Source organism: Corynebacterium sp. NML98-0116, from assembly GCF_001767255.1.
In the GTDB taxonomy this organism is placed as follows: Bacteria; Actinomycetota; Actinomycetes; order Mycobacteriales; family Mycobacteriaceae; genus Corynebacterium; species Corynebacterium pseudogenitalium.
In genome coordinates, this window is the sequence record NZ_CP017639.1 from 691,343 (window position 1) to 748,439 (window position 57,097).

Consider the following 57,097-nt stretch of genomic DNA (forward strand, 5'->3'; position numbering starts at 1 on the left):
GAGCGACCAAGTTTGAGGCGCTTCCAACTTTGTCACTTTGGAAGGGTCGATGCCCAGGTCGAGGCATAGTTTGTTTAGCTGCGCCTGCTTCAGTTCATAGCCATGTGTTATGAGGATGAGTTCTCGCTCTTCTATTGACTGCCTTGCAAACTGGCCCAATAAATGTGGCATATTGTCTGGCCGGTTGGATGAACAAATGACTGATACGAGGCCGGACGAGCGAGAAGGGGTTTGAAGCCCAATAGCAGTGAAAAGCTGCTTTGTTCGGTGACTGTAGCAGTGTTCGTTCCAAATGGTTCGTTGGGCACGGTGTACCATTTTTTCGCGGTACTCGGGAGAATTAATCAGTGTAGTGATTGTTGCAGTAGCTTCTTCCACAGACTGCACCTCTGCCAAAGCATCGGGAGAGAAAAAATTCGTTGTTGCTGGGCTCGGGGTAGTGACGACTGCGGCACCACTAGCTGGAAGCTCAAACAACCGCCGGGCACACATCGAAGGGCTAGTGACCACTGAGTTCACGTTCAAGAACACTTTGTGTTCCTTGTTCGCGGAGAGCATTCGCTCCGGTGGCAAGCTCCCTACGATGTATCGGCGCATCTGCTTCGGGAAACGGTATCGTTTGTCCACGTTTCCAAGCCGAGAGAAGATGCAGAAGTTGAACCCGTTCTTTGACGCCGCGGTGGCAGCTGCCTCAAGGAGGAGATCGAGCTGTTGGCGGCGCTCCGGATATTTGTGATTGAAGTAAGTGCCCGCAAAAGCAATATCACCACGTTGCCAACGCTTATCCCGGATACCTGGCATATTTGGCTGGTTACGAGCAGGGTTATGAATTGCAGGTTGAGCCGCAAACGGCATGACTCCTACGACAGCATCCGGCGCGATCTCACGGTACCGTTCAACCATGTCCGAATCGGTGGTGAAGATGTAATCGAACAGCGACGCGGTGGTAATGAAGTCATCAAAATGTGCAGGGTCTTCTTTGTTCCAGAAGACGGTGGGAATCTTTCTAGCATTGCACCAATGAACCAATCTTGCGATTGCGTGATCAGCTTCAGATGCCGTATTCAAACGACTTCGCCAGCTGCCGTGATTTCCCGAATGTGCTGATTCTACAAGCAGAAAGTCCACGTTCTGATTTTCTAGCTCGATCTCCCAATTATCGGGAGTAGGTACTATCACTTTAAATTCTTCAGACCAGCAGGCTAGTGAAAAATCATCAAGTATCACGGCGCCGGTATATTTCGAAGAATGCTGTTTAAAGGACCTTGAGATGAACTTTGGGCTGGATTCAGGAGAAAAGGCCGCTGACCCTAATTGGGATTGACCAAGGAAAAAGCTTCGTCGGAGGCGGTAAGGAAAGTTGAGCTTCGAAGCACTTTTCTCCAGTTCACTCGATGCTCTATTTGCCAGATACTCAAAATCACCATGCAGGGCTAGTTTAAAAACAGTCCGGACTTTTTTACGGTAGGGTTCAAATTCATCTCGTGTTTTGCCACTGAAGCGTATCCTTAACAAAATTTGACGGTGTTGATCGTACTCGTAGACGTGGGCAACAATAACGGGTTTTATCCTAATTCGCATCGGTAGCTTGCAGATTTAGTGGACCTTTGCCAAGTTAAGCAAGTTTGAATCTTGAGGGTCATTTAGACAATTTTCTAGGGAGATCGGCTGGTCGGAAAAGGCGTTTACGCGCAAATCGAGCTAGAGCAAGATTTTTAGTAAAGTAATCTGCATGCGCAGAGTAATAACTTATGGGACTTTTGATTTGCTCCACTATGGACATATTCGACTTCTAAAAAGAGCTAAGGAGTTAGGCGATTACCTAATCGTTGCTATTTCGACAGACGAGTTTAATGAAGGTAAAGGTAAGTCGGCGTACTTCTCCTTCGAAGAGAGAAAAGGCATGCTCGAAGCTCTCCGATTCGTTGATCTTGTTATACCTGAGAATGATTGGCGACAAAAACCGGACGATATCAAAAATTACCACGTAGACGTTTTTACGATGGGAGACGATTGGGCTGGAAAATTTGACGAGCAACTCGAAGGTCTTTGTGAAATAGTCTACTTACCGCGAACACCTAGCATTTCTACCACGCAAATTAAAAATGAACTTTCTAAAAAGTAGCCACGGTCCGGCAGATCGGCGGCATTTCATCTCATGAACACCGCTTTTGTAATCAGAGTACCTGGCGAGTTTTGGAAGCAAAACTGCATTACTCAATAGATTCTAGGCAGCAGCGAGCGCATGAAACTAGGGTAGAAACTTAAATGGTAAAAATGAAGAACATCATCTCAGAAATGAAGAACATCCGTCTCAAATCTAAAAGTATTGAAGATAAAGCCAAGGATGCCCTGTCTAGTGACACTGCAGTGAATGCTGCCAAGTATTTGACACCATTTGCACCATCAGCAGCACGCGAAGTTACTGTCAAGTACTTCGATAAAGTTCATGAAGAAGAAATAGCCATCGCCGAGGCAGCTAGGTGGACAAGGGAGCAAAAGACGAATCCTGAAGCGTGGAGACGCTTTGGCTTCCTACTCCAAAAAGCAAAACGATTCGAAGAGGCCATTGAAGCTTACGAAAAAGTTTTGTTGTATTCTCCAAAGTCTGACCTGACTTCTCGAGACTTTGCTTTCTATAATCAAGGGCTTTCGGACGAAGCGCTGGGACGTTACACGTCAGCAATCTCGAAATTTTGGGAGATAAGTGAAGACTCGCCGTTAAGAAACAAAGCGCTATTGAGAATTACTGCGTGTCTAGATAATAGTGGCGCATCACTGGCAGATAAGCGAGTGGCTCTTACTCAAATAGCTTCTGAAATACAGGTTTTAAAGATACATGAAGATCTCGCCAAAATTGAAAATCTACTAGGTAATGATGATAGAGCGTTACGAGTTCTTGAAGAGGCTGATAGTTTCCAGCCACTAACCTCTGGCGCGCTCTACCTGAAAGCTCAACTTTTAGAAGCGGCTGGAGAGATTAGCAAAGCTAAACGCGAATATGATCGCGCACTTGCACGCCTGCCCAAGAACAAGAAAAATTATGGATTGGGTGCCCTGCACTCTCACCATAGGAACTGGGGCGCTGCACTTGATGCGTTTGATAGCGAAGCAGCAATACGAGATATCAGTCCAGATGACTTTCTATATGAGAAGGGAGTTGCTGCAGAAAGTGCGGATCAGTGGGAAGCCGCGGTCGGAAGCTATAGCGCAGCACTAGTTTTTAACAGTAATAGACGATATACCGCATTCAGACTCGCGGTTTCCCTTGAACGATCTGGCGAAATCAATCAAGCAGTTGAGGCGTACCAGTATTCGGCGAGCATCAATGGACAGGATAAGTATGGGGCGTTTTATCATGCAGGTAGACTGTTGAATTCGCTGAAGGAGCATCAACAAGCCTGTTTGTGTTTCTTCAATGATCCGCTAGGCGATGATTGGCGTATTTTCTTCCAGGATCACGAGATAGTCCGCGCTAGGAACTTTCCTGGGATTTCTGGAATCATTCGTGACCAATCGAAACTCAATCTTTTTGAGTTGGAAGCCAAATTGCGGTATTTGCTCCAGCTTGGAGAGTACGAGCCTGCACTGAAACTCGCAAAAGAATTGGTGTTCAGAAACGCTAATCATTCCCCTTCAGGCTGCTGGCTGGTTGGCTCACTACTCTATCGCTTGGGAAAGTACGAAGACGCATGTCGCTACTATCTGCGTATGCGCGTTCCGCGCTGCCCGTATATTGAGCGCACCCCTAAGCCAAAGAATGGCTTGCCTAGTAGGCTTGATGATTACATCGCCTACCGAGAAGGACTACCGATTCAGCCTCATACAGTTCTTTACGAAGTTGGCCATGGATCGAGTATTTCGTGTAATCCCCTGGCAATTTACCGGCGTATGCAGGAAAGGTTTCCCGAGGGTGATTGGCGCCACGTTTGGGTCGTTGATGGCGAGATCTCTGCCCCCAGCGATGTCGCAAATGCAAGGAATGTAGTATTTGTTCAACGGGAAACAGATCGGTATTTTAGGGAACTCGCAACCGCCAAGTACTTAATCAACAACACCTCTTTTGGAAGCTATTTTGTGAGGAGGTCCGGTCAGCGATATGTGAATACGTGGCATGGAACGCCTATTAAAACGCTTGGTGACCAGGTGAAGGGTGAGTTCCTCACATACGGCAACATTTCAAGAAATCTTTTGCAATGTACTGACCTAGCAGTGGGAAATAAGTGGACTGCTGAGGTCATGCTCAAAGATTTTGGGGTCAAGAATCTATTTTCTGGCCAATTGCTAACCGAGGGCGTTGCACGAATTGATGAGCTCGTTACATTGTCAGAGGTTGACAAGGAGCAGCTCCGAATTCGACTGGTTGGGGAGGCGGAAGTACGTCCAATTTTGTTGTACGCGCCCACATGGAGAGGGGAAGTCAACACAGACATAGCTGACTCATTCAATCTTGAAGCAGAGCTCCAGGTTATAAAGCTAATGGAAGCTTCAGGCTATCGAGTCTTCTACTCTGCTCATCGCTTCGTTAAGGAACTCGCAGTTGATTCGGAACTTAGTGGATACTTGTTGCCACCAGGTATGAATTCGTATGACGTTATGCCTCTTATCGATGTACTCGTCACTGACTATTCGTCAATCTTTTTTGATTACCTGGCTCTCCGCAAACCTGTAGTCTTCTACACGTATGATCTAGACGAATATTCAAGCACACGTGGACTATACGACATTAGTTTTCCTGGACCTGTGTGCAGAGATTTGTCTGAGTTTCAGGTAGCGCTTGAGACACTGCGAGAAGGTGTAGATGAGTTTCAGGCTGAAAGAGAAAAGTTCATAGAAACATATTTGCCGGATGAGGACGGCGGAGCGTGTGACCGAATCATTGATAAAATGATAGCTCCACTGCCGAGACCGAATGCTAATGAGCCTGCGTTCGTCTTTCGTCTTTCTTTTCTTCCGAATGGAATCGCTTCATCATTCAGAGCACTAGCCAAGGAGTTGGCTGAGGAGCACGGGAATGGAGCCGTAATAGCGTTTACTGATCGATCTGCCTTGCTTCGCGACGAAACGCGGTTGGAGCAGTTTTCCCTTTTAGACGAGAATATCAAGGTTCTTCCTCGCGCTGGCGGGATTCTTTTGAACGCAGAGGAGAAGTATCTCGATGGTATGCGAAATTCTGGAGATTGGGCCCTGACCACTCGGCAACTTGAGGTGCTTGACGCTGGGTATAGGCGTGAATGGCAACGTAGTTTTGGTGAGTCACGCCCAGAAGCTTCAGTCGAGTTCGATGGGTACACAGGTTTTTGGGCACATATTATGGGTTCAGCACCCGAAAGCACGTCGAAAATCATCTATTTGCATAATGAAATGGAAGCCGAAAGAAAAACTAAGCACCCGCAGCTGGATGTTGTTTTTGAAGACTACCGTCTTTTCGACCGAGCGATTTCTGTCTCAGAGTCGGTGGCATCTGCAAATGAAGAGTATTTGGCTGGTAAAAAACAGCCATCTGAACATCAACCTCGATTTACGTGGGCAAACAACCTGCTAGATTCAGCTAAAATTGACGCAGCGCTAGGAGCTCCTCTGCCCCGAAAAGTACAGGAGCTAGTCGAAGAGGGTGAGGAATTCATTGTCATCGTCACCCGACTCTCAATTGAGAAGGCTCATTTGAGGACTCTTGAAGCGTATTCCGAAATACCTAGGGAGAAACGTAAGAAATTAGTTCTCGTTGGAGAAGGGCCGCAGCGACCAGTTCTTGAACAACGGATTAGGGATTTAGGGCTCGAAGATGATGTGTTTTTGGTGGGTTTCTTAAAGAATCCATTGGGGGTAGTGCTTCATGCGCGGGCGTTAGGTTTATTGTCGAAATGGGAGGGACAAGGGCTGACGCTACTTGAAGCGATGGCCATTGGCGTACCAGTTGTCGCTACTGATATTCCAGGGCCGAGGAGCATTATTTCAGAGTTTGGTGGTTTGATCGTCGAAAATAGTCTGGAAGGCGTAAAGAAAGGTCTACAGTTGATGAGTTCGAGCAACATTACTGCCGTAGACTTTGACTGGAAAGAATATAATCGACAGGCCCTTGCTAAATTCGAGAGTATTTGCGAGTAAACGGTCTTTTTCAAAATGAAGGTGAGCTTTCTGACGTGAGAGTAACTCTTGGTATAACGACTTATGAGGCAAGTGACTATGTCGAACGGTGCATCAAAAGCATTGCTGATCAGCAAAATTTTCCACTAGAAGAGATGGAAGTGCTTATTGTAGATGATGGTAGTTCTGATGACACTGTAGAGAAAGCGAGAAAGGCCATCCAAGAACTTGGCCTTAACGGCAGAGTCCTAGAGCAACAAAATACCGGTAGCCCGAGCACGGGACGCAATCGCATTTTAGACAGTGCAAACGGTGAGTTTCTTTTCTACATCGATGTCGACGACTATTTGGGTGAACATGCTATAAGCTCAATGGTTGAGTTGGCTGACGTTGATAAAGCGGATGTGGTTCTTGGTAAGTTCAAAGGAATCAATCGTGGTGTTCCAAGAGTTCTGTTTAGGAAAACCTTGTCACGGACTGATATTGAATCTTCGCCTCTTGTTGATTCATTGAACGTACTCAAAATGTTCCGGACTGAGTATGCAAGAGGACTTGGATACCGATTTAACCCAACAATCAGCATGGCCGAAGATCATCCGTTCGCACTATCTGCGTATACGCAAACTGACCGTGTTGCCATCCAATCAGACGTAGACTGCTATTATTGCGTCCGACATTTAAGCGAGAAGAGCAAGGCACAACATCTCACTGGACATATTTTACCGGTTGACAAATTTTACAGGTATTTTGATGAAACTTTTGAAATGCTAAACCGGCTTGACCCTGCTTCAACTCCTTTGTTGGAGACCGCAAGGGGTAAATACTGGCACAGGCTACTCTATCTTGACATTCCGAATGAGTTTCGCCGTGCACGCACCCCCGACGACTTTCACTATTCATTGTTAGTTGCAAGTAAGAAGGCGGAAAAATACAGCGCTGCAAAGTACACGGAGTATTACAGCCATGGGACAAGAGCAATGCTTCGAGCGCTAGAGCTAAAAGACGACGTTATGGCTAAAAACCTTGCTAAAATCCTTTAGCAGAAATCGCTGCTGGATGAGTGAATCTTCCAGATACCTGGTGAGGCCATCGCCAGGTGACATGACGCGAGAGTTGTTGGAATTTGCAAGCGATGGGTTTAATTCTGCTCAACGCTCAGATGTATCGCACTAGCTTCTTGTTAGACCCCGGGTATCGATAACGTGAGGGTGTTGAGAGATTTCTTTTGCACTTAGGCGGAATTGATAGTGGTCAACCAAGACCACAAGAACGTCTGCCTGTTCTACGGTTTTTGCAAGGCCCGTGTGACGAATGTTCGCTAAACTCCTTAATTGCTGTGGCAATTGACCCAAGTTTGGTTCAACAACATCCACGTGTGTTTCTGGATGCTTCGATGCAATCTGCTGAGCAATCTGTAGAGCGGGGGATTCCCGGACGTCATCGATATCGGGTTTGAATGTAATTCCGAGTATGCCGATACGCGGATACTCAGATTTAGGTTCGATTTCTGCTAACGCAGTGTCAATCTTGGAAAGTACATAATCAGGTTTGGAATCGTTGACTAGCCTGCTTGTTTTGATCAGCTTGGCTTGATCTGGTGCGGAATGGACGATAAACCATGGGTCAACTGCGATGCAGTGGCCTCCGACGCCTGGACCCGGTTGGAGTACATTTACACGCGGGTGCCGATTTGCGAGGGAGATCAGCTCCCAAACATCGATATCCAGTTCATCGCAGATCAATGAAAGCTCATTTGCGAAAGCAATGTTGACATCGCGGAAAGCATTCTCGGTAAGTTTCGCCATTTCTGCGGTTCGTGCATCCGTAGTAAGAACGTCATTTTGGCAGAATCGCTCGTAAAGCTTCTTCGCTCGCTCTGAAGACGTCGGGTTGATACCGCCTACGATTCGCGCGTTAGTTGTCATTTCTTCCATAATCTTGCCCGGGAGCACGCGCTCGGGGGCATGTGCAGCATAAATGCTGTTTCCGTGATCAGGGGACAAAGTCATATCTGCGCGCTCAGAAACTAGAAGGTCTGCCACTTTTTCGGTCAACCCGGGAGGGCTTGTCGATTCAAGAATGACAAGTTCATCACCCTGGAGTAGCGGAGCAATTGATTTTGCTGCATCGAAAACGTAGGAGGGATCAACCGATTTGTCTGACGAGAGAGGAGTCGGGACAGAAATGATGTAGACATCTGCAGGCTTGAGCACTGTCCCCACGGACAAAGATTGAGACTCGACTACATTCTTGAGCAATTCGTCGAAACCGGGCTCAACAAAAGGGACCTCGCCTTTCGCGATTGTCGCTACTCGATCCGCGTTGATGTCGTACCCGAAGACCTGCAGGCCTGTGGATGCGAAAAACGCGGCAGTCGGGAGCCCGATATATCCGAGACCGATTACGGCAATGTCGAAGTGGTCGCGTCGATCAACGGTCATGGTGCTCCTCAGCTGGATTGTGGGGTGATGCCGTTGATAGTTTAGCGTGTTTGCCTGCCGAACCTACAAGAGGCTAGAACGATGAGTGAAGCTCTGGTGCCTGAGAATCGATTGTGAGGCTGAATAGGTCACCGAGAGCCTTCACGGTGCGCTCAGCTGCGTGGCCGTCACCGTAAGGATTCACTGCGTTTCTCATAGCGGCATGGGCATCCGGGTTGTCGAGGAGTTCCGTGGCTTCCGAAATGATGGTGTCAGGGTCAGGGCCAATCATCTTCACAACGCCGGCTTCAATGGCCTCTGGGCGCTCCGTTGTGTCTCGGATTAGTAGTGCTGGTAGTCCGAGCGCTGGTGCCTCTTCCTGCACTCCGCCAGAATCGGTGATAATGAGGTCAGACTGCTTCATCAGGTGAATGAATTCGTCGTAGGGGAGTGGGCCGGTGGCTACTACGTTTGGGAGATGTTCAACGCCAGGGAGGAGACGCTCCCGAATCCGAGGATTCAAATGCATGGGTACGAAGAAAGCTGTGTCGCTGTAGCGCTCTGCCAGGGTGCCGAGGGCAACTCCAATTTTTGCGAGGGAATCAAGATTCTCGCGCCTGTGAGAAGTGAAGATGACTCGTCGATCGAAGCTCCGAAGTGCATTTTCAACAGAAGTGTTAGAAAAGTGGCTTTCTTTCGCTGCAGTCTCAAGTAAAGCGTCAATTACGGTGTTCCCGGTGACAACAATCGAGTCTTCCGAAATGCCCTCGGCGATGAGGTTGTTTTTCGCACGGTTCGTCGGAGTGAGGTGCAGCGATGCGATCGCGGAAATGATCTTGCGATTCGCCTCCTCCGGGAATGGAGAGTTCAAGTCGAACGAGCGGAGTCCTGCCTCAACGTGAACGATCTTGGCTTCGCGGTTAAATCCTGCGATAGCAGCGGATGCCGCGGTTGAGGTATCTCCCTGGACGATGAGTGCATCAGGTTTGAACTCTTTCAAAACCTTATCGAGGCGCTTGAGTGCTCGCGACATAATCCGGTTCAGCGGTTGCTTTCTGTGCATCAGGCCGAGATCTATATCCGGCTGAAAACCGAAAAGCTCTGTCACTTGAGCGAGCATTTCACGATGCTGCCCAGTGGAGACGACCAGCGTTTCAAACTCATCACGGGCGCGCAATTCCTTAATGACCGGTGCAAGCTTGATGGCCTCCGGGCGTGTACCGTAGACAACCATGATCTTGGCAGGGGTCATCTGGATTCCTTATCTGGCTCTAGAAACTGCTGAATTTGCTGATACCTTAACTGTTTGATGGTAGCAACTGTAGAGGCCGTTTCAAATTGCTTTGGGCATGTTGTAATGTGTTTTCGGAACTGGTGCAATTCAGCCCTGTTCAACGAAGGGGCTATAGCTCAGTCGGTTAGAGCCGCGGACTCATAATCCGCTGGTCGCGGGTTCGAGCCCCGCTGGCCCCACAAGAATTTAGAAAAGGGAACGCGCCGAGAAGTGGGCGCACCCGATTACACAAATCCTTGCTTGCGAATGACCGAGCTGCGTTTGCGGAACGCAGCGGTGAGCGCAGGGACATGATGATCGTGAAAGTCGAAGACTGTCGCGGCGCTTTTCGAGTCGCGGGTAACGCGGCCGATCTGCTGGATGACGTTGCCTTTGAACGCGACTGGGGCTGCGAGGACGAGGGCGTCGAGAGCTGGGAGGTCCACCCCTTCGCCTGCGATCTGAGACATGGCGATAAGGATGAACTGGGGCGTGCTGTCGAGGGCCTTTCGGGTGGCTTTGCGGTCCTTGGAAGACTGTGCACCGTGGAGCGTAAACACCGGCACGGGGAGGTCGGGGTGATCGCGCGTAAGCAGGATTTCGAGGGCGCTGATGTGCTCGCGGCGCTTGACCAACACAAGGACGTTGCTTCCATCGGCGGTGGCGCGGGCGATGGTCTCGGCGATGAGCGCGTTGCGGGCGCTATCGGCGGCGAGGGCATTGTCGAGGTCGGGCCAGTAGAGGTGGGGTTCGTCGTAGGTGAACTCCGTGGTCTGTACAACGTAATGCTTGGGGCCGGCATGCTCGAGTTCCATCGTGTGGCGGATGGGGCCGCAGATCAGGGGTAAGAGGGCGTCGAGTCCGTCGGAGCGGTACGGGGTCGCTGTAAGGCCGTTGATGAAGCGGACGTTGAGGTCTGCGAGGACGCGGGTGAGGCCGGCGGCGCCGACGCGGTGGCATTCGTCGATAATGACGTAGCCGTAGTCGGCGAGGAAGTCGGTGCGTGAGTCGGCTCGGCTGATGGACTGGGCGGTTACAATGTCGATGTCTCCGCTGAGTTTCTTGGAGTTGCCGCCGTATTGGCCGATGGTGGGGCCGTCGAGAAACTTGGTGAGAGCTTCGCGCCACTGCGTGGCGAGCTCTACGTTGGGAACGATGATTGCGGTTGGTACTTGGCGGTGTGCGATCAGCGCGCAGGCCATCACAGTTTTGCCAGCACCCGGTGGTGCGACGAGTATACCCGTGGGGTGTTTTCGCATGGCCGCGACGGCTTTGCGCTGCCTGGGGTGCAGCTCGCCGGTGAATTCTGCCTGCATAGTGCGTGGCTTGGGCGTTTTGCCGCGGCGACTCACGGTGTAACCGGCGGTTTTGAGGATAGCGATGGCCTGATCAAGCGTACCGCGATCCAGAGTGAGGGTGTTGTCGTGCTCGTCGAAACGGATGATGAGGCGGGGCGTTTGGAAAGTGGAGAGGCGTTGGGCCTGGCGGATGTAGAACTGCGGGTTGGGGATCGCTCCGAGGTGGCGAAGCGCGGTGGCCGTGGTGCCGTCGACGCTTTCGAGTGAGATGTGCACTCGGGAATCGTGTGTGACGAGTACCTTGCCGGTTCGTTTGAGCGCTTTGAGCTCGGCCTTGGTCGGCGGCAGGGGAAGCTGGGTCTCCGGATCTGGCTGCAGGCGAGCAGCAATCTTTTTGAGCTGGGACTTGGATGCTTTGGCAGTGGATGCGAGCGTGGCGAATTGGTCGTCGGTGGGTTCGAAGGAGGCGTCGACAAAAATGGTGCGGTGCTCGGCGCGATGTTGACCCGCGAGCGGGAGCGCGATGAGATTGCCGAAGCCGCGGCGTTTGCCGGGTAGCGTGTCTTGGGAAGGGAAGAAGCGATCGAAGCTGGTGAAGAACTGTTTCGGACTGGCCTTGGCGAGCAGACCCGTTCCTACGGTACGCGCGAGGGCAGCCGGGACAGGCTCGCTGAAGAAGATCCACACGTGAGCGCCAGTGCCGGAACGGGAGACTTCGATGAGGGGGTCGAGGCCGTACTCGCGGCAGGCATCGGCGTACAGGCGGGCGGCGGTGCGGAAGTCGGCGTCGTCGAAATCGCAGGCGAGGAGGAAGCAGGTGTCGCCCTTGCATAGCGGGTAGAGCCCAACGTGGAGGTTGTTGTCGCGGCGGAGGTGCTGCACGAGAACCTGCGGAGTGAGTGGCTTCAGGTTTGGATTGTTGCGGTCGTAGCGGCCGTAAGATGCTGGCGACCAGCCCTTCTTCTCACCGTTGTGCCATGCGATGGCGTACACGTCCTCGCGGCCGCGGAAGTAGTTGGCGAACAGGCGCAGCTTTGCGTCGGGGGAGGAGTCGTTGGTGACTGCGGTGAGGTCTTCGGGTGCTGTTACTTGTGATACTTGCGGTGGTTGCGGTGGCGTTGTGGGTTTGGGTGGAGACTGCTCAGCTCCGGTTTCGGTGAGGAATGCCTCGAAATCATCGGTGCCAAGGAGCTTCGCGAGCGCGCGCTCCAGGAGCTGCACGCGGGCCTCGAGGTCGTCTGCGTTTGGCATGGGCGGACTCCGGTTTTCGGGGTATCGATGGGGTCAGTGTATCTGGGGTGGGGCGAGTTGGGCGCCATTGACCATGAGCGAGTCGGCCCGAGTACCCGCATCTTGCGGTTGATGTCGGTGATAGCTCGCTTAAACTCCCGCTCACCCTCCAAACCAACCCTCAAACCGAAAGAGGAGTCAGCCATGAGAGGGGTTTTCTCCCCTTGACCGTTGTAGCTTGTAGGCTACACTTGGGTGTGTGCAGATTATTTCCAGTTGAGCTGAAAGACAAACATGCTCAGCGGCGCATTTTGTATGCAATAGCCCGATGCGAAGCACACGGAACAATGATTGGAGACATCAAACCCGTTGGCGAGAAAGTGAACGAGATGAGATTTCATTTCGGGCCAGGCTACCGGGTGTACTACACCCAACTAGGCGCAGTAACGGTTTTCCTACTGGCCGGAGGAGATAAATCCAGCCAGGCTAAAGATATTCGAACCGCTCAACAGCTCGCACAACAGGTAAGGGAGGAACAGTCGTGAAGGAAGTAACATTTTCAGCGTTCGATGCAAGCAAATATCTCGATAGCCAAGAAGCAGTGAACGATTACCTGGCTATCGCCCTCGAAGACGGTGATACGAAAACCGTACAGGTGGTGTTGCGTGACATTGCCAGGGCACACGGCATGAGCCAGCTCGCTAAAGAAACTCAACTCAACCGTGAATCCCTTTACAAGTCACTGTCAAAAGACGGTAACCCGTCCTTTGCGGCTATCACGAAAATCATGAAAGCCCTAGGGCTCAAAATAACTCTCGCTACACAAAATGCCTAGAAACCTGCTGGAAGCACATCACCATGGATTGGTGGTTATACATGCACACGCAGGACACTTCAAATCGACATTCGGTGGGGAATGCTTCGAAATCATCGGTGCTAGGGGGCTTCGCGAGCGCACGCTCCAGGAGCTGTACGCGGGCCTTGAGGTTATTTGCGTTTGAAATGGTCGGCTCCGGTTGTTCAGGTGGATCGATGAGGTCAGCGTAACTGGGGCGGGCGAGTAGGGCGACGGTATGCTGATTTGCGGCGCGGAGGGAGGCGTTCAAGATGCAACTGGAGCTACGTCGCACGAATGATGCTGAGCTTCTGGAGCGGAAGCACACCCTGATGACTCGGCTCGGGGAGGAGTTGGGAGAGCACCGGCTCACTCCGGGGTGGCTACGATTTCTTGCAGACTCGGGTTCCTTCACGTTACAGGAGCGCGCTATTTACGATGAGTTTTGCCGCGTGAACGCGCTGTTGCAGGAGGGGTAAGGAGGAGCAACAGTAGTCGCTGCCATACGCCGTCGGCCGCAATGGTTTTCGGTCACGAACTGAGTTGGCGATTGAGACTCTCGGCATGCTCTCCCACTCGGCTGCTACTAATGAGCATTACGTTGAGATCGTGGCAAAAGTCCCTGAACAGTGCGTAATTCTTTCGCTGGGCAGTTGTAACCGGGTCCAGGGCGACCGCAGTGACCGAAAGGTGGTCCTTGCCAATCTCAAGTGAGGAGTCGTTGTACTTAAGCTTGCCTCCTTCCTGGCGCAGCTTATCGATCTTCAGCGTCCACGCATCGATGTGGGACCGTGTTTTAGCAGGGTTATCTACTTGGAAATTAAATGCCTGATTCAGTTCCAAGACAGTGTCGTCTCGCACGACGGCGAGGTTGAGGTCGAGCTCGCGCCTGGCAACGGAGACATCGGCATCCGGTACTGTGGCTTTCCCGAGTTCCGGGAATGAGCGGTACACAGTGCGGATTTCCCTCTTCAACTGGCGTACTCCCGGCTTGACATCGCTTTGCGCTTGGCCGCCAATCAAAGTGTCAAAAAGCAATTGGGTTGCCTCGGAAATGTTTGCTGCATCCATGCTTTTGACCTGGTCAACCCGGATTATGTTCATCCAATGGCTACTGACAAAAGTTAAGTAGCCACGAAGTGAATAGCGATCCCCAAGATAAAGAGGTTCTGTTGGAGCGGAAAGCTGCTCTAGTTCGTTCTTAAAATTTTGCAGCGCATGTTTGATCGCGTCTCGATTATCAGAATCAGTGAGCGTTCGGTGGGCATCCTTGAACTTGAATTGCGATTCTCCCGTGCGAGGGTCAAGCACGACTACGCCCACACCGATGGTGGTGATTCCCATCGGCTGGGGGACTGCTCGAACCGTCCAGTAGTCGAATTGCATGTCAAATTCCTTCGTGAGCAGCTGCGGATGATTGTCGGAAGCGGCTGCTGGTCAGCGGGCTTTGCCCACTATTCGCAAGCGATTCCGTCGCCGTCGCGATCGAGCTTCCTGCTGTAGCCGGGTTGTCCCTCGTAAATAGGTGCTGCTCCGGCTGCTCGTGCTTCGGAGCAGTTGGCGTAGTAAACACGGGCTGGCGCTGGGGCAGGCGCAGCTGGCACTGGTTGTTCAATTACGGGCTCGGGTGCAGGAGCCTGTGCAGGTTCTTCGGCTGGGATGTCGGCGAATTTGGCGATGCTTGCCGTGGTCTCCTCGGTTGTAACACTGCTCGGGGAAGAGCCGTTGTGAGTAGAGCTGGTCGTCGACGTGTGTGTTGTAGTGGTTGCTGCTGAGGTGGGTTCACTCGTGGCAGACGTGGTTGTCGTCGGGTCCATGCTGGCCCGAGTGGGCTCCGTGTTTGTGGTGGATCCAGATTCGGGAATGAGGCTACCACCGGCAATAAACAGCACCAGTGCTGTCAGCCAAACAATAGGCCACCTGCGGTTTACTGGGGTGAACTGCGGCGCAGCGCCCATGCTGTTGAGGACCAACGAATCGCGCTGGGGATCGAGTAGCTTGCGCAACTGCTCGTGATTCGCGGCGGCTTCTTGAGTCTCGTTGTAGTGCTTTTTATCTTGGGCCTCGCACCACATCCACCAGGCACCCGGCACAATGAATGCTGCCGCGAGCAGGATGCCACCAATTTCGCCTGAAAACAACAGGATGATGCCGACCGCTATCGCGATCCAAGCGAACACTGTTTTGGTTTTCGAAGAAGACCGTTGCGATTGCGGCTGGGTGGTGTAACTCATGGTTGACCTCTCGATTTCACGACATGGGGATGCGTAGGTATTTCAGGGGGTGGGCAGAGGCTAGGCCAGGTGATCTATCAGCCAATCTGCAATGGCTTCTGTTCCTAGGGTGTTTTCTGCCACTTCGATCATAAACTCCACGATTTCTTCATCCGCCACGTCTTCCAGGACGAATCCACACTGCTCGAGGTATACGGCTCCGCAAATCCAGGCAGTGCGTTTGTTGCCGTCTAAGAAGGCATGCGCGTTTGTCAACTGCTCTAGGAGAATCGCAGCTCGTTCAACCGGCGATTGGTACAAATACTGACCAGCCCAAGTTCGAAGCGGTGCGGCAAGGGCACCTTCCAACTTGGACTGGTCAATGACATTGAAGTGCTGGCGAATTAGCGATCGATTCAAATCGATTACTGCTGCTACATCCAAACAGTACTGGTTCATCGAGTAGCCAGAATCGTAAGTGCAGTTTCCCATCGTTCTACTGCTCCGCGGAACTGTGCACGAGTTTGGTCATGATTACCGTGAACCAGCATTCTGGGGCGGCAAGGACCATCGACCTTCTTGAGCTCCTGATCGGCATAGAACCTACGCATAGAGGACTGAGATACAGGATTGCGGCTCCGCTCACCAGCCGCAAGACCGGCCCGGGCCTTAAGCCATGGCATTTCTGAATGCGTGCGATTAATAAGCTCTTCTTTTGTGAAGCCACCGTAAAAATCCAGCACTGCATCGATGGTTTCGATGTCTTGTGCAGTGAGCCTTGACACGTCCGCCGACGGAAGTTGCGTGTCTGTAATCCCACGTCGGCAATACCGGTTCTCGGCATGAAGCTTTGGCTCAACTGGACCGTCTGCCCAGGCCTGAAATTCTTCCGCGAACAGCGGTTTTCCAAACCAGCCTAGACTCCATGCCTGCACGTAGTAAGTGAGCTTGGCTAGCTTCCATGCGTCCATCCAGCCCATTTTGTTGTAGATATACTGGGCGACATCGATCGAAGTTGCCATGAGCCCTCCTCAAGTATGCCGTGAACTATATAGGTGAATACTACCAGGGCAAGCGAAAGGCCCGAGGATGCGGAAACCTCGGGCCTTTCGCTTTGCTCCTCCAACTGGGCTCGAACCAGTGACCCTTCGATTAACAGTCGAATGCTCTGCCAACTGAGCTATGGAGGAATACGCACTAGGTGCGAAAGACACTCTAGCGCATGTTACAAGGCAAGGGAAATCCGCAGCTTGCGTATCTGGGAACTAGCGTAAAGGTGGGTGAATGGGCGTCGAAAAGGGGGAAGAGGCTGTAGCGTGGGGCCATGGCTACGACATATCGAGTACAAAATCCGGCGACGAATGAGATCGTCGCAACGTATGAGCAGACCACCGACCAAGAGCTGCAGGACACCCTCCAGCGCGCCGACGCTGCGTACAAGACATGGAGTGCCCTCAGCTACGAGAAACGCGCCGCGTACCTGCGCAAAGTCGCCCAGCTTTTCGACGAGCGCCGCGACACCCTCGTGAAAATCATCGCCGAAGAGATGGGTAAGGCCATCGACCAAGGCGACGGGGAAGTCAGCGAATGCGTGGAAATCTGCAACTACTACGCAGACCACGGCGCCGAATTCGGCGCAGACGAACCGCTGCCACACGACGGTGGGGACATCGTGATCCGCAAAGTGCCACTTGGCGTGATCGTCGGCGTGATGCCGTGGAACTTCCCGTACTACCAAGTCGCGCGCTTTGCGGCACCGACGCTGATGGCGGGCAACACCATCATTCTCAAGCACGCGTCAATCTGCCCACGCTCCGCCGAGGCGATCCAGCAGATCTTCGACGACGCCGGCGTGCCCGAAGGCGTATTCAACTACCGTCGCATCAGCCACGGCCAGATCGAGGACCTGCTCGCGGACCCACGCGTGCAAGGCGTATCGCTCACCGGTTCCGAGGGCGCAGGCAAGGCCGTTGCGAAGGCGGCTGGCGCCAACCTGAAGAAGGCCCTGCTGGAACTCGGCGGTACCGACGCCTACATCGTCCTTGACACCGACGACATTGATCGCGAAGTGCGCACCGCCATGAAGAAGCGCATGAGCAACGTCGGCCAAGCATGCACCTCCAACAAGCGCATCATCGTCATGGACGACATCTACGACGAGTTCGTTTCCAAGATGGTGGACGCCGTGTCTGCACTTCGCCAGGGTGATCCGCTTACGCCAGAGCGAGGCTGCTACTACCCACTGTCCTCCCGGGAGGCCGCCGAAACGCTTCGCGACCAAGTCGCCGCAGCCGTCGACGCCGGCGCCACCCTCCACTGCGGAGGCGAACTCACCGGGGAAGGTGCTTACTTCACCCCGGCTGTCATCACCGACATCCCGGTTGGCTCCGACTCCTACTACGAGGAGTTCTTTGGGCCCGTCGTGGAAATCTACAAGGTGTCCTCCGACGAGGAAGCCGTGGAGCTGGCCAACAACTCCCGCTACGGACTCGGCGGCGCGGTGTTCTCCATCGATGAGGAGCGCGCTAAGAAGGTCGCCAACCAGGTTGTCACCGGCATGATCCACGTCAACATTCCACAGGCCCGCGGTGCGGGGCTGCCGTTCGGTGGTGTGAAGAATTCCGGCTTCGGCCGTGAGCTCGGCCCGCTCGGGATGGACGAGTTTGTGAACAAGCAGCGCTACTTTGTAGCGAAGTAGCGCTGTGGTTCGGGGTTTTCGGGGTTGGAGTAGTCGCTGAAAGCTGACTCGGGATTTTGTGAACAGAATTGCGTCTGCTGTAGGCGGGACTAACCCCGCTTCAGCGGGCGCACTTCTACGTTGACACCGACAGGGCCGGCCACGGACTCGATCTCCACGGTGCGTGGCCCCTCACCGAGGAAGTCGAGGGAGGAGAGCGTCTCCGTGGCGTCCGCGGTGAACAGCTCGATGGAGCCACGGTCCAGGTAGATGTCCAGGGCATCGCCCGGGACCCACGGCATGGATCGGTAGCCGCTGCCGGCACCGTTGCCTCGCGCGAGCACCAAATGGATGCGCTCGGCAAGGGTGTCGAACACGATGTGGGCGCAGCGGGCGTCGTCACGAATGAGGTGGAGGACCACCTGCTCGCAGGTGTTTGTCTGCAGCGGGACGAGCTGCTCCAGGTCGGGGGTGACGCGCAGCCATGCCTCCTCGAGCGGGGCAAGGGTGGTTGTTTCGCCTGCTTGGAGGGTGGCGTCGTGCGTCTCAGCGGGGCCGAAAAGCTCGGCGATTTCGGGGGCGGGCGCGCAGTGGAGCGTGAGGGCGTCGCTAAGCGAGAGCTCCCGGGGGAGGCTGAGCTGGCCGGACCAGCCGTCCTCGCGTGAGGCGAGCGGGTGAGCGAACTCGCCCATCCAGCCGAACGCCAGGCGGCGGTTGTTGGGGGCGGCGAAGGACTGGGTGGCGTAGAAGTGGTGGCCCCAGTCGAGAAGCCGGAAGTCGGTTTCGGGCACGAACTGCGCGCCGGGCTCCCACGAGCCCACAACGTAGCCGACGTTGTGGCCATTGCGCAGGCTGTACCCGGAGCGGATCGGCGTGCGCACCATCGGGCCGTAGATGAGCACCCACTTGCCGTCGAGGAAGAAGAAATCAGGACACTCGACCATGAAGACGTTCGGGTCTGGGTCGACAAAGAGGGAGCCGGCCTCGGACCAGTTGTAAAGGTCCTCGGAAGTGTACAGCAGCACGTGGCCGCGACCGTCCACCTCTGCGCCGATGGTCATGTACCAGCGGCCATCGTGGGAGAACACTTTCGGGTCGCGCGCGTCCGCGTTGACGGGCGGGACGACGGCGCCGTGCTTCTCAAGGTAGATACCGTCGGTAGAGGTGGCCAGCATCTGGGTCTGGAACTTGCCGTCCTTATCATCGACGCCGTTGACCCAGCGGTTGCCCGTATAGAACGCATACAGCGTGCCATCATGGATGACAGTGGAACCGGACCAGATGCCGTCGGCGTCATCGGACCCGGGCTCGCCCGGAGCTAGCGCGATAGGCTCTTCGCGCCACTCGAGCAGGTCCGCAGAGGAGGCGTGGCCCCAGTGCATCGGGCCCCACGCAGGGCTGTACGGGTGATGTTGGAAGAAAGCGTGGAACCGGCCGTCGAAAAAGCAGAGGCCATTCGGGTCATTGATCCAGCCGCCAGGGGCTGCGACGTGGAAGGAGGGGTACCAGCGGTCGTTGGTGTGGCGGAGGGGTTGCATGATGAAACCTTTCTAAAAACGTTGCGGGCTAGCGGGTTGGGATTTCTTCGGGGTTGACCACGGCTTCGTCGTCGCGCTTGAGCGCGAAGACCGCGATCACACCTGCGACGAAGACAACGCCCGAGATGACGAAGAACGTTGACTGGTAACCAATCTGGTCACGGAGCGAGCCCAGCGGGGTCGACAGGATCACGTTGCCGAGCTGCGAAGAAAGCTGGAATGCCACCAGGTAGAGCGTTGCGGAGAGTGCCTTGTTGAAGTGGATAGCGAAGTACTTGAAGATAGCCAGGATGCACAGCGGAACCTCAAACGCGTGCAGCATCTTCGCAATACTGATCAACACCGGGCCTCCGAACGCCGCGCACAGGAAGATACGGACAAACATCACACCGATCCCCAGCAGCAACGTATTACGGGCGCCCACCTTGCGCATCAACAGCGGGATGAGGCCCATCATGATCGCTTCGAGGAAGACCTGCACCGAGTTCAACGTGCCGTACGCACGCTGGCCGACCTCCGGAGAACTAAACAAAGACGTGTAGAAATCTGGGAACATCTGCTGGTCAAACACGGTGTAGAACGTCCAGGACAGCAACACAATCACGATGACCTTCCACACATGGCTGTCCTTGAGCAGGCCGAGCATCTCAGAGACCGGCGGGGTCTTCGCCGTGACCTCCTCAATCGAGGCCTCCTGCGCCGTGCCCTTCGGGTGCCAGAACAACTGGGTGCACAGCAGCAGGGCGCCGAGCGCGGAACCGATCCAGAAGTTCAGCATCGGGTTGATGGTGAAGAAGATACCCGCAAGCAACGCGACGATCGCGTAGGCAAACGAACCCCACATGCGGGCCTGGCCGTACTCAAAGCCGGTGCGGTTTGCCATCCTCTCCACGAACGCCTCCATCAGCCCGGCGCCAGCCACGAACCCGGCCGAGAGCACCACGCTGCCCAGGATTGCGCCGACGATGAAGTGGTCGCGCAGCAACGGGTGGTAAATGAACTGCGTGAACGGCCCGATGAGGGTTGCGCTCGCGCCGATGAAAATGGTCAGTGGGCGCTTCAGGTCCAGCTTGTCCTGAAGCACGCCGTACACCAGCATTAGCGCCATCGTGATCGCGCCCTGGATGGCGTACACGGTACCTACCTGCGCGCCGTTGAGCTGCAGACCGCCAGCCTCAGACGTGAGCCAGATCTGGTAGAAGGACCACCAGATTCCCCACGCTGCGAAGAACAGGAAAATCGTGGCGGAACCGAAGCGGTACGCGGGGTTTGAAAACTGCGATCGAAGCATCTCCATCGCCGAATGTCCTTTCTGTGAGGCCCGGGGGTAGCCGGGCACGACAATGGCTTCGCAGGGATATGTGCAGTTGCGCGTGCTGCGCTTCTCGTTCTTGGTCCTTGCAGCGACCCTGCTTAAACCTTTAAGCACATAGTATGTCGGGGGTGTGCGAAAGGTGGGGAAGGTGCTAAAACGATTTAGCGAGCTTGGGAAACGCTCCCACGCTCAACCACTTTCAGGGGGAGCAAGGTGGGATTCTCGGTACCGGGCTGTTCGCCGGACAGAAGGCCAACCAGCATGCGCGCCGCCCGCGCACCCATCTCCTGATATGGCAGCCGGAACGTCGTCAGACCCGGCCGCACCAACGCCGCCAAATCCTCATCATCAAAGGACAACACCGAAATTGTCGACGCCACATCCAACCCCGCGTCCTGCATCGCCTGATACACGCCCAACGCCAAACGATCGTTCGCCGCCAGGACCGCGGTGGGGTAGTTTGTGGGGTCGTCATCAAGAATCTCCGACATCCGCGCATACCCCGACGCCGGCTCCCACACCGACGCGTGGCCCTCCGCGTGCAGACGGATCCCGTGGTGGGCCAGGGCGGCGTCGATACCGCGCATGCGCTCGCTAATGCTGAACGAAGGCGTCGCGGCCTCTGGGAACCTGCCGATCAACGCAATCGAACGGTGCCCCCGCGCCACCAAATAGTCAATCGCGTCCCTGCCCGCCGCATAGTCGTCGGGCAAAATCGCAGGAAGGTCGCCAGCCTGGCCGTTACAAATCACGAGCGGCAAGTTCGTCTTTGGCAGTCCAAGTTCACGCGACGCCATCAACCCGACCACAACGCCATCCACGTTCCGCGACTCCAACGTATGCAACGCCGGAGCAAACCGATCCGAACGGTGGCCGGTCTCCGCCATCATCACCGCGTGGCCAAGCCGTTCGGCTTCATCCACGATCCCCGTAATCATTGGAGAGGCGAAACGCGTAGTGGTGACCTCGTCGGAGAGAAAACCAATCGTGTGCGTGCGTCCAGTCTTGAGCGCCCGCGCCAAGGTGTTTGGGCGGTAGCCCAGCTCGCGGGCCGCCTCCCGGACCTTCCGCACTGTCTCTTCCGGAATACGCGAACCGGGTTTGCCGTTGAGTGCGAGGCTCACCGTGGCAGTGGAGACGCCGAGGTGCTTCGCGATATCCGCGAGCGTGACACGATGCGAACTTCTGGACATTTGAAGCAGTATAGCGGGGACGGTCTGGTCTTAGTTGGGATGGGCGTGATGGGATGCGGTGGGGTGGAAGGTGTCGTCGAAAGCTGAGTCGGGATTTTGTGAACAGAATTGCGTCTGCTGCGGGTCGGACTACTCGCAGGCGACGCCGTCGCCGTCACGGTCGAGCTTCGAACGGTAGCCAGGCTCGTGGCTGTAGATGGGGGTGACACCCGCGCGGCGAGCTTCTGCGCAGGACTTGTAGTGGCCATTGGCAGGCAGCTTGCCACTGCGTGCCGGCGCGGGTGCTTGCTTCGGAGCTGGAGCCGGGGCTGGCTTTGGGGCAGGGGCCGGCTTCGGTGCCGGTGCGGGTTTCGGTGCTGGTTTTGGAGCAGGAGCTGGCTTCGGGGCAGGGTTCTTTGCTGGTGGTCCAGGGATAATGCCTGGCAGTGGATTCGGGATGATGCGTTGCTGGACCGCCCAGAACGTAGCACCAGCGCCGATGCCCAGTACCGCGAGGATGCTTGTGACTGCGATGGCGGCGATGGCGCCGTCGGAAAGCCCTTCTGAAGGGGTCTCCGGCTTGGAGGTTGTGGTGGTTGTCGGGACAGGACTTTCAGGAGCGGCGTGTGCTGGTGCTGCGACACCGAGCGCGAGCGAGCAGGCGAGGGCTGCTGCGATAGTTGTTTTTCTCATGTGTACAGCATGTCATAAACATTGGAAAAGCCTGAAATGGCATGTTGCAAGAGGGTGGTTGCAATCCCTCACTCGTCGCCGTGGAGGTATGAAGCCTGTGGGCTTTTGTAAAAGCTCTTTACATGTTTTTCGCTAATTCGCTGTCTTGCAAGCTTTCCCCTGAGCCAGTCAATGGCGGCTTCACCTCGTTTTAGTCGTTCTTCGTTTTCACCAAGCTCTGGTCCACCGCACGAGGTCGAGCCATCCTTATCAGCGATGGGGTGTGCGAACAACCTGGAGCTCGGAGAGTGATTTCATGCAGATGGAAAAGGCGAAGCGGTTTGTGTATGAACCATCACATAAAACTCTTGAATCGGTGGACATTATTGGTTATGATCAGGGCAATGCTGGCGATAAGTCCTCCAGGGGAGGACTTCTTACCCCGATAGGTGAGATAGCCAGCTTCTCTATGTTTTATGGGCGCCCCCATGGAAGGAACAAACTCGCAAGCGTCGGTTTAATGCACGGCTCAAACCATGTGCATTTCTTACCTTCTAAATGCCGCTGCACAGCCCAAAGACCGTAATCAGCTACTTGCAATCCCCACGCTGAGGGCGCGGTCCACACACATAGCGTGATATTTCGCTGTATCTGACTGCACACTTCTTCTACTGCTTGTCGCGCAGCTTCTCTGATTCCTTTGGTACCGAACTCTGCCACAATGACGAACAGCTCGTCTTGAGGCTCGGAAACTTGGAGGGCGATTTCTTTGAGGTGTAAGTACCAGGCTGTCTTGTAGAGACCCATTGGTCCAGCATCTTTGATGTGCGGGTATGCGTTTGACTTGTACAGGAAGGTTGTATCGAAGCGGGGCGCTTGCTTTTGGATGAGGCTGAACATTTCGTTTCGCGTTCTAGCAGAGTCGTCGACGGCGTGGAATCCGCGGGTGAGCTTAATTCCTTCTTTGGAGCGACTAGCGCGTAGGTGGAGACCCTGTAGGAGGTCGTCTCCGTGTGTGTCGTGCTGGAATGTGGCGGTTCCGAAGCCGAAGTAGGTTGATGCTCCGCCACCTTGTGGGTTCGGTGTCCCGTCGTAGTCAAGGTTTCCGGTTTCGTCGGCGTAGAGGTAGATGCGTTTATTCATGGCTTTCAGAGAAGTATTACAGTTTCGATCAAGTAGGCAGGTTTCGCGGTTATGCTTGTTGTCTTTGTCTGATTGCGTGGTCGCTATCAAGGTCTTGCCAGGTGGTGACAACGTAGGTTGTGGCGTCTAGTTTTGTGCGAGCAGGTTCGGGTTGTGCCGATAGAGGCGTTCACATAGCTCGGCCTCTAGCGGGGAGACAGGCAGGGGTGCAACGAATTGGTCAGCTTGTCGTTCTCGGCGGGCATGGAGCGACTCGCTCATCCCTGCGTGGCGCCCGTGGGTAGCGTGCCCCGACTCGTGTGCAAGTGCGTAGCGCCGTTCGATTGGGCGCAGACCGGGCGCAAGCAGAATCAGGTCGTAGTTGGGGAACTAGCCACCAGCGTCACCTGCGAGCCATACAGCGTCATCGACATCGACCTACACGCCGAGCTCGCTAGCCATGTCCAGCAGCGCAATGAAATCAGACGTCAACGGTATCTCCTTATTTGCGGTGCGTGGTTGGCAATTGCGTCACGCTCGCAATCTGTGACTCCACGGGCGCCGCCTCAGCGCTAAGGCGAGTCAACTCTGTGAGATCAACCGGATCGACGAAGGTGTTCTCCATCAGCACGTGGACAGGCTCGTGAACTTGCCAGCCGCGCCCGGAGATTTGCATGCGCAAACTCCGGTAGCGCTTGTAGTCAATCAGCTCGAGCTCATGGGTTCGTCGCACAATCGCTTGAATAGAACAGCCCCACTGCGATTTCAGGTGCGCATAGTCAGACAACGTCGCCTCTGGTGTGACGTTGTCAGCGACAAGCTGCGGGGGCATCAGCAATGCCCCCGCAAATTGGTTGGCTTCAGTCTCAATTACAGGGAGGTCGCGCCGGGTTGTTGCGGTGTGCAGGATGAGGTGGCCGAGTTCGTGGGCAAGGCTAAACCTGTATCGGTCGCCGCTACGTTGCCGGTTGAGGGCAATGACGCGCAGAGGTGCTGCTGTGGGGGTGGAAACGCCGTCGAAGTTGGTGCCGTCGACAACGTCGTCGGGAAGTGATGTGACGATCACACCGCATTGGTGCAGTGCTGCTGTCAGGTTGCCGATAGCGGTATCGGGTGCGAGTTGTAGGTGTTCGCGGGTGCGGGCGGCTGCTTCTTCGATGACGATCTGGTCTAGTGGTTGATCAGGCAGGTCTAGCTTTGGCAGGCTGCTGGTTTGGTCGGGGAAGCGGCGTTTGAGGTAGTGCTCGGTAATCGAGAACGCGGTGGCGATTTTCTCCGATTCGGGTTGCCCTAGTCGTGCTGTTCGGAACAGGAGGTCCGGTGAGTCGTAGTAGTCGATGGGTTCTTCAAAGAACTCGCGGGGAACCTTGGTGACAAACTGCGCGGTAGTCAGGAGCCGTGGCGACAGGTTGCGTCGTTGGCGTTCGACGCTACTAAGCGTTGATTGCGAAACCCCGAGCTCTGCGGCGAAGGCTCCTTGCGTGTAGCCAAGCAGAATTCTGATGTGTTTGAGGTTTGTGCTTGCAGTGGACATGTAGCTGGTGCTTTCTAGGTGCCGAAGTTGAACTCTTGTTCGTCGGCGCGTGTTGGGTAAAACTTGTCTTCGGTGATCTTCTCGTTGGGAGTAAGTAGCTGGAATTCTTGCGATAGTTTCCTTGCCTCTTCAAGGGTGCCTTCGCCGTCGAAGAGTTGTATCGAAAACTTGGTAATCGAGTCCGTCTCCGGCTTCGGGAACTCCCAGAACAATACGATACGGCGTTTGTTTTCGATTAAGGGTTGGTCCGGGGTCTCTATGGGGGAGTTGCGGAATCCTTTCTTGCGGCGCACCACCAGGAAGGCGTCGTCGTTCTCAAACCATAGGCGGGTGGGAAACCCTGATGCTTCGCAGAGTTTAAGACCTCCGAGTCCGCTCTCGCGGAACTGCCGATGCAGTGCTACGAGCATGGCTTCACGGTCTAACCCTGGGTACTCATCGAGGTAATCGACGTAGGGCAGATTTCGGCGGTAGTCCAGCGCGACACCGACTGCTTCGCGTAGCTCGTCGTGCTGCTTTGTTAGCTGCTTGTGGATACGGCGCACTAGTAGGGCGTTGTCTTGGCGGGGATGGGGCATCGTTACTCCTTTATGTAACATTCCGTGTGATATTTTCACACTTTAGTAATAATATCACTCGAACTGTTACATCGGTCGGGGTAAGAGGGTTATCGCGGTGACTTTTATGAAAGGGTGCCCGTTGCTCCCGTCGACCTCATAGCGTCGACCAACGCAGGCCAGCGCGATTTCGATCATTTGGGGCTATTCTGTCGATTTTGCGCTGACCTGCGTTGGTCAACCGGAGTAGGTCGACGAGAGTGGAGCCTCCGTCTGCCGACCCGCTAGTCTGAAACGCAAAAACCCGAGGCAACGCCTCGGGTTGTAGTTGCTCCTCCAACTGGGCTCGAACCAGTGACCCTTCGATTAACAGTCGAATGCTCTGCCAACTGAGCTATGGAGGAATATGTGCTTGAAAGCAACGAGCAATACTTTAACCCGGATGTTGGGATTTGAAAAATCGCCAGGTGGGGGCATGTTTCGTGGACATGGAAGGTGGGTGGTATGTAGGGTGGGCGCTATGAAACACTCACTGCTTGCACTCACTGTTGCTTCGGCTGTGTCCGTGACGGCCGTCCAGGCGCCTGTCGCGTGGTCGGAGGAGAACTCGGCGGGGGAGAATACGCAAGGGGCGCAGCAGACGACAACGGAGGATGGCAGCTCCGGCAGCTCTGACGGCGAGGAACTGAGCCCGGCTGCAATTGCGGGGATCACGCTTGGTGTCCTGGCCGCTGTGGGTGCGGGCGCTGCGTTTGCCGTGTCGCAGGGGCTGATCCCGAACGTGGACCCGAAGGTGGTTGCTGGGCTGACGGGGTTGTCGTCGACGGTGCCGGGGTTGGCGGCGTTGGGCTTCGGAGGGGCGTCGATAAATAAGTGCTCTCCGCAGGCCTTTGATGCGGCGATGCCGGGCTGGCCAGGTGTGACCGGGACGACTGTGCTGTACTGCGAGGGCCAGTGGGCCGTGGCAGGGCAGAAGCAGTCGGATTGGATTGTGCCGTTTGAGCGCAAGGGAGACCGTTGGGTGGCGCTGCTGCCGGATGGGACGTCGAAGCGCGGGCTGAACTCCGCGTGCTACAACGGTGACGCGCTGCGAGGCCGTGGTGCGCCACAGCAGTTTGTTGACAAGATTCGGGTCTGTGCCCCCGATGAGATCGGGCGGTAACGTGTCGCTGTAGTCTTGCAGCGTGGAAAAACGAGGATTTCGAGTAGGGGCACTGGTGCTAGTCGCACTGGTGATTGCGTTGATCACTGCGTTCGCGGTGTTGAAGTTTGTGGTTCCGAACGGCTTGCAGGTTGGCCGGGAGGAGATCAGTGAGGAGTCGATAGGGGCGTCGTTTAGGCAGGTGGGGGAGCTCTCGGTTGAGGAGTATGCGTACTCGAACGTGGGCAACTACGACAATAAGGGCCTTGAGCTTGCAGGCGTGAAGGTGCCGCTGACCGGGCGCAACTTCTTGCTGAGCTACAGCGGGACTGTCAAGGCGGGTATCGCGGACGTCGAGGCGATCGGCGTCAATATTGACGACGCCGCCCAGACCATCACGGTGCGAGTCCCGGAGGTGAGCGTGACCTCCTCGGAAATCGACGAGACGAGTGTGCAGGTGTATAAGCAGTCGATGAACCCGATCAACCAGGTCAAAGTTCAGGACGTCACGGGTTTCCTGGCGGAGGAGGAGAAACGCGCAGCGGACAGTGCGGTCAAGGAGGGGTTGCTGGATCGCGCGCACACGCGAGTGGAGGAGCTCATGACCTCGCACGCGGGGGCGCTCAAGCAGGGCACCGCGATGCAGGACTACGAAGTGCACGTCGAGTGGGGGCGCGAGTAGCTATCATGTGGGCATGATTTTAGAAGAGCACCTTGCATCCTGGCCGGTGAAGCACTGCGCGGCGGCGCTCGTCGGTACGCATGGGGAAACCTACGGGGACCAGCACCGTGTGTTTGAGCTGGCGAGCGTGACCAAGCTGCTCGCCGCGTACGGGGTGCTGCTGGCGGTGGAGGAGGGAGCCTTCGAGCTGGACACTGCGTGCGGGCCGGAGGGCTCCACGGTGCGTCACCTGCTGGCGCACGCCAGCGGTGTCGGGTTTGATAGCAGGCGCCTACAAAAGCCAGTCGGGGAGCGGCGGATTTACTCCTCGGCGGGCTACGAGATTCTCGCGGAATTCGTGGAGGAAACCACTGGTATCGCGTTTCCGGAGTACCTGCGCGAAGGGGTCTTTGCGCCGCTCAGGATGGAGACGGCGGTGCTGGAAGGCTCCGCGGGCCACGGGGCGCGCGCGAGCGTCGCAGATTTGAGCAAGTTCGCCGCGGAACTGCTGCAGCCCACGCTGCTGCACCCGGACACCGTCGCGGAAGCGTTCCGCAACCAGTTCGGGGACTTGCGTGGGGTGGTGCCAGGCTACGGGATGCAAAAACCATGCCCGTGGGGTCTCGGATTTGAGATTAAGGGGGAGAAGTCCCCCCATTGGACGGGGGACACTATGCCGGCCGACACGGTGGGGCATTTCGGTATGGCGGGGACCTATCTGTGGGTTGCGCAGGGCCAAGCCATGGTTGCGCTCACTGACGAGCAGTTCGGCGAGTGGGCGAAGCCCTTGTGGCAGGAAACGAACACTGCCATCTGGAACGCGCTGCTTTAGACTCGGGGGCATGCACGATACACACACGCTACCCCCGGAAGCAGGCCACCGCCTGCCGCCCGGCCAGGTTTGGCCCCTCATGCTCGCCCTGTTAACCGCCGTCTTCGCGTTCCAGCTGAACGCGTCCATGCTGGCGCCCGCGCTGGCGACGATGGAGCGCGAACTCGACGCCACCACTTCCCAGATCGGGTTGACGCAGACCGCGTTCTTTACCGCTGCGGCCCTGTTTTCCCTGTTTATGCCGCGGTGGGGAGATTTGATTGGGCGTCGAAAAGTGCTGGTGGGCATGATGGTGGTCACTGCGATTGGCTCGGTGGTTGCGGCGCTGGCGGCGAATGTCACCATGCTGTTCATCGGGCGCGTCATTCAGGGCGTGTCGGGGCCGACGGTCGCGCTGACGTCCGTGATGCTGCGCCAGGAAGTGCGCGAGGAGAAGCAGTTCGCGCTGCTGATTGGCATCTTGACCTCGATTAACGGCGGCATCGCGGGTATCGACGCCATCATGGGCGGCTGGCTCACAGCTGCCTTCGGCTTCCGCTCTCTGTTCTGGGTGATCGGCGTCTTCGCGGTCGTGGCGGTGTTCGCCGTGCACTTTGGCGTGAGCGAGACGAAGTCCGACGCCGGCTACGCCATGGACTGGAAGGGCGTGGTCCCGCTGGTCGTGGCTGTCGGCGCGATCCTGACCGCGCTGAACGAGGCCGGTGCGTTGGCAGCCGCGAACTGGTTCATGGTCATTGTTCTGCTCGCGGTCGGCGCGGTGGCGCTGGTGGCGTTCTGGCGCATCGAGTCCTCCACAGAGCACCCGCTGGTTGCCCCGCACCTGCTCAAGGAGCGGCGCACGTGGGCACTCTTGACGACGACCACCCTGACCATGACCGGCATCTTCGCCGTGATGAACGGCCTGGTCCCGAACCTCGCCCAGGACGAAACGTTTGGTCCGGGGATGTCGGCGGGCGTGGTGTCCTGGTGGACGCTGACCCCGTACGCGCTGGCTGGCCTGGTATTCGGCCCGATCGCCGGGTTCTGTGCCGGGCGGGTGGGCTACAAGCTCATGCTGCAGATCGGTATCGCTGGTGCGTTCCTATCGGTGGTGTTCGGCACGTTCGTGGTGTCCAGCCCGACGAAGGGCCTGCTGTTGGCGCTGTCGGTTGCCGCTGGTGTGACCTACGCGGGTATCGCGAACATCATGCTCGGTTCGCTGCACGTGGTGCTGGCACCGAAGACGAACCAGGGCTACCTGCCGGGCCTGAACGCGGGCGCATTCAACCTGGGTGCCGGGATCTCCTTCACCGTGATCTTTGCGGTGGTGGCCACGTTCGCCGACCAGAACGGCGGCTACCGCGCCGGCATGATCGCTGGCGCCGTCTTGCTCATCGGCGCGTTCTGTACGTCGTTCCTCATCCCGCGCCCCGAATCGCTTCCGGACACGATCGCCGCAGAAGACGCGGCACGAAAGAAGGTGCAGTAAATGACAACCAAGATCATCCTCGACTGCGACCCAGGCCACGACGACGCCGTCGCCATCCTGCTCGCAGCTGGAAACCCAAACATTGAACTCCTTGGCGTGACCACCGTTGGTGGCAACCACACGCTGGAGAAGGTCACGCGTAACGCGGCGCAGGTGCTGACCGTGGCCAAGCTCACGGACGTTCCGCTGTACGCGGGCGCGACCCGGCCGATCCTGCGCGAGGTAGAAACCGCCGAGGGCATCCACGGCGACACCGGCATGGAAATCCACGGCTTCGAGCTTCCCGAGCCGGCGCTGTCGGTGCAGGAGACGCACGGTGTGCAGTTCATCATCGACACGATCATGAGCGAGCCCGCCGGGACCGTTACCCTGGTGCCGACCGGCCCGCTGACTAACATCGCGCTTGCAGCCCGGCTGGAGCCGCGCATCGTCGAGCGTGTCAAGGAGGTCGTCCTGATGGGCGGGGCCTACGGCACCGGCAACTGGACGCCAAGCGCGGAGTTCAACATCATCGTCGACCCGGAAGCCGCCCACATCGTCTTCAACGAGAAGTGGCCCGTCGTCATGGTCGGCCTTGATCTGACGCACCAGGCTCTGGCGACGAAGGCGGTCGAGGAGCAGTTCGCTGCGTTGGGCACGAACGTCGGCGACTTCGTCGTGGGGCTCTTCGGTGCGTTCCGGAAGAATTACCAGGACGCCCAGGGGTTCGACGACCCGCCAGTCCACGACCCGTGCTGCGTCGCCTACCTCATCGACCCAACTGTGGTGGAGACGGTCAAGGTACCGGTGGACGTCGAGACGCAGGGCTTGCTCACTACTGGGCGCACCGTGGCGGACTTCCGCAGCCCCGCGCCCGCCGATTGCCACACCTCCGTGGCCACGAAGCTCGACGCCGAGCGGTTCTGGGCCATGGTGCTCGACGCCGTCAGAGCGCTGGGGTAGCAGCCAGGTAGCTCCTGACCCTCAAGTAGAGCTTCAGTAAACAGGGGGATCAACCAGTTGTTGAGGGTTGCCCGGTGTGTCTCGTGTCATGCAAAGTGATGCGAGAGGCCGTTGGGGAAGACGAACCTCGTCTCGCACGAAGATGTGCCCGCCTAGTCAGCGGGTGCGGAACCGACTAGTCACCGGGCGCGTGCGCCGCACTGTCACACACAGAAGGGTCCCCACAATGACAACAACTCTCGTTGCCCCGCGTACGTGGCGCTCTGTCTGCGCCGCGCCGACGACCTCCGTCATGAGCATCCAGGACATGCCCGCCGCAGCGCGTATGCGCGTCGAAGAGCTCCTGCTCATGCTCCCGGACGCGCCAGTCAACCAGGAAGCACTCTGGGACGACGCCTGGTTCACCCGTTGGCGCCGGGACAGCACTGGCACCTACCAGTGCCGCGAAACCTTCCGCGCGACCCCGGACGTCACGCGCAGCTTCGCAGACGCGCTCGCGGCGCTAGCCGCCGAGTACGGCTTCAGCGCCAGCGTCGAAGCGGCAGGATAGGGCTAGCTGTACGCGCTGTCGCCGAAAGGATCGGTGATGACGTCCACAAGCTGGGCGACGGAATCGATCACCTTCGTTGGCCTGTACGGGTAGCGGGCGATCTCGGCGTCATCCGAAATCCCGGTGCGCACCAGCAGCGTTCGCATGCCGGCCTCCAGACCAGACTTCACGTCCGTATCCATCCGGTCACCAATCATGACCGTGTGCTCCGAGTGCGCGCCGATATTGTTCAGCGCCGAGCGCATCATCACCGGGTTCGGCTTGCCCACGTAGTACGGCTCCATCCCAGTCACCGACGTAATCATCGCGGCCACCGCGCCCGTCGCCGGGAGAATGCCGTTCGGGCCGGGGCCCGTCAGATCCGGGTTCGTGCCGATGAACCGCGCACCCTTCAGAATCAGGTTGCAGGCCGTCGTGATCGCCTCAAACGAATAGGTGCGCGTCTCACCCAGCACCACGAAGTCCGGATCCTGGTCCGTCAGGATCCACCCGGCCTCGTGCAATGCCGTGGTCATTCCGGCCTCACCAATCACGTAGGCCGAACCCTCTCCGACCTGCTGCGACAAAAACGTCGCCGTGGCCGTGGCGGACGTCCAAATCCGCTCCGGCTCAATCTGCAAGCCCATCCGGACCAGCTTCGCCGAGAGGTCCCGCGGGGTTTGCATCGAATTGTTCGTCAGCACCATAAACGGAATCGATTCATCGTGCAGGCGCTGAATGAAGGCGTCCGCGCCGGGAATCATCTGCCCTTCCTTGTGCAGCACGCCGTCCATGTCGGTGAGATAGGAAATAGTCACGCTACGCTCCTTTGTAGTCCTCGTGCCCTTCAATGTAGGCGCTGAGCTCACCCAGCGTCGAGTGCTGCCGGTAGGTTTCCTCGTCAATCGGCACGCCAAGCTCTTGCTCGATGCGCACCGCAAGCTCAATACGATCTAACGACGCCACCCCGGCCCCATCCAGCGTGGTCTCCCGATCCAGGCCTTCAGTGTCCTCGCCGGTCACGCGCTCAATGAGGCGCGTGAGCTGAGCGAACGCGGAGGCATCCTCGGTGCTCGCGGTGGGCTCGGAGGGGGCGTCGTCAAGCTTGAGAGCGCTTAAGTCTAAGCGTTGTGAGAGTTCCATACCCACATAATAAGGTGGAAGCATGCTGCAAACAGTTGCCTACCTCCGATCGCTGACGCCGAAAGCGCGCCGACAGCTCGTGGAAACCCGCGAACTGTTGCACACTGGCGATGGCGAGTACGGGCTCAAACCGGACCGCGAAGGCGTGCTCACCGTCGAGGACGGGGGAGAGCGCATCAACGTCCACTGGTACGAACTTGGCCCCGAGGATCCCGACGCCGTCACCGTCGTCTACGTCCACGGCTTCAACATCGCCGCCGAAGAGTTCTTCCTGCAAACCGAAGCGGTCGCAGGCCACGGGGTGCGCCAACTGCTGCTTGACCTGCGCGGGCACGGGCAGACCGGCAAAGTCGACCCCGAACTCTTAACTATCGACGCCGCCGCCGACGACGTCGCCGCCGTCATGCGTGAGCGCAACGTGCGCGGCCCCGTCATCGTGGTCGGGCACTCACTCGGCGGACCGATTTCGCTTTCGATGATGCGGCGCTACCACCACGAATTCAACCTCGCGGGCTCGGTGCAGATCTCCAGCGCGGTCGAACCCTTCACCGTCCAAGGCCTGCCGCAGATCCTGGCCGGGCCGATCGGGCGCTTCATCGAAGGCGTCGTCGCCGTGACCCCGCACTTCGCGGAAGGAGTGCGGCAAGTCGTCACCGACATGCTCACCCCGATCCTCGCACTCGGGTTCTACTTCCGGCCCATGAGCTACCAGCTGGTGCAGTTCCACGCCGCCATGATCCGCGAAACCCCGCTGGAAACCTACGCAGGCTACTTCGAGGATCTGCTGCACCACTCGGAACTCGACGCCGGCGAGGTGCTCAGCACCATCCCCGGCTACATCCTCGTCGGCGACCACGACGCCGTCACCCCAGTGTCCCAGAGCGCGAAACTCCACGAGATCTGGCCGCACGCCTACATGCAGGTGCTGCCCGAAAGCGGCCACATGCCGCCTCTCGACGCCCCTGGCGCCGTCAGCACCGCCATCAACCGACTCATCCAACGCATTACCGAAGACGTGAAGTAACCCATGAATTACAAATTGCTCGCCGTCACCACCGCCGCAACCTGCGCCATCGCGTGCGCCCCGCACGCGGTGGCTGCTGATGTGAAGGACGCTGACCGCTACCAGCCGAGCTTCCAAACTGAGCCCCGTTACGTACCGCTGGTCCCAGGTCAGCTCTACACAGAGAGCACCCGATTCACCCCGACCGGGGCGCCGGAGGGGACAACGTTCTGGGTCGCTGGCGGGGGTGAAACGCAAGGGGTGCCCATCGTCGCCACGATCGAAAACGACACGACTCTTGTCGTGCGCCTCCAGTTCTTCAACTGCGACCAAGTCGAAGCCGGGCAGCTCTACGCACCGAGTTGTACCACCGTCCAGCGCGGCGAAAACACCCGCAAACTCGACATCGGTGTGAAATACCCAGACGGGACTACGGAGTACATCAGCGTGCCGGTCTCGCTCGTTGCCGACCAGCGCCTGATCTACGAACCCGTCTACAAACCAGTCGAGGTCGCCCACGGCACATCATTCACAGTCACGCCGTTCAACCTTCGCGATCGCGTCGAGCTCCCAACCGACGCGAAGTTCGAGCTCATCGACCCACCTACCGGGTGGGACCTCTCCATCGACCCCGTCACCGGCACCGTCAGCGGCACCGCTACCGACGCCGCCCGCACCCCCTCGACCGTCGCAGTCCGAGCCACCTTCGAAGACGGCACCACCCGCACCGCGTTCCTCCGGATCAGCCACGACGGCCCCAACCCGCCAGAGCCGACGCAACCGCAAACACCCCCAGCGGACTCGAACGGCTCCTCGGGTTCGAGGGCGCTCGTCATCACGCTAGGGGTGCTCTCTACGCTCGCGGTGGTCGGGGCGCTGTTCGCGGCGTTGGCGCCGAATATTCCGGCGCTCGCCCCGTACCTCCCGCGCTAGCCCTTAGGCTTCGGTTGGGTCGTCGATCTTCAGGTCCTTCGCGGCCTGCGCGGCAACATCCATGTCGATCTTGCCTTCGTTCGCCAGGCCCATCAGCGCTGCCACTACCATCGACTCGGCGTCGATGTTGAAGTAGCGGCGTGCCGACTCACGCGTATCCGAGAAACCGAACCCATCCGCGCCAAGCACCAAGTACTGGCCCGGCACGTACGGGCGGATCTGCTCCTGCAGGTCCGTGGCGAAGTCGGACGTCGCAACGTACGGGCCCTCCGTCTGCTTCAGCTGACGGGTCACGAACGCCTCGCCGACGTCCTCACCCGGGTGCAGCAGCTGCTCGTTGGCAACACGCGCACCGTCGCGCGCACACTCCACCCAGGAGGTCACCGAGTACACCGAGGCGCCCACGTTGTAGTCCTCCTGCAGGATCTTCTGCGCGCGAAGCGCCTGCTGCATACCAATACCGGACGCCAGCAGTGACACGTTGTGCTCGTGCTTCTCGCCCTCGTCGAAAAGGTAGATGCCCTTGTGCAGGCCCTCAACGTCGAGGTTCTCTGGGCGCGCCGGCTGGTGCGTCGGCTCGTTGTAGACGGTGATGTAGTACATCACGTCCTCGCCGTGGCCGTCGCCGTACATGCGCTCGATGCCCTTGGAAATCAGGTACGGCATCTCGTACGCAAAGGCAGGATCGTAGGTGACCACCGCCGGATTTGTCGACGCCAAAATCGGCGAATGACCATCCATATGCTGCAAGCCCTCACCAAACAGGGTGGTGCGGCCAGCAGTCGCGCCGATGATGAAACCGCGCGCCATCTGGTCGCCAGCGGCCCAGAAGTTATCGCCCGTGCGCTGGAAACCGAACATCGAGTAGAAGATGTACATCGGGATCATCGGCTCGCCGTGCGTCGCATAGGACGTACCGGCCGCGATGAAGGACGCCGAGGAACCGTCCTCGTTGATGCCCTCGTGCAGGAGCTGGCCGTCCGTCGCCTCGCGGTAGGACAGCTGCAGGTCATGGTCCACTGGGACGTAGTTCTGGCCCTGCGGGTTGTAAATCTTCAGGGTAGGGAACCAGGAGTCCAGGCCGAACGTGCGCGCCTCATCCGGAATGATCGGCACCACTCGCTTCCCGATCTCCTTATCGCGCATCAACGCCTTAAACGTACGCACCAGCGCCATCGTCGTGGCAACTTCCTGCTTACCCGAGTCCTTGAACATGGCCTTGTAAGCCTTCTCGAAGTCCTGCTGCTGCTCCAGCGGCGTGAACTTCACACGACGCTCCGGCAGGTACCCGCCGAGCTCCTCGCGGCGCTCCTTCAAATACTTGATCTCCGGAGCGTCCTCGCCCGGGTGGTAGTACGGCGGCAGGTACGGATCCTTCTCCAGCTCCTCGTCGCTGATCGGCACGCCCTGCTTGTCGCGGAAGCGCTTCAGGTCCTCCAGCGTGAGGTTCTTCATCTGGTGCGTCGCGTTACGACCCTCAAAGTTGTGGCCCAGGCCGTAGCCCTTAATCGTGTGCGCCAAAATGACCGTCGGCTTGCCCTTCGTCTCCAACGCACGCTTGTACGCCGCATAGATCTTGCGGTAGTCGTGGCCGCCGCGGCGCAGCGCCCAGATCTCCTCATCCGACATGTCCTCGACCAGCTTCAGCGTCCGCTCGTCGCGGCCGAAGAAGTGCTCGCGCACAAACGCGCCATCATTGGCCTTAAACGTCTGGTAATCACCATCCGGAGTGGTATTCATGACGTGGACCAGCGCACCGTCCTTGTCCTTCTCCAGCAGCTCATCCCACTCGCGGCCCCACACAACCTTGATCACATTCCAGCCAGCGCCAATGAAGAAGGCCTCCAGTTCCTGAATGATCTGGCCGTTGCCGCGGACGGGGCCGTCGAGACGCTGCAAGTTGCAGTTGACCACAAAGGTCAAGTTATCCAGGCCGTACAGCGACGCCATGTGCAGCAGACCGCGCGATTCCGGCTCGTCCATCTCGCCGTCGCCGAGGAACGCCCACACGTGCTGCTGATCCGTGTCCTTAATGCCACGATCCTGCAAGTACTTATTAAAACGTGCCTGGTAAATGGCGTTCATTGGGCCCAAGCCCATCGAGACCGTTGGGAACTCCCAGAAGTCCTTCATACCGTGTGGGTGCGGGTACGACGGCAGGCCACCCTGCGGACGCGAATGCTCTTGACGGAAACCATCCAGATCGTCCTCCGTCAGACGACCCTCTAGGAACGCACGCGCGTACATGCCCGGGGAAGCGTGACCCTGGTAGAAAATCTGGTCGCCGCCCTGCTCAGCGTCCTTGCCGTGGAAGAAGTGATTAAAACCAACCTCATACAACGCCGCCGCCGACGCATACGAGGAAATATGGCCACCAACCTTCACACCCGGACGCTGCGCGCGGTGCACCATGATCGCCGCGTTCCAACGCATCCAACGGCGGTAGCGCTTCTCAATCTGCTCATCGCCAGGGAACTCCGGCTCCATCTTCGTCGGAATCGTGTTCACGAAATCCGTCGACGACAACGCCGGCAAATCCACTCGCTTCGCCGACGCCCGCTCCAACAGGCGCAGCATCAAAAATCGAGCACGCTCCGGCGTGGACTGGTCCAGAATCCCATCAAACGAGTCAATCCATTCTTGGGTCTCTTCCGGGTCCGTATCGTGCAGATACGAAGCGACACCCTCGCGGATCAACGGGATGTTGGAGTCATTATTGTGTTCAGCCAAGGAACGTCCTCCTAACGTTTCGGGCCTGCAGCCAGGGAGGCACAGGCGGGAATGAAAACCTGCAAAACAGGATACGTGGTTTCAGCCAATTGCGTTGAACGTCACAAAACTCGAGGGCCCCCGGAGGCCGTCGCATATTTGTCCGGTAATGTGTAACCCGCAGATGTAAACTAAACGGCATATTTGCATACAACACTCATCTCATTGGGAGGAATAAGAACGTTGGGCGCCAACGGTGTCGATACATACGCTGACCGACTAGGGGTCAATCAAGGCGAAATCGTCCAAGAAATCGGCTGGGACGACGACGCCGACGCAACCATCTCCGAAGCGATCGAAGACCGCATCGGCGACCAACTCCTCGACGAAGACGCACAAGACCTTTGCGACATGATCCTGCTCTGGTACCGCGAAGACGACGGCGACCTTGTCGACGTCCTCGTCGACTGCTCCCGCAACCTCGACGACAACGCCCGCATCTGGCTCATGACCCCAGGCGCCTCCAAGCCCGGCGGCGTACAACCCGGCGTCATCTCCGAATCCGCACAACTCGCCGGCCTGGTCCAAACCACCGCCGACCGCTTCGGCGAATGGCAAGGCTCCTGTCTCCGCTCCGCAGGGGTACCAAAATAGGCGTTTACCTGCCCGTTTGTTGTTAATTTTGCGATCGGTAGAAGCTTTGTTAAAGTCTCTACCCAGCGCGCCGTTAGCTCAGCTGGAAGAGCAACTGGTTTACACCCAGTAGGTCGGCGGTTCGAGCCCGTCATGGCGCACCAGGTCAAAGGCCCTTTCCGAGGAATCGGGGAGGGCCTTTTTACGTCGCCACGACATTTCCACGACATTTTGAAAAAGTGTCGTCGAGTCGTCGTTCCGCCACGACATCCAAGTCACCATCAAACAAATCAGCGTAAACGTTGAGTGTCATTGCTGCCGAAGCGTGGCCCAATTGTCGTTGTACGACCTTCACGCTCGCCCCGGAACCAACCATGAGCCCGGCGGCGACGTGGCGTAGCCCGTGTGGGGTGAGCTTCGACGGGAACGACGTGTCCTTGCCTTGGCAGCGTTTCACTGCGTGCGCGAAGAATGATGTGTGGCCCAGGGGTCGCAGTGGCCCGCCGTTGGTTGCGGTCCACAGCAGGGCGTCTTTCGTTTTGCCGCGCGTGCGCTTCTCAAGCAGACCGGCAACCCACTCGGTGATCGCTACGGTACGTTGCTCGCCGGTTTTTGGGGTGCCGTAGATAGGGCCGGCCGTGGTGTGGCGGGCGTTGCGTTCGACGCGTATGCGGCGGCGTAGGAAGTCGATGTCGCCGACGCGCAGGGCGGTGGCTTCGCCGTAGCGTAGCCCGGAGGTGCCGAGTAGGGCTATGCGGTCACCCATGTCGCCGCATTCACGCACAAGGGCTTGTAGCTGGCCTGGGGTGAGGTACACCTTTATGCCGGGGCTCTTTTTGGGGAGTTTCACCCCACGCGCCGGGTTTGATGGGATCATGCGGTCTTGTACTGCCAGGTCCAGTATTTGGGCGAGGACCATGTGGCAGTTGCGTACGGTGGTTGGGGATGCTGGTTCGTTGGTTGGTTCGGGGTGTTTGCCGGAGGTGTGTTTTTTGATGGTGCCGAGCCATACCTGTATCTCGGATTGGCGGATGGTTTTGATTTGGCGGTCGCCCCACATGGGTTCGACGTGGATGCGCCATGTTGATTCGTTGATGCTTTTGGTGGCGGGTTTGAGGTGCGCCCAGGATTGTTTCCATGTGTTGGCGAGGTCGTTGATGGTGGTGGTGCCGAGTTCGGGGGCGATCCAGTCACCGTCTCCCATGGCGGTGGTGTTTTTCGCGGCCCAGGCTTGGGCGTCTGATTTTCTTGCGAAGCCTTGTTTGGTGCGGCCTTTTCCGGTGGGGTCTCGGTATTGGACGCGCCATTTGCGGCCTGTCGTTGTTTTGTATGGGGTGATGCTTGCCATAATGGGTGTGTCCTTCCTTTGTTGGGTTGGATTGGTGGCCCCCTGGCACTTCTGGTTTTTCTGCATGGCCACATTGGGAAAACCCTTCGGCCATACCTGAACCGCAGGATTGGGAACACTCAACCACATGTCCAAACTGCGGCAACAAACTGACCTGGGATTTTAGCGACCCCATAGCAACAGTTATCCATACCGGATATACGGAGGAAGAGATTAGCTAAAATCGGCTCTAGTACACCCAATTCAATTAGAGACGAAACATGGCCACGAAGAACCGGACGATTTTCTACTACTCACCAAAATGGTGGGATAAGGACGACCAACCTATCGATATCCCAAGTACATTTTGGAACGATATTTGGGATGAGATTAATGCTTTAGATGGGTCGAGCTTTTCATTTAAGCACTATGGGAGGGACTATATTGTCCAGGCAGCAAGTATAAAATCTCCTTCCGTAAAGTTCCTGTATATTGGAAAGGTTCGTTCTAAAGACGATTGGCCTGACCATCGAGACCAGGGCAGCGACCAAATTGAGAGGCTCGCTCAAACTGGTATCGGTGGTCATCTCATCGAAGGTGCCTACCTGACCGCATCAGGGCACGAAAACGTAGTAGCAATATCGAGAACTCAGAATGGAGCTACAGTCTCCGCCATTAGCGCAGCAATTTCTCACCATTTCAATACTCTTCAAAGCGGAAATCGCTTCGAATTAACCCCGTTTGTCCGTAGGGACCAACTCAGACGTCTGCAAGAAGCTGATGGTGCAACTAGACTTCAGCTCACGCTCGACAATGATGTAGACCTTGCAGAACTTGATGGGGATGACAGTGTGAGTAAAGCTTTGGCGAAAGCTAAAGAAATCGACACCGGAAATCAGATGACGGTAGGTATCACTCTAAGCTTTGGCAATTATACGGTCTCCCCCTCAATACAGGATGATATTAAGACTGCGCTTGTCAACCTGTTTGGTAAGGAAACGGATATTCAGAAATTCAAAAAAGCTGAGGCCACCTTGACCAATTGGGACAAGGATGGAAAGCTGCGCAAAGATTCGATTGACTTCATCTCCGATCGAATCACGATTAAAGAATCGTTCCAGAACGAAGAAAATGAGCAACCAGGGCCCGAGCATATTCTTCAGGGAATGCTTGAAGCAAACAGTAAATTTCGCGAAAAACTTCGTAAACTTTAGAAGTTATCCCATAGAAGGCAGAGAGGCATACAATGAAGTGGGGAAAGACACGGAAGGAGATACTTCGTTCTTATCCACGTCTAATTGATGCAACGCTGCTAACACTCACTATGTTACATGCGCTGCTTGCTCTGACGGGTCAAATACCTGATATCTGGCATGCGTTGTCAGACTCTGCGACCCCAGATCGAACTGAGTCCCTCTATACCGGCGCGCTTGGGGCTGCAGCTACAGTATCGGGTTTTTCTGGTGTAGTAGTAATATTTGCTCTGACTGCCAACGGCAAACGCTTTCAAAATCTCCGAGTACTTGGAGGGAAAGCATTAAAGTCCAATTGGATAAGTTCCACATCATCTGGATTTTTCGCAGTCCTTGCTTTCACACTTGCTAATCTTCTTAGCCTTCTCAATTGTCCGAGTATTGCCCCATACATATTTCAAGCAGGATTCCTGTTACTCGCGCACTCTTCAATTCGTTTAGTTTGGCTACTTGGAGAACTCACCGAAATTGTCATTGCTGCAGATCGCGATGCTATTAAACAAGCTCGGCAAGTTTCCTCTACCCGCGAATTGCATGGCTGACCGGATAAAATAAAGAGCTCTATTATTGAGAAATCGAAGTTTCTCAGTCTAGCTGGAGCATTAAACATGCTGCGCCGCCTGGCCCCGCACAACCTCGTGCAGGGGCCATTTTTAATACCCAAAACCACCCAACCACTGAGGAGAAACCACCCATGAAAAACTGCGAACTCAAAATCGCCACCGCCACCACCCGCACCTCCTCCCACTGAACCAACCAACACACCACCCTCCAAGACCTACAGACAATCATCGGCTTCTACAAAGGAGAAGGCAATGACAGATGAAATGATGACCGCGACCGTTTACAGCCGCCCACACTGTGTGCGGTGCACCACCACGATCCGCGCACTCACACGCTGCGGGGTCGTCGTGCAGGTCTGACAGCTCGACGACTACCCCGTGAAGATTGTGGAGATGGAAATGAAGGGCTGGCAAGAGCTGCCACTAGTGGAGGTCCACGACGCACGTGGTGAGCTGGTGGGCATGTGGTGCGGGTTTAGCCAGGTACACATCGACCGACTCAAGGAGGGGCAATGACCAAGCTCAGGGCTTTAGCCCGTGAGAGTATCTGGTGCCGGGTTCAAAGCATGGGCTTTAAGGAGTGCGATGCTGGTCGCTGAAAATCGGCCAGTCTGGGCAGAAATGGTCGACCTGCATCGCACGCTTCTAACACCTCGACCGGAACGGAAACTGACTGGTAGTTCATCAGTGAAACCGGGAACAATCTTTGTGGACATCCGTCGCGACCTGGGAAGACGTGAGTGGTGGTCGACGGGAACAGGCCCAAAACGAAAAATAGTTCCCGAGCCCGGGAACTATTTCAGTGGTAGAACGAGAGCGCAAGGGGTGGCGCACCAAAATCTAGGATTTTCGCGACGCACCTTTGCATTTGCTCAGGTCGTCAGGGGTCGTAATGGATTGTGGTGCACAGCGAATGCCCAGGAACGTGCAGGACCTTCTCTAGTGGTCCGCAACCGCCTCAGTAGCACCAGACTCAGCAGCGCGACCTCGCTCCAAGAACAGGAGCAGGAGCCCAACCACGATCCAGATGAGCAATACCCACCAGCTCTGGGTTGCTCCGAGGCCATCGAAGTAGGAAAGGGAGCGCACGAGGTGTCCGGTGGCGCCGATTGGCATCCACTGGCCGAGCGTCGACCAGCCGACGGGGAGGAGCCACGGCCCGGTGGCCAGGCCGGAGAGCGGGTTGGCGACGAAGATGGTCAGGATCGCGCCGAGGCCCACGCCGGGCAGCCCGATGACTGCGCCCAAACCGGCGGTGAGCAGCGACGTCGCGAGGATGCCGCAGCCGATGCCGAACCACTCCATCCCGAAGCTGCCGGTGAGGGTCCCGTAGACGGAGTGCAGCATCCACGTCGCGACCAGCGACCCGAGCGCAGCAATCCCCACGAGAACGGCGAGTTTTGTCCACTTCTTTCCGCGGAATCCGAGTGTCGCGATGACGGCGGAGACAATTCCGCCGAACGCCAGCGGCAGTCCGAGCAGCGCAAGGCCGGTCGCTTGCGGGTCGTCCGGGGAGGTCGGCGCGAGGTCTTCGCGAGTCACGTCCATGCCCTGAGCTTCGAGTTGTCCCGCCATGCCCTCGATCATCTGCGCATACGGTGCGCCGTTGCCGGAGGCGGTGTATGCCGTCGCACCCTGCGGGGTGACCACGAGCCCACCCACCGCTTCACGCTGTGCGATCGCATCGCGCACTTCCTCGTCGGAATCGCGTACGAGGAGGGTGGGGCCGTCCTCGCTTAGTGTTGCTTCCATCTTTTCGACGAGCGGTCCCGGCGCCGCAACCGCCAGCGGCACATTGCGCGGGCCTGATGCGAAGGTTGGTGCGAGGAATGCGAAGAGCATGAGCCCAATGATGATCGGGATTCCAATGACGGCGCCGACCGCCTTGACTGTTGAGTTGTTCGTTGCGTTCACGGGAACCTCCTATATGGAACGCAGTGTTTCACTTACACGAACCGAACATAGTGTTCCATTTGTTAAGCTGTCAAGCATGAGACAAGACGCACGCGACAACCGCGAGGCCATCGTCACCGCAGCCCGCTCACTTCTTATCGACGTCGGCCCCGGCGTTTCCATGCGCGCCATCGCGAAGGAAGCCGAGGTTGGAGTGGCGACAGCCACGCGACATTTCCCGGAGCGCATCGACCTCCTGGATGCCATTGGCGAACACGCGGTGGAGGACATCAACCACGTCATCGATCGCCACCTCGACGAATTTGCCGACGTCCCCCGCAACGCCTGGCGCCAAGCCACCCACGAAATCGGGGACCTCAAACACGCGGCGCTTGCGCAGGCGATCTTCGCCGATTCCATGAGTGACCCCGCGACTATCAAGCGGCGCGAACCCATGATCGAGAAGCGGATTAGGGAGATCCGTGCCTGCTACAACCGCCTCCTCGACCCTGCCAAAGCTGCCCACCTATGCCCCGAAGATCTAGACCCCATTGAGTTCCACATCGGCCTTGGTGTGGTGACCCGTCCACTGCCAGCCGGGGTGCCGGTCAATAACGTGGCAAAAAACCTGGTTCCGAACCTCATCGATTTATTGCTGGACGGTCTCGAGCAGCGCGCGCAGGGGTAGGAGGGTGAGCTGCCTAAAGGTCCGAAAGAAGTTCCGGTCGAGGTATTCAAGGAGTGCGATGCTGGTCGCTGAAAATCGGCCAGGCTGGGCAGAAATGGTCGACCTGCATCGCACGCTTCTAACACCTCGACCGGAGCAGAATCGGCATGGTAGCCCAGGAAAGTTCCCCGAAGGCGAACGCCCAGAAACCCCTACAGCTCCGCCTCGATGGCGGTGAAGACGGCCTGCATGCTGGCCTGCGGCGTGCCGGGGACGACGTCGGCGAGGACGACGCCGACTCCTTGCGGGGCCTGGAAGGTGACGGCTTCGGCGTCGAGGGGCATGAGGGCGCCGATGATGGCTAGCTCGGCATCGGCGACGCTAGCAGAGCCAGCAGGAATGTCGATGTCGGTGACGTCCCACTCGCCGACGCACAGGCGCAGGGAGCCGGTTTCGATGTTGTCGGGGTCGGGGAAGACGGCGACTTCGCGCAGTTCGGCGCGGAGGGCCTTGGCGGCGAGGGCGATGTAGTCGAGGAGGTGGACGAAGGCGTTGTCGGTTTGGGGGACGCTGTGGACGACGGAGTCGATGAGCGGGGCGTTGTGGGGCCCGCGCAGGCCGAGCAGCGTGGTCATGGGGGCTTCGCGGAAGGCGTCGAGGTCGTCGAGGATGGCGTCTTCGATGTCGGCGGGTTCGGCGGCGGCGTCGAGGTGGATGTTGGCGTCACCGAGCAGCGTGAGGCAGCGGGCGAGGTGTTTGACGTCGCGTTGGGTGAGCTGGTGGGGCATTAGCGTTCTTCTTCCTTTTCGTATGATTTGGCCCAGGGGTTGCGCCGTTGGGTGCCGTAGCGGGACCGCGACTGAGCGGGAGCAGCGGGAGCAGCGGGAGCAACAGGCTCGGCGGGTTCGGAGGGGGCGTCGAGAAGCTCGGCTTGTTCCTCTTTGAAGCGGCGGCGTTCGCGGGTTTCGGCCCAGATGAAGTAGATGAGGCCGGCGGGCGCCATGATGCCGAAGGCGATCCACTGGAGTCCGTAGGAGAGGTGGTTGCCGGTCTCGAGCATGGGTAGGGGGATGGCGGTGAGGACGCCGGGGGAGTCGCTCAGGAGTTGGACGTAGGGGCTGGCCAGGGCGGTGTCGGTGAGTTCGCCGACTTGACCTGGGCTGATGGAGTAGACCATGGTGTAGCCCTGGTCGTTGAGGGGTGCGGAGGGGTGTACGCCTTCGTCGACGCGCATCATGCCGGAGATGGTTTGTTCGCCGGTGGGTGGGGCGTCGATGTCGGGGACTTGGGTGGAGCCGATGGCGGGGACCCATCCGCGGTTGACCAGCACGCTTTGCCCGTTGTCCAGGTGGAATGGGGTCAGTACTTGGAAGGAGGGGGTTCGGTCGATGGGGCGCAGACGCAGCAGTGCATCGCTGTCTTGGGCGTAGGTGCCAGTTGCGGTGATGCGGGTCCACTCGGCGCCGGGTGCGAGTTCGCCCTGTTTGTCGACGACCTCTCCGATCGGCACCGGGTCGTGCTCGAAGGCGGTTTTGATGTGGTCGTTGCGCTCGACGAGCGCTTCGTTCTTGTTGAGCTGCCAGGGCGCCAGCAGCGTGAACGCGAAGTAGGAGAACAGCACGATCAGGATGGCGACGATGACCCACCCGGGGGTCAGAAACGTTTTCCACCATGGTTGTGCACCTGTTTCAGGTTGCATTGTTGCTCCCGCTTTCACAGATCCCGTACTTTCTCCGGCTAGTCTAGCTGCGCTTTGGCCCAGCCGATAATACCTGGGGCGGCGGCTTCGATTTGTTCGCGTGTGGTTTGGAACCCGTCGGCGCCGCCGTAGTAGGGGTCTTCGACGCCGGCGCCTTCGGGGGCGGCTGGGTCGAAGGAGCGCAGCAGGCGGATGCGGGATTCGGGCACGCCGCGGGCGATGAGTTCGGAGACGTGGTTGGTGTCGAGGGCGACGATGAGGTCGGCGTCGATTTGGTTGGCGCCGAACTGTTGGGCGCGGTGGCGGGTGCCGTCGTAGCCGTGGTTGGCGAGTTCGGCGACGGCGCGCGGGTCGGCAGGTCCGCCGACGTGCCAGCCGCCGATGCCGGAGGAGGTGACGCGGACGTGGTCGGCGAGGTCGGCGTCGGCAAGTTTGGCGGCGATGATCACTTCCGCCATGGGCGAGCGGCAGATGTTGCCGGTGCACACGAAATCAATATGCATAGAGGATCTCCTTGAGCTCGGTTGCGGTTTGTGCGGTGTGGGTGGCCTGTGCCCACTCCTCGGCGTCGCCGTAACCCCAGGTCACGGCGACGGACGGGATGTCGAAGTGGGCGGCACCCGTGAAGTCGTGGGTGCGGTCGCCGACCATGATGGGGCGCTTTGGTGCGAAGGTGTCGTGGACGTACTCCAGCACCGCGATCTTGGTGCTGCGGCCGCGCTCGTGGTCGGCGGCGCCGAGGAAGTCCAGGTGCGGCCAGATGCCCGCGCGCTGCAGCGCAAGGGTGGCGAAGGTTTCGCTTTTGGACGTCGCCGTGCCCACCCGGAACCCATCCCGGTCAAGCTGGGCGATGAGTTCGGCCATGCCGTCGAAGACGGTGAACTGCTGCCACCCGTCGGTGCTCATGAAGTCGGAGTAGACCTGCATTGCGGCGTCGACTTGCGCGGGTGTGCACCCGGCCTTCTCGTAGGACTCGCGCATGGGTGGCCCCGGGATCTTCGCGATGAACGCTTCGTCAGGCGGGGCGACGTCGATGGCGGCGAGCCCCCGCAGGAAGCCTTCACGGATTCCTGGGAAGGAGTCGAGGATGGTGCCGTCGACGTCAAAGAGCACGGTCGGGCGGTTTGTTTGGAGTGTCACGCCCACCAGCATTCCAGGTTTGTAGGCTAGTTGCCATGACGACGAAGACTGTAGGAGACATTGTCGCGGCACTCGAGGCCGCCTACCCGCCCGAACTCGCCGAAAGCTGGGACCAGGTCGGCCTGATTTGCGGCGACCCGGACGAGCCCGTGCACAAGGTGGCGTTCGCCCTGGACTGCACGATGAGCGTGGTGGAGCGCGCGCTGGAGGAAGGCGCGGACATGCTGGTGGTTCACCACCCGCTACTGCTGCGCGGGGTGCACTCTGTTGCGGCGAATACGCCGAAGGGCAAGGTCGTGCACACGCTGATCCGCGGCGGCTGCGCGTTGTTCGCGGCGCATACGAACGCGGACTCGGCGCGCCCGGGGGTCAATGACAAGTTGGCGGAGTTGGTCGGGATTCGGCCCGGTAGGCCGATTCGCCCGGTGGGGGATGTGGACGTCGATACGCCGGGGGCGCTCGAGCGAGCCACCGGCCTTGGGCGAGTGGGCACCTTGCCTGAGCCGATGACCCTGCGCGAGTTCACCCAGCGCGTGGCCGACGCCCTGCCTGAGACTGTGTGGGGCGTGCGCGCCGCAGGCGACCCGGAGCAGATGGTGCGCACCGTCGCCGTCTCCTCCGGCTCGGGCGACAGCTTCCTCGACGATGCGAGGGCGCTCGGTGTCGATGTTTATGTCACCTCGGACCTGCGCCACCACCCAGTCGACGAGCACCTGCGCGCAGGCGGGCCCGCCGTGATCGATACTGCGCACTGGGCGAGTGAATTTCCGTGGACGCAGCAGGCAGAGGGTATCGTGAACCCGCTAGGCGTGGAAACGTGCATCATCCCGGTGCGCACGGACCCGTGGACCGTTTCCGCCCACCCGAATCAAGCCAAGTAAAGGAGCAGTGCTTCCCCGTGAAACTTGCCGTAGAACTCCAGCAGGTACTACTGAATCTTGCCAAGGCTGACCGCCAGGCCGCCCACCCCGAGGCCACGAGCGAGGAGGAAAAGGAGCTGCAGCGCCTCACCGCGGAGCTCGAGCGCATGCGTGGCGCGGCGTCTGCGGCGCAGCTCGCCGTCGACGACATGGAGCTGGAGATCCTGCGCATCCAGGAAGACGAGCGCAAGCTCAAGCGCCGCGACCTGGACAACAAGCGCATGCTCGGCGCGGAGACAGACGAGGAGCGCCGCAAGGACCTGCAACACGATCGTTACACCACGAAGTCGCGCATCGCGGATTTGCAGTATGAGCTGAAGGAGGCCCACAACGAGATCGCGGCGCTGCGCAACAACCGCGACAACCATGGGGCTCGCCTGGACGGGCTCGAGCGCCAGGTCGAGGCCGCGCAGCGCGCTGTGGACGCTCTCCCGGCACGCGAGCGCGTGGACACCGAAGCACTGCGCAGCCAGCTGCCCGCGGACGTCCTCGAGGCCTACGACGAAATCGGCGCCGCCGCGTTCAACGGCCGCACCTGCAACGGCTGCTTCATCGCCCTGCCCGCCACCGAGCGCAACCAGGTCAACGCCACCCCGGCCGACGAGGTCCCAATGTGCCCGAACTGCGGCACACTGCTCGTGCGCACCCAGGTACAGGAGTAGGCGCATGAAGGTAGCCATGTTTTGCGACGGCGGCTCCCGCGGCAACCCCGGCGTGGCCGGAAGCGGTGCCGTCGTCTACGGCCCGGACGGGGAGACGCTGGCGGAAGTGGTGTACGCGGTGGGCAAGAAGTCCACGAACAACGTGGCCGAATACCACGGACTCATTGAGGGTTTGAAGGCCGCCATCGACGCCGGCGCCGACGAAGTCGCGGTGTCCATGGACTCCAAGCTCGTGGTCGAGCAGATGAACGGGCGCTGGAAGATCAAGCACCCCGACATGCAGCAGCTCGCGCTGGAGGCGAAGCAGCTTGCGCGCACGTGCACCAAGGTGACGTATACGTGGGTGCCCCGCGCCAAGAACAAGAAGGCGGACGAGCTGTCCAACGTAGCCATGGACGCCGCCGCGAAGGGCAAAAAGGGCCTCATTGCGCACGAGGCGCCTGCACACGAGGCACTTGCGCAAGCACCGAAGCAGGCTGCCCCGGCAGCGCCAAAAGAGGCGCAGCCTCACGAGACTGCCAGCCCCGGCCACTGGTCCGGCACCGACGCCCCACGCACCCGCTTCGTGCTGCTGCGCCACGGCCAAACCGAACACTCCGCCCGCCGCGTCTACAGCGGGCAAGCCAACCCGCCACTCACCGAAATCGGGCAGGCGCAGGCGCGCCGGGCCGCGGCCGCGCTCGCCGAGATGGGGCACATCGACGTGATCGTTGCCTCACCGCAGGCGCGTGCCCAGCAAACCGCGCAGGCCTGCGCGGACGCGCTCGGGATTGCGCACGAGGACATCGTCACCGAGGAGGGCTTCCGCGAGGTGGACTTCGGCGACTTTGAGGCGCTCAGCAGGCAGGACGCGCAGCAGCGCTACCCCGAGGAGTTCGAGGCGTGGCAGGCCTCCGCCGCCACCGCGCCGCCGAACGGGGAGTCGCTGGCATCGCTGCACCGCCGCGTCACGCGTGCCCGGCTGCGCGTCCAGGAACGCTACGAAGGCAAAACCATCCTCTTGGTGGCGCACACCACGCCGATCAAGTCGGTGATCCGTCAGGGGCTGAACGTGAGCGCTGAAGTGTTCAAGCACCTGTTTCTGGACTTGGCGTCGATTTCTGTGGTGGAGTTCTACGGGGAGATGGGCGTGGTGCGCTGCGTCAACGACGTCGCCCACCACCGAAAATAAAGCACACCGGCCGCTGTGTTGTAGAGTGGCACAGTGCGAATGAGCCGGCCGGGCGACCGCGTCGCCCCGAACCACCACACGCGTTGTGGCTGGCGGGGACCGAGGAAAGTCCGGACTCCACAGGGCACGGTGGTTGCTAACAGCAACCCGGAGCGATCCGCGGGCAAGTGCAACAGAAAGTACACCGCCAACCCAGGCAACTGGGTGGGTAAGGGTGAAAGGGTGCGGTAAGAGCGCACCGGCATGCACAGTGATGTGCGTGGCCAGGTAAACCCCACCGGGAGCAAGGCAAGAACCGCAGCCGCAAGGCTGGGGTCGTCGGACGTGATGAGGCTGCCCGCCCAGTCCGAAGGTAGCTGCTTGATGCGCCCAGCGATGGGACGCACAGATGGATGGTTGCCGCCCGCGCCTACGGGCGCGGGTACAGAATCCGGCTTATAGGCTGGCTCATTCGCCTTACACTTCGATCCTGCCAACCTCGCCCGTGGCCAGCGGGATGACCAGCAGGTTCTCCTCCATCCGGGAGGCAAAGTTTTCGGCTTTCGACGCCGGCACCAGCGCCAGCACCGACTGGGAGACCCCAGGTGCGGCTGGTCTTGCGACGCTCGCTCCGCACTCGCACGCGAGCTGGCTCAGCAGCGCCGGGGTTGCCAGGGCCTCATCGGCGGCGTCACCCGCGTGGGGGCTTAGCGCGTTGACCAGCGCATCGATTTGCTGCGAGCGCAACGCCTGCGCCGCACCCAGTGCGCGTGCCGTTTCGTCCTCACAGCGCTGCAGCACTGCGCGTGCGCGCTGCGGATCCGGCGCGGAACTATCGCCAACGGTGTGGCGGGCCTCCACCCACTGGACCACACGCGCGGTCGCGTCCGGTAGTTGGCGCAGCGAGGCCACGCCGAAGTTTGCAGCTGCCGTCTCGATGAACTCCTGGCGCCGCCGCATCGACTCCGCGAACGCGTCCGGCTGCGCAGCCTGCTCCTTGGCCACCACGAACATCCGCAGACCAAGGCGCTCGGGGTGGGTGATCTGCGTGACCGAGCCGTCCGCCTGCTCCACAAGGTTCAGCGTGGTGCCGTGGCCGCGAAGCGCCGCGGTGTAGCGCGCCTTCAATGGGCTGGACGTGGCGTACGCGGTGGCGGACTGTGCGCAGACCTCCGCAAGCTTCGTGCGCAGGGGAGGGGCGTCGATATCGTCGTGGGCGCCGGCGCATGCCAACGTGATGGCGGCTTCTGCCGCGGCAATCTCGCCGAGGCCAACTCCGTGCGGGACGTGGGAGACCACCGAGATGTCCATTCCCGTGGTCTCGCGGGAAAGCACCTGGCGGTGGATCAGCGTATGGATCAGCCCGGTAATCCGGTGCGCGAGCTGCGCTTCCTCGGTGCCCGCGGTAGGGGCGTTGAGTGCCGCCAGCGTGCTGGTCGCGGCGAGAATCCGGCCGTCGGCACGCGTGAACTGGAGCGAAATGACATCGTCCGACCTGCGGCTCACCGCGGCACACACCCGCTGTGGGCCAAGCCCGATGATGCTCGCCCCGCCATAATTATCGACGCCATCACCAGCCACCACCACCGTTGCCGGCGCGGAAGCGACGTGGTCGGGGGCGCAGCCAGCATGGTGGGCATGTGCAGCACGCATCTCCTGTTGGACATTCATAGGGCACAACCATACCCGCGGCGCTAAGGTGGGCGCCATGAACGGAAACTTCTACTACAACCCGACCACCGGCGAGATCACCGAGGGCAAAGAACAGTCCTGGGAAAACCGCATGGGCCCCTACAAGACGCGCGAGGAAGCCGAGGATGCGCTGCGCATCGCGGCCGCGCGTAACCAGCAGGCGGACGCGGAAGAGGCCGCCGAGGACAACTGGGGCACCCCACCTTCCTGGGAGAAGTAGCCCCTACTGCACGTACAGGGCTTACAAGGCTTTCTGCGCCGCCTTCTTTACTTCGCGGATCGCGCCGAAGTAGCCGCGCAGTGCCTTTTCACCGTCGCGGAGTTCGCGCTGGAAGCACATGCCATAGGCGAACACGTCCTCGTCGCGCTGGCGCGCCAGCTTCGCAAGCACCAGCAGCTCCTCGCGCGAGGTCGCGCAGTCCTGGAAATCACCCAGCATCGATTGCAGGCGCTTGCAGGCCTTGATAAGGCGCTTGAACTTCGGATCGCCGGTGGCGGCCGCGGCGTAGCGCAGCCGCTTGGCTGCCTTGCGCACGTCGTGCACGTAGGCCTCGCGCTTCGCGCGCGGCAATGACGTGTCGTGGTAGCGGTCGTCGACCTTGGCGTGGCGCTTCATCAGCTTCTTATATGCCTTGCGCACGTGGCGCGCCAGGGCTTCGTCGTTGTCCTTGATGCCCTCGCGCACCTGGGGAGGGTTCGCGATGAGTTCATCGATGGCGTCGAGAAGGTTGAGGTAGGCGTCGCTGTTGCACATGTTGACGATGTTGCGGTGCGCGAGCTTGTACACGCTGTGCATATCCTCGCGCAGGTGGGCTGCGGCAGCATCATCCATGCAGCCGGAGTCGTCAGTGTCGAGCAGCTGCAACCACCGGGCGTGCACCACCTCAGCGTCGCGCGCCACCCCGAGCACGCCCGCGACGTGCTTGAGTTCCTTCTCGATCTTCGAAAACGCATCGCCCTGCACGAGCCCGTCGTAGGTGCGCAGGATGGAGCGCAGCTCCCGGATTGCCACCCGCTGCTGGTGCACCGAGTCCCACTGGTCGGCGCGTACGGCGCGGTCGCCGTGGACGATGGTGTCGCGAAGCGTGCGTACGGAAGTTAACAGGGAATGCAGCGGGGAATCCGCAGGCAGGTGCGCCTCGGTGAGGTGCGGAGGCAGCGGAGCTTTCGCCAACGAGTCCCCGAGTGCGGACGTCAGCTTCGACGGCGAGGAGGACGGGCGAGCGCCGGAGGAGAGCAGGTAACGCTCCGCCTGGCGCAGCAGGGACGCACCTGCGTTGGTGCCCGCGACCTGCTCCGTGAGTTCGAGTTCCCACTCGCGCCAAGTGGTGTGCGAACCCCCTGGTAGCAGGGAGCGGGCGGAGACGTGGTCGTCGCAAAACTCGGCGACGGGCTGGCCTTCCTCGTCGGCGAGGATGGTTTCCACGCGGTGGTTGTCCACCTGGGCAATGGGCTGCAGCGGGTGGCGGCGCACGATGGCGCGGACGGCGTCGACAAGCTCCTGCGGGACCGTGTGCGGGTCCTGCAGTGGGCAGCGTAGCTCGGTGCGGCCTTGACCTGCTGGAATCTTCATGTGCCAGCCGTCGTCCGGGCCTCCCGTGCGGCGGCGCAGCGTGATCTTCTCGCGCGTCAGGCGCAGGTCAGCCGTGTCGTAGTAGATTGCGGAGAGCTGCTGGTGGCTCGTGCTCGCGAGTGCGGACACCCCCGGCAGCTGCCGCATGTCGGGAACGGCGGTGGAGTCGTCGACAGCTAACTTGATCTCAATTTCTACGTACTCATGTGGTGCAGCCACGGCGAAGCCCTACTTTCAACACGAAGCATGTGCGGTCACCGCAAAGTCTAACGCGTTCGCCCACTTTCGCGGCGGCATGAGCGCAGGCGCAGTAGGGTACAACACTATGGACACGCAACAGGAAAACGTACTTCGCATGGTTGAACAGCGAGACATCGCGTTCATCCGCTTGTGGTTCACTGACATTTTCGGATCCCTGAAAACCGTCATGATGAGCCCCGCCGAACTTGAGGCCGCCTTCGACGAGGGCGTGGGCTTCGACGGCTCCTCCATCGAGGGCTTCTCCCGCATCTCCGAGTCCGACACCTTGTTGCGCCCGGACCCCTCTACCTTCCAGCCGCTGCCGTTCGACGAAGGCACCGGCCTGCAGACCGCCCGCATGTTCTGCGACATCACCATGCCGGACGGCGACCCGCTCTACGCCGACCCGCGCCAGGTACTGCGCCGCCAGATGACGCACGCGCGCGAGCTCGGCTTCGAGTTCAACGCCAGCCCCGAAATTGAGTACTACGTGCTCAAACAGAACATGCCTGGGGAGGACCCGGTGCCGGCGGACAAGGGCGGCTACTTCGACCAGGCGAAGCGCAACGAGGCGCCGAAGTTGCGCCGCCAGGCGATCGCCGCGTTGGAGTACATGGGCATTGTCACCGAGTTTTCCCACCACGAGGCCAGCGCCGGCCAGCAGGAGATCGACCTGCGGCACACCGACGCGCTGACCATGGCCGATAACGTGGTCACCTTCCGCTACATCGTGAAGACCGTCGCGGAAGCCAACGGCGTGCACGCCACGTTCATGCCGAAGCCGTTCGCGGACATGGATGGTTCCGCGATGCACACCCACTTCTCGCTGTGGGAGGGGGAGACCAACGCCTTCCACGACCCGGACGATGAGATTTCGCTGTCCAAGACGGGCCGCCAGTTCATCGCGGGCATCATCGAGCACGCCAACGAGATCTCCGCGGTGACCAATCAGTGGGTCAACTCGTATAAGCGCCTCCAGTTCGGCTCCGAGGCGCCGACCGCGGCGACGTGGGGCGTTTCCAACCGCTCCGCGATGGTGCGCGTGCCCACCTACCGCCTGCACAAGGCGGACTCGCGCCGCATCGAGGTCCGCTCGTTGGACTCCGCCTGCAACCCTTACCTTGCGTACGCGGCGGTGCTGGCAGCGGGCCTGCGCGGCATCGAGGGCGAGTACGAGCTCGACGAGCCAAGCCGCGACGACGTATTCGCGCTGACTCGCCGGGAGCGCCGCGCGATGGGGTACCGCGACCTGCCGAACTCGCTCGACCAGGCGCTGCGCCACCTGGAGCGCTCCGAGTTTATGGCGGAAGTGCTCGGGGAGCAGGTCTTCGAGTTCTTCCTGCGTTCGAAGTGGGATGAGTACCACGCCTACACCTCCCAGATCACCCCGTGGGAGATCGAAAGCGGCATCGACCTTTAAGGAAACACCATGTCTGCAGATGCACCCTTGCCGAACCCTGCGAAGCTCGGGCTGACCAGCCCCCGCGCCGCCGAGGACTTAGCCACGCTCGGCATCACGGATGCGAAGGTGCTCGCAGCGCTTGCCGACGCCGGCGATCCAGACCTGGCGCTCAACACGCTCTACCGTCTCTTCAGCGCGCTTGACGACGCCCCATCCTGGCAGGACGTGCAGTCCCACCTGGCGGCCGACGGCCAGTTCCGCACCCGGCTGTTCGCGCTGCTCGGCGGCTCCACGGCGCTGTCCGACCACCTGGTGGCGCACCCGCAGCGCTGGTGCAGCCTGCTCGAGCCGCTCCCAGGCAGCGAGGAGCTCTTCCGCACGATGCTCGCGGCCGTCGATGCCGCACCCGCGGGCCTCGAGGGCGACACAGCAAGCGAGGACCTGACCACCCCCGGCACCTACCGCGCGGGGCAGGAGTGGTCGCGCCACGCCAGCGCCACCACACCGCTTCGCGAGCACTACCTCACCCTCATGATGCGCATCGCCGCCTCCGACCTCGCAGGAGAGGTGGGCTACCGCGACGTCACCGAGTACGTCACAACGCTCGCCGACGCCGCTCTGACCGCAGCGCTGGCCGTCGCCATCCGCGAAACCTACGGCGACGACGACCCCGACTCCTGCCTCGCGATCATGGCGATGGGCAAGTGCGGCGCCCGCGAGCTGAACTACATCTCCGACGTCGACGTCATCTTCGTCGCCGAACCAGCCACTGCCCCGGCCACCAAGACCGCCAGCACCGTGATGCAGCTTGGCACCGCGTGCTTCTTCGAAGTCGACGCCAACCTCCGCCCCGAGGGCAAGTCCGGCGCGCTCGTGCGCACCGTTGACAGCCACCTGACGTATTACAAGCGCTGGGCGCAGACCTGGGAGTTCCAGGCACTGCTCAAGGCCCGTCCGATGACAGGCAACGCCGAGATGGGGCAGCGCTACATCGCGGCGTTGCGCCCGCTGGTCTGGGAGGCGTCGCAACGCACAAGCTTCGTCGAGGACGTCCAGGCGATGCGCAGGCGCGTGCTCGAGCACGTGCCGAAAGACCTGCGCGAGCGCGAACTCAAGCTGGGCAGCGGCGGGCTTCGCGACGTCGAATTCGCCGTCCAGCTGCTCCAGCTCGTGCACGGGCGCATCGACCAGAGCATCCGGGTGAAGAACACCGTCGACGCGCTCCAGGTGCTTACCGACGGCGGCTACATCGGACGCGAGGACGGCGCCAAGCTGATCGACGCCTACGAGTTCCTCCGCCTGCTCGAGCACCGACTGCAGCTCACCCGCTTCAAGCGCACCCACCAGCTGCCCAAACCGGACGACGCGAAGGCGCTGCGGTGGCTCGCGCGCACCTCGGGCTTCCGCACCGGCCCGCGCGCGACCGCCACTGAGGCGCTGCGCACCCGCCTCAAGCAGGTCCGGTTCACCGTGGCCAACCTGCACGAACGCATTTTCTACCGTCCGCTGCTTAGCGCGGTGGTGAACCTGAGCTACGGCGAGGCTACCTTGAGCGCCGACGCCGTCAAGGCCCAGCTCGCCGCACTCGGCTACCGCCACCCGGCGCGCGCCCACGACCACCTCACCGCGCTGGTGAAGGGCACCTCGCGCCGGGCGAAGCTGCAGGCGATCCTGCTGCCGTCGCTCATGCACTGGCTGGGTGGCACCGCGGACCCGGACGCGGGGCTGTTGAACTACCGCAAGCTTTCGGAGGCGGCGGAGGATAAGAGCTGGTTTTTGCGCATGCTGCGCGACGAGGGCGTGGTCAGCCAGCGCCTCATGCAGATCCTGGGCACCAGCCCGTACGCCTCCGAACTGATCATCGCGGCCCCTGAGGTGGTCAAACTCTTTGGCGACGGCTCCTCGGGTCCGCGCCTCATCGAGGCGGCGCCCGACCAGGTAGAGAAGGCGATCGTCGCAGCCGCCGGGCGCTACGAGGACCCGGACCGCGCGGTGTCGGTGGCGCGTTCGCTGCGTCGGGCGGAGCTCGCGCGCATCGCCGCTGCCGACCTGCTCGGCTTCATGGAGGTGCGCCAGGTCTGCGAGGAGCTCACCTACGTGTGGGACGCCGTTCTGCGCGCCGCGCTCGCCGCAGAGATGCGCGCCCAGCACCAGGACCCCGAGCGCCCAACGCCGGCGCGCATCGCTGTGATCGGGATGGGCAGACTCGGCGGGGCGGAGCTCGGCTATGGCTCGGACGCGGACGTGATGGTGGTTGCCGCAGCCAACGAGGGCTACGACGACCACGAAGCAACCGTGTGGGCCGCCAAGGTCATTGAGGCGATGCGCGCGCGCCTGGCCAAGCCGAGCGCCGACCCACCCCTCGAGGTCGACCTCGGACTGCGCCCCGAGGGGCGCTCTGGCGCGGTGGTGCGCACGGTGGAGTCCTACGAGCGTTACTACACCGAGTGGGGCGAGGTGTGGGAGCGCCAGGCGCTGCTGCGCGCCGTCACCATCGCCGGTGACCGGGACCTCGGCGCGGACTTCCTCCGCGTCATCGACCCAGTGCGCTACCCGCCGGGGGGTGCCAGCCAGCGCGACATCAGGGAGGTCCGCCGCATCAAGGCGCGCGTGGATAACGAGCGCCTGCCGCGCGGGGCGGACCGCGCCACCCACACCAAGCTGGGCCGCGGGGCGCTCGCCGACGTCGAGTGGACCGTGCAGCTGCTCACCATGATGCACGCGCACACCCACCCGGCCTTGCACACCACCTCCACGCTGGAGGCCCTCGACTACCTCGCCGACCCAAACGACGACCGACCGCAAGTGATTGAACCGCAGCAGGCCCGCCAACTGCGCGAGGCCTGGCTGATGGCCACCAGGGCCCGCAACGCCATCGTGCTCGTCACCGGCAAGCGCACCGACCAGCTGCCCGCGCCGGGCACACAGCTCGGCCCCGTCGCAGGCTCCGCGGGCTACAGCCCGGAGCACCAACAGCAG

The 57,097-nt window shown here is 59.4% G+C and carries 51 protein-coding genes, 4 tRNA genes and 1 other RNA gene (2 of these 56 cut by a window edge); 28 read left to right on the forward strand and 28 right to left on the reverse strand.

Features of this window, described 5'->3' with window-relative positions; genetic code table 11:
- Window positions 1-1,581 carry the 5' portion of a glycosyltransferase gene (locus BJP05_RS02980; protein ID WP_084028555.1) on the reverse strand. Its footprint begins 474 nt before the window's first position, so 1,581 of the gene's 2,055 nt are visible here — the first part of the coding sequence; it begins with the start codon at window positions 1,579-1,581; its stop codon lies beyond the left edge, outside the window.
- Window positions 1,582-1,732: 151 nt separating this feature from the next.
- Between BJP05_RS02980 and tagD the strand changes: the two genes are divergently transcribed.
- The 3 genes from tagD (at window position 1,733) to BJP05_RS03005 (ending at window position 7,127) form a co-directional block, all read left to right on the forward strand.
- Entirely contained in the window at window positions 1,733-2,125 is a 393-nt protein-coding gene (tagD, locus tag BJP05_RS02985) for a glycerol-3-phosphate cytidylyltransferase (RefSeq protein ID WP_070362118.1), read from the forward strand.
- 152 nt (window positions 2,126-2,277) lie between these two features.
- Window positions 2,278-6,108 (forward strand): CDP-glycerol glycerophosphotransferase family protein, encoded by a 3,831-nt coding sequence (locus BJP05_RS10930; RefSeq protein ID WP_168156172.1) that lies wholly within the window; start codon window positions 2,278-2,280, stop codon window positions 6,106-6,108.
- Window positions 6,109-6,143: 35 nt separating this feature from the next.
- Complete coding sequence (locus tag BJP05_RS03005) at window positions 6,144-7,127, forward strand: glycosyltransferase family 2 protein (RefSeq protein WP_070362122.1); 984 nt, start codon at window positions 6,144-6,146, stop codon at window positions 7,125-7,127.
- A 129-nt stretch (window positions 7,128-7,256) separates the two neighbouring features.
- On the opposite strand, the gene wecC is transcribed toward BJP05_RS03005, so the two are convergent.
- Both wecC and wecB read right to left on the reverse strand, forming a co-directional pair.
- On the reverse strand, window positions 7,257-8,528 hold the full coding sequence (gene wecC, locus BJP05_RS03010; protein ID WP_070362123.1) for a UDP-N-acetyl-D-mannosamine dehydrogenase: 1,272 nt from the start codon (window positions 8,526-8,528) through the stop codon (window positions 7,257-7,259).
- A 73-nt stretch (window positions 8,529-8,601) separates the two neighbouring features.
- Window positions 8,602-9,759, reverse strand: coding sequence for a non-hydrolyzing UDP-N-acetylglucosamine 2-epimerase (gene wecB / locus BJP05_RS03015; protein WP_070362124.1), 1,158 nt, complete (start codon window positions 9,757-9,759; stop codon window positions 8,602-8,604).
- 147 nt (window positions 9,760-9,906) lie between these two features.
- Between wecB and BJP05_RS03020 the strand changes: the two genes are divergently transcribed.
- Window positions 9,907-9,980 (forward strand) — tRNA-Ile (locus BJP05_RS03020).
- 45 nt (window positions 9,981-10,025) lie between these two features.
- Here the strand turns inward: BJP05_RS03020 and BJP05_RS03025 are convergent.
- Entirely contained in the window at window positions 10,026-12,329 is a 2,304-nt protein-coding gene (locus tag BJP05_RS03025; protein ID WP_070362125.1) for a DEAD/DEAH box helicase, read from the reverse strand.
- A gap of 236 nt (window positions 12,330-12,565) precedes the next feature.
- On the opposite strand from BJP05_RS03025, the gene BJP05_RS03030 reads away from it, so the two are divergent.
- The 3 genes from BJP05_RS03030 (at window position 12,566) to BJP05_RS03040 (ending at window position 13,622) form a co-directional block, all read left to right on the forward strand.
- The gene (locus BJP05_RS03030; RefSeq protein ID WP_240492794.1) at window positions 12,566-12,853 is read left to right on the forward strand and encodes a type II toxin-antitoxin system RelE/ParE family toxin; all 288 of its coding nucleotides are present in this window, start codon (window positions 12,566-12,568) and stop codon (window positions 12,851-12,853) included.
- A complete protein-coding gene (locus BJP05_RS03035) occupies window positions 12,850-13,143 on the forward strand; it encodes an addiction module antidote protein (RefSeq protein WP_070362126.1) in 294 nt (97 codons plus the stop codon). Before BJP05_RS03030 ends, BJP05_RS03035 begins: the two co-directional genes overlap by 4 nt.
- Before the next feature lie 272 nt (window positions 13,144-13,415).
- A complete protein-coding gene (locus BJP05_RS03040) occupies window positions 13,416-13,622 on the forward strand; it encodes a hypothetical protein (RefSeq protein ID WP_070362127.1) in 207 nt (68 codons plus the stop codon).
- A 52-nt stretch (window positions 13,623-13,674) separates the two neighbouring features.
- On the opposite strand, the gene BJP05_RS03045 is transcribed toward BJP05_RS03040, so the two are convergent.
- The 5 genes from BJP05_RS03045 to BJP05_RS03065 form a co-directional block, all read right to left on the reverse strand.
- Window positions 13,675-14,529: a DUF3037 domain-containing protein gene (locus BJP05_RS03045; protein WP_070362128.1), complete on the reverse strand. Its 855-nt coding sequence runs from the start codon at window positions 14,527-14,529 to the stop codon at window positions 13,675-13,677.
- A gap of 68 nt (window positions 14,530-14,597) precedes the next feature.
- Window positions 14,598-15,377, reverse strand: a complete 780-nt coding sequence (locus BJP05_RS03050; protein WP_084028558.1) for an excalibur calcium-binding domain-containing protein — start codon at window positions 15,375-15,377, stop codon at window positions 14,598-14,600.
- Between the two features lie 60 nt (window positions 15,378-15,437).
- Window positions 15,438-15,800 (reverse strand): type II toxin-antitoxin system death-on-curing family toxin, encoded by a 363-nt coding sequence (locus tag BJP05_RS03055; RefSeq protein WP_168156173.1) that lies wholly within the window; start codon window positions 15,798-15,800, stop codon window positions 15,438-15,440.
- Between the two features lie 11 nt (window positions 15,801-15,811).
- The gene (locus tag BJP05_RS03060; protein WP_070362131.1) at window positions 15,812-16,378 is read right to left on the reverse strand and encodes a Panacea domain-containing protein; all 567 of its coding nucleotides are present in this window, start codon (window positions 16,376-16,378) and stop codon (window positions 15,812-15,814) included.
- Between the two features lie 95 nt (window positions 16,379-16,473).
- Window positions 16,474-16,546, reverse strand: a tRNA-Asn gene (locus BJP05_RS03065).
- Between the two features lie 134 nt (window positions 16,547-16,680).
- On the opposite strand from BJP05_RS03065, the gene BJP05_RS03070 reads away from it, so the two are divergent.
- The gene (locus BJP05_RS03070; RefSeq protein ID WP_070362132.1) at window positions 16,681-18,054 is read left to right on the forward strand and encodes an NAD-dependent succinate-semialdehyde dehydrogenase; all 1,374 of its coding nucleotides are present in this window, start codon (window positions 16,681-16,683) and stop codon (window positions 18,052-18,054) included.
- 89 nt (window positions 18,055-18,143) lie between these two features.
- On the opposite strand, the gene BJP05_RS03075 is transcribed toward BJP05_RS03070, so the two are convergent.
- The 8 genes from BJP05_RS03075 to BJP05_RS03110 all read right to left on the reverse strand — a co-directional run bounded on the left by BJP05_RS03075 (window position 18,144) and on the right by BJP05_RS03110 (window position 26,347).
- Complete coding sequence (locus BJP05_RS03075; protein WP_070362133.1) at window positions 18,144-19,571, reverse strand: glycoside hydrolase family 32 protein; 1,428 nt, start codon at window positions 19,569-19,571, stop codon at window positions 18,144-18,146.
- A gap of 28 nt (window positions 19,572-19,599) precedes the next feature.
- Window positions 19,600-20,868 carry an oligosaccharide MFS transporter gene (locus BJP05_RS03080; RefSeq protein WP_070362134.1) on the reverse strand — a complete coding sequence of 423 codons (1,269 nt, stop codon included), beginning with the start codon at window positions 20,866-20,868 and terminating at the stop codon, window positions 19,600-19,602.
- Between the two features lie 179 nt (window positions 20,869-21,047).
- Complete coding sequence (locus BJP05_RS03085; RefSeq protein WP_070362135.1) at window positions 21,048-22,079, reverse strand: LacI family DNA-binding transcriptional regulator; 1,032 nt, start codon at window positions 22,077-22,079, stop codon at window positions 21,048-21,050.
- A 129-nt stretch (window positions 22,080-22,208) separates the two neighbouring features.
- On the reverse strand, window positions 22,209-22,751 hold the full coding sequence (locus tag BJP05_RS03090; RefSeq protein WP_070362136.1) for an excalibur calcium-binding domain-containing protein: 543 nt from the start codon (window positions 22,749-22,751) through the stop codon (window positions 22,209-22,211).
- A gap of 453 nt (window positions 22,752-23,204) precedes the next feature.
- Complete coding sequence (locus BJP05_RS03095) at window positions 23,205-23,873, reverse strand: DUF3800 domain-containing protein (RefSeq protein ID WP_070362137.1); 669 nt, start codon at window positions 23,871-23,873, stop codon at window positions 23,205-23,207.
- A 481-nt stretch (window positions 23,874-24,354) separates the two neighbouring features.
- Window positions 24,355-25,386 carry an XRE family transcriptional regulator gene (locus BJP05_RS03100; protein ID WP_070362138.1) on the reverse strand — a complete coding sequence of 344 codons (1,032 nt, stop codon included), beginning with the start codon at window positions 25,384-25,386 and terminating at the stop codon, window positions 24,355-24,357.
- Between the two features lie 14 nt (window positions 25,387-25,400).
- Window positions 25,401-25,964 carry a hypothetical protein gene (locus tag BJP05_RS03105; RefSeq protein WP_070362139.1) on the reverse strand — a complete coding sequence of 188 codons (564 nt, stop codon included), beginning with the start codon at window positions 25,962-25,964 and terminating at the stop codon, window positions 25,401-25,403.
- A 310-nt stretch (window positions 25,965-26,274) separates the two neighbouring features.
- Window positions 26,275-26,347 (reverse strand) — tRNA-Asn (locus BJP05_RS03110).
- A gap of 116 nt (window positions 26,348-26,463) precedes the next feature.
- On the opposite strand from BJP05_RS03110, the gene BJP05_RS03115 reads away from it, so the two are divergent.
- The 6 genes from BJP05_RS03115 (at window position 26,464) to BJP05_RS03140 (ending at window position 31,537) form a co-directional block, all read left to right on the forward strand.
- The gene (locus tag BJP05_RS03115) at window positions 26,464-27,105 is read left to right on the forward strand and encodes a hypothetical protein (RefSeq protein WP_070362140.1); all 642 of its coding nucleotides are present in this window, start codon (window positions 26,464-26,466) and stop codon (window positions 27,103-27,105) included.
- Window positions 27,106-27,160: 55 nt separating this feature from the next.
- On the forward strand, window positions 27,161-27,766 hold the full coding sequence (locus BJP05_RS03120; protein WP_168156174.1) for a DUF4230 domain-containing protein: 606 nt from the start codon (window positions 27,161-27,163) through the stop codon (window positions 27,764-27,766).
- 13 nt (window positions 27,767-27,779) lie between these two features.
- On the forward strand, window positions 27,780-28,577 hold the full coding sequence (locus tag BJP05_RS03125) for a serine hydrolase (RefSeq protein WP_070362142.1): 798 nt from the start codon (window positions 27,780-27,782) through the stop codon (window positions 28,575-28,577).
- 10 nt (window positions 28,578-28,587) lie between these two features.
- Window positions 28,588-30,045 carry an MFS transporter gene (locus BJP05_RS03130; RefSeq protein ID WP_070362143.1) on the forward strand — a complete coding sequence of 486 codons (1,458 nt, stop codon included), beginning with the start codon at window positions 28,588-28,590 and terminating at the stop codon, window positions 30,043-30,045.
- Entirely contained in the window at window positions 30,046-30,987 is a 942-nt protein-coding gene (locus BJP05_RS03135; protein WP_070362144.1) for a nucleoside hydrolase, read from the forward strand.
- A gap of 226 nt (window positions 30,988-31,213) precedes the next feature.
- Window positions 31,214-31,537, forward strand: a complete 324-nt coding sequence (locus tag BJP05_RS03140) for a hypothetical protein (RefSeq protein ID WP_070362145.1) — start codon at window positions 31,214-31,216, stop codon at window positions 31,535-31,537.
- A gap of 2 nt (window positions 31,538-31,539) precedes the next feature.
- Here BJP05_RS03140 and BJP05_RS03145 read toward each other — a convergent pair whose 3' ends face one another.
- Entirely contained in the window at window positions 31,540-32,334 is a 795-nt protein-coding gene (locus BJP05_RS03145) for an HAD-IIA family hydrolase (RefSeq protein WP_240492795.1), read from the reverse strand.
- A 1-nt stretch (window position 32,335) separates the two neighbouring features.
- A complete protein-coding gene (locus BJP05_RS03150) occupies window positions 32,336-32,659 on the reverse strand; it encodes an acyl carrier protein (RefSeq protein ID WP_070362146.1) in 324 nt (107 codons plus the stop codon).
- A gap of 22 nt (window positions 32,660-32,681) precedes the next feature.
- Here BJP05_RS03150 and BJP05_RS03155 point away from each other — a divergent pair, with 22 nt between their 5' ends.
- Together BJP05_RS03155 and BJP05_RS03160 are read left to right on the forward strand one after the other, a co-directional pair.
- The gene (locus BJP05_RS03155) at window positions 32,682-33,683 is read left to right on the forward strand and encodes an alpha/beta fold hydrolase (protein ID WP_070362147.1); all 1,002 of its coding nucleotides are present in this window, start codon (window positions 32,682-32,684) and stop codon (window positions 33,681-33,683) included.
- 3 nt (window positions 33,684-33,686) lie between these two features.
- Complete coding sequence (locus BJP05_RS03160; protein WP_070362148.1) at window positions 33,687-34,595, forward strand: Rib/alpha-like domain-containing protein; 909 nt, start codon at window positions 33,687-33,689, stop codon at window positions 34,593-34,595.
- A 3-nt stretch (window positions 34,596-34,598) separates the two neighbouring features.
- Here the strand turns inward: BJP05_RS03160 and aceE are convergent, their stop codons facing one another.
- A complete protein-coding gene (gene aceE / locus BJP05_RS03165; RefSeq protein WP_070362149.1) occupies window positions 34,599-37,325 on the reverse strand; it encodes a pyruvate dehydrogenase (acetyl-transferring), homodimeric type in 2,727 nt (908 codons plus the stop codon).
- Between the two features lie 204 nt (window positions 37,326-37,529).
- Between aceE and BJP05_RS03170 the strand changes: the two genes are divergently transcribed.
- Both BJP05_RS03170 and BJP05_RS03175 read left to right on the forward strand, forming a co-directional pair.
- Window positions 37,530-37,958, forward strand: a complete 429-nt coding sequence (locus BJP05_RS03170) for a DUF3052 domain-containing protein (protein WP_070362150.1) — start codon at window positions 37,530-37,532, stop codon at window positions 37,956-37,958.
- Window positions 37,959-38,025: 67 nt separating this feature from the next.
- Window positions 38,026-38,101 (forward strand) — tRNA-Val (locus BJP05_RS03175).
- Between the two features lie 38 nt (window positions 38,102-38,139).
- Here BJP05_RS03175 and BJP05_RS03180 read toward each other — a convergent pair.
- Complete coding sequence (locus BJP05_RS03180; RefSeq protein ID WP_070362151.1) at window positions 38,140-39,285, reverse strand: site-specific integrase; 1,146 nt, start codon at window positions 39,283-39,285, stop codon at window positions 38,140-38,142.
- A gap of 260 nt (window positions 39,286-39,545) precedes the next feature.
- Between BJP05_RS03180 and BJP05_RS03185 the strand changes: the two genes are divergently transcribed.
- Together BJP05_RS03185 and BJP05_RS11120 are read left to right on the forward strand one after the other, a co-directional pair.
- Window positions 39,546-40,478, forward strand: a complete 933-nt coding sequence (locus BJP05_RS03185) for a hypothetical protein (protein ID WP_070362152.1) — start codon at window positions 39,546-39,548, stop codon at window positions 40,476-40,478.
- 32 nt (window positions 40,479-40,510) lie between these two features.
- A complete protein-coding gene (locus BJP05_RS11120; RefSeq protein ID WP_145945240.1) occupies window positions 40,511-41,059 on the forward strand; it encodes a hypothetical protein in 549 nt (182 codons plus the stop codon).
- A gap of 960 nt (window positions 41,060-42,019) precedes the next feature.
- Here BJP05_RS11120 and BJP05_RS03190 read toward each other — a convergent pair.
- Complete coding sequence (locus tag BJP05_RS03190; RefSeq protein ID WP_070362153.1) at window positions 42,020-42,994, reverse strand: hypothetical protein; 975 nt, start codon at window positions 42,992-42,994, stop codon at window positions 42,020-42,022.
- A 76-nt stretch (window positions 42,995-43,070) separates the two neighbouring features.
- Between BJP05_RS03190 and BJP05_RS03195 the strand changes: the two genes are divergently transcribed.
- On the forward strand, window positions 43,071-43,661 hold the full coding sequence (locus BJP05_RS03195) for a TetR/AcrR family transcriptional regulator (RefSeq protein ID WP_084028560.1): 591 nt from the start codon (window positions 43,071-43,073) through the stop codon (window positions 43,659-43,661).
- A 191-nt stretch (window positions 43,662-43,852) separates the two neighbouring features.
- Here the strand turns inward: BJP05_RS03195 and BJP05_RS03200 are convergent, their stop codons facing one another.
- Genes BJP05_RS03200 through BJP05_RS03215 form a run of 4 tightly spaced genes read right to left on the reverse strand, consistent with a single transcriptional unit; the run spans window position 43,853 to window position 46,479 of the window.
- The gene (locus tag BJP05_RS03200; protein ID WP_070362154.1) at window positions 43,853-44,428 is read right to left on the reverse strand and encodes a hypothetical protein; all 576 of its coding nucleotides are present in this window, start codon (window positions 44,426-44,428) and stop codon (window positions 43,853-43,855) included.
- Complete coding sequence (locus BJP05_RS03205; RefSeq protein ID WP_070362155.1) at window positions 44,428-45,339, reverse strand: SURF1 family protein; 912 nt, start codon at window positions 45,337-45,339, stop codon at window positions 44,428-44,430. Before BJP05_RS03205 ends, BJP05_RS03200 begins: the two co-directional genes overlap by 1 nt.
- A gap of 38 nt (window positions 45,340-45,377) precedes the next feature.
- Window positions 45,378-45,842: a low molecular weight protein-tyrosine-phosphatase gene (locus tag BJP05_RS03210; RefSeq protein WP_070362156.1), complete on the reverse strand. Its 465-nt coding sequence runs from the start codon at window positions 45,840-45,842 to the stop codon at window positions 45,378-45,380.
- Window positions 45,832-46,479, reverse strand: coding sequence for an HAD hydrolase-like protein (locus BJP05_RS03215; protein WP_240492796.1), 648 nt, complete (start codon window positions 46,477-46,479; stop codon window positions 45,832-45,834). Before BJP05_RS03215 ends, BJP05_RS03210 begins: the two co-directional genes overlap by 11 nt.
- 35 nt (window positions 46,480-46,514) lie before the next feature.
- Between BJP05_RS03215 and BJP05_RS03220 the strand changes: the two genes are divergently transcribed.
- The 4 genes from BJP05_RS03220 to rnpB all read left to right on the forward strand — a co-directional run bounded on the left by BJP05_RS03220 (window position 46,515) and on the right by rnpB (window position 49,686).
- The gene (locus BJP05_RS03220) at window positions 46,515-47,360 is read left to right on the forward strand and encodes a Nif3-like dinuclear metal center hexameric protein (RefSeq protein WP_070362158.1); all 846 of its coding nucleotides are present in this window, start codon (window positions 46,515-46,517) and stop codon (window positions 47,358-47,360) included.
- Between the two features lie 17 nt (window positions 47,361-47,377).
- Entirely contained in the window at window positions 47,378-48,061 is a 684-nt protein-coding gene (locus BJP05_RS03225; RefSeq protein ID WP_070362159.1) for a zinc ribbon domain-containing protein, read from the forward strand.
- 4 nt (window positions 48,062-48,065) lie between these two features.
- Window positions 48,066-49,232 (forward strand): bifunctional RNase H/acid phosphatase, encoded by a 1,167-nt coding sequence (locus tag BJP05_RS03230; protein ID WP_070362160.1) that lies wholly within the window; start codon window positions 48,066-48,068, stop codon window positions 49,230-49,232.
- 40 nt (window positions 49,233-49,272) lie between these two features.
- Window positions 49,273-49,686, forward strand: an RNA gene (gene rnpB, locus BJP05_RS03235) — RNase P RNA component class A.
- A gap of 2 nt (window positions 49,687-49,688) precedes the next feature.
- On the opposite strand, the gene BJP05_RS03240 is transcribed toward rnpB, so the two are convergent.
- Window positions 49,689-50,882: a hypothetical protein gene (locus BJP05_RS03240; protein WP_070362161.1), complete on the reverse strand. Its 1,194-nt coding sequence runs from the start codon at window positions 50,880-50,882 to the stop codon at window positions 49,689-49,691.
- Between the two features lie 37 nt (window positions 50,883-50,919).
- Here BJP05_RS03240 and BJP05_RS03245 point away from each other — a divergent pair, with 37 nt between their 5' ends.
- Complete coding sequence (locus BJP05_RS03245; protein ID WP_070362162.1) at window positions 50,920-51,123, forward strand: hypothetical protein; 204 nt, start codon at window positions 50,920-50,922, stop codon at window positions 51,121-51,123.
- Window positions 51,124-51,144: 21 nt separating this feature from the next.
- Here BJP05_RS03245 and BJP05_RS03250 read toward each other — a convergent pair whose 3' ends face one another.
- Window positions 51,145-52,695: a CYTH and CHAD domain-containing protein gene (locus BJP05_RS03250; protein ID WP_070362163.1), complete on the reverse strand. Its 1,551-nt coding sequence runs from the start codon at window positions 52,693-52,695 to the stop codon at window positions 51,145-51,147.
- A 106-nt stretch (window positions 52,696-52,801) separates the two neighbouring features.
- Here BJP05_RS03250 and glnA point away from each other — a divergent pair, with 106 nt between their 5' ends.
- Window positions 52,802-54,136 carry a type I glutamate--ammonia ligase gene (gene glnA, locus BJP05_RS03255; protein WP_070363460.1) on the forward strand — a complete coding sequence of 445 codons (1,335 nt, stop codon included), beginning with the start codon at window positions 52,802-52,804 and terminating at the stop codon, window positions 54,134-54,136.
- Window positions 54,137-54,145: 9 nt separating this feature from the next.
- Window positions 54,146-57,097, forward strand: partial view of a bifunctional [glutamine synthetase] adenylyltransferase/[glutamine synthetase]-adenylyl-L-tyrosine phosphorylase gene (locus BJP05_RS03260; RefSeq protein ID WP_070362164.1) — the 5' portion only. 93 nt of this gene lie beyond the right edge of the window; 2,952 of the gene's 3,045 nt are visible here — the first part of the coding sequence; the start codon lies at window positions 54,146-54,148; its stop codon lies off the right edge, out of view.

Bases quoted from the DNA above. Each gene is read 5' to 3' on its own strand.
- tagD (WP_070362118.1), top strand. From the start codon at position 1,733: ATGCGCAGAGTAATAACTTATGGGACTTTTGATTTGCTCCACTATGGA.
- BJP05_RS10930 (WP_168156172.1), top strand. From the start codon at position 2,278: ATGAAGAACATCATCTCAGAAATGAAGAACATCCGTCTCAAATCTAAA.
- wecC (WP_070362123.1), bottom strand. From the start codon at position 8,528: ATGACCGTTGATCGACGCGACCACTTCGACATTGCCGTAATCGGTCTC.
- wecB (WP_070362124.1), bottom strand. From the start codon at position 9,759: ATGACCCCTGCCAAGATCATGGTTGTCTACGGTACACGCCCGGAGGCC.
- BJP05_RS03025 (WP_070362125.1), bottom strand. From the start codon at position 12,329: ATGCCAAACGCAGACGACCTCGAGGCCCGCGTGCAGCTCCTGGAGCGC.
- BJP05_RS03040 (WP_070362127.1), top strand. From the start codon at position 13,416: ATGCAACTGGAGCTACGTCGCACGAATGATGCTGAGCTTCTGGAGCGG.
- BJP05_RS03045 (WP_070362128.1), bottom strand. From the start codon at position 14,529: ATGCAATTCGACTACTGGACGGTTCGAGCAGTCCCCCAGCCGATGGGA.
- BJP05_RS03050 (WP_084028558.1), bottom strand. From the start codon at position 15,377: ATGAGTTACACCACCCAGCCGCAATCGCAACGGTCTTCTTCGAAAACC.
- BJP05_RS03060 (WP_070362131.1), bottom strand. From the start codon at position 16,378: ATGGCAACTTCGATCGATGTCGCCCAGTATATCTACAACAAAATGGGC.
- BJP05_RS03070 (WP_070362132.1), top strand. From the start codon at position 16,681: ATGGCTACGACATATCGAGTACAAAATCCGGCGACGAATGAGATCGTC.
- BJP05_RS03075 (WP_070362133.1), bottom strand. From the start codon at position 19,571: ATGCAACCCCTCCGCCACACCAACGACCGCTGGTACCCCTCCTTCCAC.
- BJP05_RS03080 (WP_070362134.1), bottom strand. From the start codon at position 20,868: ATGGAGATGCTTCGATCGCAGTTTTCAAACCCCGCGTACCGCTTCGGT.
- BJP05_RS03085 (WP_070362135.1), bottom strand. From the start codon at position 22,079: ATGTCCAGAAGTTCGCATCGTGTCACGCTCGCGGATATCGCGAAGCAC.
- BJP05_RS03090 (WP_070362136.1), bottom strand. From the start codon at position 22,751: ATGAGAAAAACAACTATCGCAGCAGCCCTCGCCTGCTCGCTCGCGCTC.
- BJP05_RS03095 (WP_070362137.1), bottom strand. From the start codon at position 23,873: ATGAATAAACGCATCTACCTCTACGCCGACGAAACCGGAAACCTTGAC.
- BJP05_RS03100 (WP_070362138.1), bottom strand. From the start codon at position 25,386: ATGTCCACTGCAAGCACAAACCTCAAACACATCAGAATTCTGCTTGGC.
- BJP05_RS03105 (WP_070362139.1), bottom strand. From the start codon at position 25,964: ATGCCCCATCCCCGCCAAGACAACGCCCTACTAGTGCGCCGTATCCAC.
- BJP05_RS03115 (WP_070362140.1), top strand. From the start codon at position 26,464: ATGAAACACTCACTGCTTGCACTCACTGTTGCTTCGGCTGTGTCCGTG.
- BJP05_RS03125 (WP_070362142.1), top strand. From the start codon at position 27,780: ATGATTTTAGAAGAGCACCTTGCATCCTGGCCGGTGAAGCACTGCGCG.
- BJP05_RS03130 (WP_070362143.1), top strand. From the start codon at position 28,588: ATGCACGATACACACACGCTACCCCCGGAAGCAGGCCACCGCCTGCCG.
- BJP05_RS03135 (WP_070362144.1), top strand. From the start codon at position 30,046: ATGACAACCAAGATCATCCTCGACTGCGACCCAGGCCACGACGACGCC.
- BJP05_RS03140 (WP_070362145.1), top strand. From the start codon at position 31,214: ATGACAACAACTCTCGTTGCCCCGCGTACGTGGCGCTCTGTCTGCGCC.
- BJP05_RS03150 (WP_070362146.1), bottom strand. From the start codon at position 32,659: ATGGAACTCTCACAACGCTTAGACTTAAGCGCTCTCAAGCTTGACGAC.
- BJP05_RS03155 (WP_070362147.1), top strand. From the start codon at position 32,682: ATGCTGCAAACAGTTGCCTACCTCCGATCGCTGACGCCGAAAGCGCGC.
- BJP05_RS03160 (WP_070362148.1), top strand. From the start codon at position 33,687: ATGAATTACAAATTGCTCGCCGTCACCACCGCCGCAACCTGCGCCATC.
- BJP05_RS03180 (WP_070362151.1), bottom strand. From the start codon at position 39,285: ATGGCAAGCATCACCCCATACAAAACAACGACAGGCCGCAAATGGCGC.
- BJP05_RS03185 (WP_070362152.1), top strand. From the start codon at position 39,546: ATGGCCACGAAGAACCGGACGATTTTCTACTACTCACCAAAATGGTGG.
- BJP05_RS11120 (WP_145945240.1), top strand. From the start codon at position 40,511: ATGAAGTGGGGAAAGACACGGAAGGAGATACTTCGTTCTTATCCACGT.
- BJP05_RS03195 (WP_084028560.1), top strand. From the start codon at position 43,071: ATGAGACAAGACGCACGCGACAACCGCGAGGCCATCGTCACCGCAGCC.
- BJP05_RS03200 (WP_070362154.1), bottom strand. From the start codon at position 44,428: ATGCCCCACCAGCTCACCCAACGCGACGTCAAACACCTCGCCCGCTGC.
- BJP05_RS03205 (WP_070362155.1), bottom strand. From the start codon at position 45,339: ATGCAACCTGAAACAGGTGCACAACCATGGTGGAAAACGTTTCTGACC.
- BJP05_RS03210 (WP_070362156.1), bottom strand. From the start codon at position 45,842: ATGCATATTGATTTCGTGTGCACCGGCAACATCTGCCGCTCGCCCATG.
- BJP05_RS03220 (WP_070362158.1), top strand. From the start codon at position 46,515: ATGACGACGAAGACTGTAGGAGACATTGTCGCGGCACTCGAGGCCGCC.
- BJP05_RS03230 (WP_070362160.1), top strand. From the start codon at position 48,066: ATGAAGGTAGCCATGTTTTGCGACGGCGGCTCCCGCGGCAACCCCGGC.
- BJP05_RS03240 (WP_070362161.1), bottom strand. From the start codon at position 50,882: ATGAATGTCCAACAGGAGATGCGTGCTGCACATGCCCACCATGCTGGC.
- BJP05_RS03245 (WP_070362162.1), top strand. From the start codon at position 50,920: ATGAACGGAAACTTCTACTACAACCCGACCACCGGCGAGATCACCGAG.
- glnA (WP_070363460.1), top strand. From the start codon at position 52,802: ATGGACACGCAACAGGAAAACGTACTTCGCATGGTTGAACAGCGAGAC.